Here is a 56405-nt window from a genome sequence, read left to right as displayed (position 1 = left end):
TCGGATAGTTCCGATACCGTCTGTTCCTATCGAGCTTCTTGAACCTGCTCTTGATGTGATCGCCAATGTAGAGCCAGAAAGTTCCATTGCCGGGAACCGTCTTCGCGTCTTCATGCTTGGCGAACGCCGCCAGAGCATTATGTGTAATCATTGAGTGGAGAAACGCAGCACGGGCACGCTTGTCAAATCTGTGTCGCTTGTCCAGTGCGAGCCACTCATCCCACGCATCGTCGATGCACTTCTTTATCGTGGGGAAATATGGTTTCAGTAAAGCCTTGGCTTCCGCCTCGGTGAGGATTGAATTTGCAAGGTGAGGATGGTTGATCATGGTGAAATCCATCTTAACACCTTATTGCAAGAAGTGGTGCGAAATATGACAGATTTTATTCTTGTGATAGGTATATGATTGAAACTAAATTACTTACTTGCGCTTCCATCTTGCCAGAGCCGCCTGCCTCGCAATTCTGGAGCGCTCCTTCTTGCTGAGATTTTCTGCTCGCGCTCGACCGCCTTTTGCGCCGCCGAGCTTACCGAGTGCCACAGCAGCAGGATTCTTACCCTCGTCTGGATTAGGCAACGGTTCGCCAGTCAGCGTTTCTCCGATTGCCTTTTCCACGACACTGCGGGCAATCGTCGCGAAGTCGTGATCTTTGCTTGAGCGTTTAGGCATGTAGAGATGATGCCATGATTTGAGAACGGGCGCGAGCCCCTTCAGATTTCAAACTGACCCACTACCCGGAGTTCACTGTGGGGGACGTCACGCGGAATGACGATTTACGATTTTGGGATTGAGGACTGAACAACTCGGTTGTTTATTTCCGAATTTGAACCAGCAGCTTCAACAAAGGAGAATCAGAAGATGCCGCAACGCGTGACTGGATCGTTCGACGTAAAAGTGATTCCGCAGAAGCCCGACAACGAAGTTGCCGAAGCCGCCGGGCTCACGCGCATGTCCCTGGACAAGCAGTTCCACGGCGATCTCGAGGCCACCAGCAAGGGCGAAATGCTGGCCTCGCGTCCGGACGCCAAGGGCTCCGGCGGATACGTTGCGCTGGAACGCGTCACCGGCACGCTCAACGGCCGTCGCGGCAGTTTCGTGCTGCAACACTCCGCCACGATGACGCGCGGCGTCCCCACCATGTCCATCACGGTCGTCCCCGACTCCGGCACCGACGAGCTCACCGGACTCACCGGGAAGCTCAACATCATTATTGGGCCGGACGGGAAGCACTCGTATGAGTTTGAGTATGCGATCGAGTAGCGGGCAGGATTGAGGCGGGTGGCCGAACCTTGCTGGAGCACAGGCGTCGGGTGCCCGGTCCTTTCCGGTCTTCGGAAAGGGCCGGTTGACCACGTCGCCTACGCCTCGGCCGAACGTATAATCCGCCATCCTTCGTTCACCGCGACTACTCCCTGTTCCTGGAACGCATACCAGCGATAACTGCTCCACCGCCAGTCTTCCGGTGCGGCCACTAATCCGCGGGTCACGGGATTACGATGGATGTACTTAAGTTTCTCCACGTGCTTGGGCGAGCTCCACACATTGAAATCGTAAAAGCGCAATTGCCAGACCGCGGCCCGTCATGCGGTATCGCCCGCGAACTGCGCTGTTTCAGCACCTGGATCGCCAGCGACGGCGTGCCCAGTTCGGGTTCATTGATCAAAAGATGAACGTGCTCCGGCATAACCACATAACCGACGACGACAAAGCGATATCGGCAGCGAACCTCTTCAAGGATTTTGAGAAACTGGTCACGAACCGAAGCCTGAGCCAGCAGCGGCTGGCGACGATAACAACTGAAGGTGATGAAGTGGAGGTGTCCGTACCCGTAGTAACGCTTAAGATGGCGATTCATCGCGAGAATAATACGAACTGCGATCTGTGACCTGGAAGAGGAAAGGTTCGTGGTCCACCGGCCCTTTCCAAAAACGGGAAAGGACCGGGCACCCATTGTGTAGACTCACCGTATTCCGGCCCTTTCCAAAAGAAGGAAAGGACCGACCACCCGCTCCCCCTACAATATTCCCCACCCTCGTCCGTCATACTCATAGATGGACGATGCGCTGACACAATCGTCGCTGATGCCGGATCAAGACGAGCGAATCTCGAAGGCGGTAGAGCAGGAGAGCGCGCGGTTGCGCAACTTCATCCGGAGGTACGTCTCCGACCCGGCCGACGCCGAGGATGTCCTGCAGGACGTCTTCTACGAGCTGGTTGAGGCCTACCGCATGATGAAGCCGGTCGAGCAGGTTGCGGCCTGGCTCTTCCGCGTGGCGCGCAACCGCACCATCGACCTGTTTCGCAAAAGGAAACGCGAGCAGGCCGGGACGCCGGTGGTCGAGAACGAAGAGGGCGAACTGCTGCGGCTCGAGGACTTACTTCCCTCTCCCGAGGCAGGTCCCGAGGCGGCCTACGCCCGCGGCGTCCTGCTCGAAGAATTGGACGCGGCGCTCGACGAGTTGCCGGCGGAGCAGCGCGACGTATTCATCGCGCACGAAATGATGGGCCAGAGCTTCAAGGAGATTGCCGCCGAAACCGGCGTGCCGTTGAACACTCTGCTTTCGCGAAAGCGTTATGCCGTGCTGCATCTGCGCGAGCGTCTGCGCGCCATCTACAAGGAATTTGGATTGCAATGAAGGAACGATGAAATGAGAAACAACAAATTTTTGCGAGTATTGAAGATCGTGCTGTTCGTCGCGGTTGCGCTCGCGCTGCTGACCTACATCGTCATGCGACTGTGGAACTGGCTCACGCCGCCCCTGTTCGGATGGCACACCATCACCTTCTGGCAGGCGCTGGGCGTCCTTGTCTTGAGCAAGATATTGTTCTGCAGTTTCCGCCCGGGGTCTCACTCGCACTCCGACTGGAGTTGGAAGCGCCGCATGTTCGAGCGCTGGGAATCGATGACGCCGGAGGAGCGCGAGAGATTCAAGGCGGCGATGCGAGGACGTTGCGGGTTCGGTGGTCCGGAGCCTGAGGAAAAGAAATCTTGAGTGGCTATTGCGCTTTCGCCTAATCTTCGCCTATGATGTTTATCCTGTAATCGCCCACGAACTGAACCCAGAACCCACATCTGCCAACTACGGCAGATGTGAGGCACCATGCGAATCCAAAGGAGACCATCGTGCTCAAAATATCCGTCAACCATGTGGGTAACGCGGCAATCCTGAAATGTGAGGGCAGAATCGTTCGCGGTGAAGAAACGCGTCTCCTCTGCGCAGCCCTCGGCGGCAGCGAGGCCATTGTCGACCTCAGCGATGTTACGGCGATCGATGCGGCCGGGATCGGCATGCTGGTCTCGCTGCAGGCGTCTGGTGTTTACCTGACTCTTCTGAACCCGAACGACGCTGTCCGCGGAGTCTTATGCGTTACCGGACTAGCTACGGTCTTCGATATCCGTGAAGGTACCGTCGCGGAGATTCTTGAGTTGATTGCGATGAAGACTAAACCGGTCGGCGAACCCATGGTTCGGACCGCAGCGCTGGCGGGATGAAGGCGACGTTGCTGAAGCGACTTGCTGATTAGAAATTTGGATCGACACTAAGGGGCTTCCTCTGCGGAGGCCCCTTGATGTATCTGGATTGTGGTTTAGGTCCTCTGGTATCTGCGAAGCTTTTCCACTCCGCCCAAGCCCAGCATCCCGGCGCCCAGGACAATCAACAACGGAAGAGGAGAAGCGGTCTGAGGCAGCTTCTTTCCATGATGAGCCTTGGTCTGGGTTCCAGTATTTGCAGCGGCGCCCGTCTGGTCGGTTGCGCCCGTATTCGACTGTGTCGCCGCGTTGCTGTCGGGATTGGTAGCAGGCTGCTGCGTCGTGGTGGAACTATTGCTGTTCTGATCCGTTGTCGAGGTGGACTGCGCCACTGCCATTCCGGTAGTCAGCAGTGCTATGGCTGCTAGATAAGCGAACTTCCTCATAGGCTCTCCTGTTCTCCTGCAACCATCCGGTGGGGGTTGCGGAATAGTCGTTGGAGCCTTTGCGGTCAACGAAGGTTTCCCTCAAAGGCTCTCCCACTCTCGATTTCCAAAGAGGATGCACGACTGTGCTACAGAAATTCCGGGCAATGCGGAGACACAGCTATAATGCGAGTATCTTGAAACGGCTAACCGTACTCATTTTCTTGGGCCTGCTGGTCGTATTTTCTTCGCAGTCCGGCCTCTCGCAAACGGGCACCGCTGGCGGCTTGAAAACGGTGCTCATCGTACCCTTTGAGAATCATTCGAAGGCTCCAGGGCTGGAGTGGATCAGCGAAGCCTTCCCGGAGGTTCTCGGGGAACGATTGGCGGCGACCCGGCTGAACGTCATCAGCCGCGACGACCGTAACTACGCTTTCGACCGCGCCGGAATCCCTGCCTCGGTGCATCCCTCTCGCGCGACGCTTTATCGACTCTCCGAACAAATTGGCGCCGACTATGTCGTGATGGGCACGTACAACTACGATGGGCAAGCGTTTAAGTGCTCGGCTGATGTGCTGGATATGAAGCATTTGCGGTTGGTGAGTACTGGGCCTGACCGTGGTCCGCTGACGAGCCTGATCGAAGTTGAGACCGGCCTTGCCTGGGATGTCTTGAAGATCATCTCTCCCGATACTCCAAGTACGCGTGAAGAATTTACGCAAGATGCTCCGGCAGTTCGCCTGGACGCTTTCGAGAGCTACATTCGCGGCGTGGTCGCAACCGACCGCACCGAAAAGATCAAGCGTCTGCGCGAGGCCGTCCGGCTAAACCCGCGGTACACCGAGGCCATGTTTGCGCTTGGGCGCAGCTACTACGACGATCGCGAGTACGACTCCGCCGCCGCCTGGCTGGCCCGTATCCCTCGAACAGACCCACTGGCCGGAGACGCCAATTTCCTTCTTGGGTTGTCTGAGTACTACAGCGGCGATTATGACAAGGCTGAGGCTGCTTTTCGCTTTCTCGAGTCTCGCCTGCCGCTCACCGAAGTCGAGAACAACCTCGGGGTCGTTGTGGCACAGCGCGGGCGCAAGAACGCGATCGAATATTTCCAGAAGGCCGTTCAGGCCGATCCGAACGATAGCGACTATCGCTTCAACCTGGCGCTCGCACTCTACAAGTCAGGCGACTCCGCAGGCGCGGCCCGCCAGTTGCGCGAGGGACTTTCGCACAAACCCGACGATATTGAGAGCCGCGAGCTGCTAACCAGGATCAACTCTGGCACGACCCCGGTCTCTACGAGCGCCGCGCCTTTGCCCATGGAGCGCCTGAAAGAAAACTACGACGAGAGTTCATACCGGCAACTCGCGCTGGAAATCGAAAACGCCATGGAACGCAACCTGGCGAATACCGATCCCAAGACGCACGCGCAATTCCATGTCGACCGCGGCCGCGAGATGCTCGAGAAGGGCCTGTTGGAGGATGCTGGCCGCGAGTTTCGTGAAGCCGTGATGCGCGATCCCACCAATCCCGCCGCGCACACCGGGTTGGCCAGAATCGCGGAAAACAAAGGAGATACGGCGACTGCACGGCGCGAGGCCGAAACTTCTTTGCAACTCTCGCCCAATGCTGATGCGTATATTGTGCTAGGCAGGCTCGATTTGCGCGAAAATCATCTTGATGTCGCGGAAAAGAGCGCCGACCATGCACTGGCGCTGGAACCGAAGAATCCCGCGGCCATGGCGCTGAAGCGCGACGTCGTTAATAAGCAGACGATGCCGTAGCCATTGTGCCCTGCCCGTCTCGCCCTCTTTGGCGAGACGGTGGGGGTAGTACTGGAGGGAACATGACTTCCCTGCACCGATATCTCATTCGAATCGCAATTGCGATTCTCGCTTTTAGCGGAATCCTCGCCGCTGCTCAGACGCAGCAGGTCGTGATGGTGAAACTGGATGACACCATCAACCCGATCACCGAAGAGTTCGTGGATCGCGCCATTGCTCATGCCGACCAGATCCATGCCGAAGCCGTTTTAATTGAACTGAGTACTCCCGGCGGCCTTGTTGACTCCACCCGCGGAATCATCTCCAAGATGCTGGCCGCCAAGGTCCCGGTGATCGTATACGTGACCCCGACCGGTTCGCGCGCGGCCTCGGCTGGGTTCTACATCCTCGAAGCCGCGGACATCGCAGCCATGTCCCCCGGGACCAACACCGGGGCAGCCCACCCCGTTCTGCTCGGCGAAAAGATGGATGACATAATGAAGAAGAAGGTCGAGAACGACAGCGCGGCCTTCATGCGCTCCTTCGTCTCCAAGCGCGGCCGCAACGTCGACCTTGCCGAGAGTGCCGTCCGCGAATCTAAATCCTGGACCGACCAGGAAGCGCTTCAGAATCACCTCATCGATGTTGTCGCCAAAGATCCTGCCGACCTCTGGAAACAGCTCGACGGGCGCACGATCACTCGTTTCGATGGGACTAAGCAGACCCTGCACCTCAACAACGTTCAGCTGGTCGACTACAAGGAAACATTGCGTGAAGAAATCCTCGGCTGGCTCATGGATCCCAATATCGCCTTCCTGGTACTCGCGCTGGGAGCGCTGGCGCTTTACGCGGAGTTCAACCATCCCGGCGCCGTCATTCCCGGCGTAGTCGGCCTGATCGCGATTATTCTCGCTGTTTTCGCCCTGAACCTCCTGCCTGTCCGCTATGCGTCCTTCGTCCTGATCCTTGCCGCTTTCGTCATGTTTGCCCTCGAAGCCAAGTTCATGACCCACGGGGTTCTCGGGATCGGTGGTGTGATCGCTCTGACTCTCGGCGGGCTTCTTCTCGTCGATGGCCCTATACCCGAGATGCGCGTTCAGTGGTGGGCAGCGCTGGGCGTCAGCGTGCCGCTCGGGGCGATAACGATCTTCCTGATGACTCTGGCGATTAAAGCGCACCGAAACAAGGTCGTCACTGGAGAGCAGGGCCTGGTCGGTGAAGTTGGTGTCGCGCGAACTCCGCTGTCGCCCGAGGGCAAAGTCTTCGTTCATGGCGAGCTTTGGAACGCTGTCTCGAGCGAACCGGTCGCGCTCGGCGAGAGCGTGGTCGTCAACAGCATGCACGACTTTACGCTGGAGGTCACACCGGCACCGAAGACTCAACCAGCGAGTGCCAACTAAGGTAATGCCGAGTTCTCGTGATTCGGGCCCCAACCTGCGATAAAATCCGCGCCAGTAACCCTGAAAAGTTGCTGCGCCATGGAGGCTTACAGTGGAAGGCTTTGCCTGGGTTATCCCGGTTGTAATCGTAGTCATATACATACTGAGTTCCATCAAAATCCTGGCCGAATATGAACGCGGCGTCATCTTCCGTCTCGGGCGCGTCTTGCCTGAACCGAAAGGTCCCGGCGTTATCCTCGTCTTCGCGCCCTTTGACCGCATTGTGCGCGTCGATCTCCGCCAGATCGCATTCGATGTCCCCTCGCAGGACATCATCACCCGCGATAACGTCACCCTGAAAGTGTCGGCCGTCATCTTCCTGCGTGTCATTGATTCTCGCCGGGCGGTTCTCGAAGTCATGAATTACCAGTATCAGACCTCGCAATTCGCGCAAACGACGTTGAGGTCTGTGCTCGGCGAAGTTGACCTCGACGAGTTGCTCGCGCATCGCGAGAAGATCAACCTGCGTCTGCAGACCATTCTCGACCAGCACACCAATCCCTGGGGCGTTAAGGTAGTAAACGTCGAGGTGAAGCAGTTGGATCTGAACGAAGACATGATCCGCGCGATGGCCAAACAGGCTGAGGCGGAACGCGAGAAACGCTCGAAAATCATTCACGCGGAAGGCGAATTCTCCGCCGCTCAGCGCCTGGTGGACGCGGCTCGTTTGCTTTCAAGCGAACCGGCTTCCATCCAATTGCGCTACCTGCAGACGCTGACCGAAATCGGCGTGGAGAAGAACACGACCGTGGTCTTTCCCGTCCCGGTGGATATCTTTTCCAGCCTGCAGAAACTGATCAACATCAAGGCGGGTACTGAGCCTGCCGGTGAGGTAAAGGCGTAATTCATGTTGGATGAACAGCAACAGGACACAGAATTCACATTAGGCGCCGGCAAATTGCTCGGGTTGTTTTTCCTGCTCGTCATTTTGTGCGGCGTCTTTTTTGGCCTCGGCTACACCGTCGGCCATGCTTCGCAAAAGACGGAAGGCTCTCTCATCGGAGCGGAGAAAGCGTCGGCTGTCGCGCAAACTCCGGAGTCGGCCTCCAATGGTTCCGTGCGCCCGTTGACCAATGCGGATAAACCGCAAACCGACATGTCTTTCTACAAAGCAGTTGAACAGAAGGACACAGACCCGAAATTAGATAAGCCCGAACCGCCGTCTGACAACAAGCAAAGCGCTCCGGAACTGCAGGTCTCTGCCGGCGGTTCCTACGTGGTGCAAGTCGCGGCTGTTACGAAGAAAGAAGATGCCGAGGCGCTGCAACAGGCATTGGCCAAGAGACAGTACCCCGTCGTCGTCACCCCTGGTGGCAATGACAAGCTTTTCCACGTGCAAATTGGGCCCTTCGCCGACTTGAAAGACGCCGAAACGATGAAAAGCCGTCTCGCTAATGATGGCTATAATGCAATCGTGAAGAAATAAGCGAAGCGAAGAATCGTGCCCCATTCTGGCCTCCGTTGCCGGGCTAGGCTTTCGTTTTTTTGATTTCTTGATGCCAGGCGCAGCGAAGCATCGCTTCAAAAGACACGACAGCAACCGCGACCTCCACATGCTACAGGTCACCCGAGGCGCTCAGTACCCGATGGTGATCGTTCGAACCCAGTTCCCCGAATCGGAGATCAACTCCTCGAATCTAAAGCTCAACCTGGAAATTCAGTTTGCCGGACAAACTGTGCAATATAAAGATGTTCCTTTTCACGTCACTACCAGCGGCAACGAAGCCCACATTGCGGGAACCATCCCCGCAACTCTTACCGACTTCAAAATTGAAGCTCCGACCCTGCTGACGATTCCAATCAAGAACCAGATCCCAATTGACGTGGATAGCACGTGGCAAAAGCAGTAGAGCGTTGCAACAGGCGCTTCCATACGTTACTCAGCAATCAATAACGCCGCGCTCTCTTGCCCCATGCACCTCGAACCCTGTAACGTGTTGCGATGCCCAAAATTTCTCACGACAAGCTAAGCATCCGGTTGCGCGCCATCGCCGATCCGCATCGACGAGAGATCCTCCGTATGCTGGCTGAGCGTGGACAGTGCTCCATCGATAAGCCCTACGGAATGTGCGCCAGCGACATCGAGAACCGCCTCAAAATAGCGCAACCGACCATCTCCCATCACCTCAGAATCCTGGTGAGCGCTGGCTTAGTCGTGAAGGAGAGAGTGGGCCAGTGGATCTGGTTCCACCGAAATGAAGCTGAGCTGAAAGCGCTCGGAAGAGAAATGAAGAATTTTTGATGCAAGAAAGTTCCCAGTTTCGGTCGAATATAGCTTTCGACTGGAACTGGGAACCGAGAACTAAAAACTGTGTTTCTACCGCGCGACCGTCTGAAATAAATCCGACTGCAGGAACGACTGGAACTTCCGGTCGTCAGCCTTGAAATGGATCTGAAGCTGGCCGCTGTTGGAGTCGACGCTCATGGCGTCGATGGCGGCCTTCTCAACCGGTGTTGCATTCATCTTCTTGATCTGCATTCCGGCCTGGATCAGCGACGACATCGTTGCCGCTGTGAAAGTGTCTGAGGTCAGGACGTCGAGGTTGAAGTTCACGCCGTTCGCGAAATCCATCGTATAGCGCGACCCTAGCAGGCGCTTCTTCACCGTGTCGTAGTCAGCAAGCTTCGAAGCATCTCCCAGCGCCGACCGCATCATGTTCTGCGTCCCGATCTGGTCGAGAACACTCCACACGGAACCGCTCTCGACCGACGCCATCATGTCACTGATCTGCGGGTTCGAAGCAAGGCTCTCGGCCTCGCCGTTGCGTGTGTCGAGTGCGTCGTGAACCGCTCCAAGTTCGCCGAACAACATCGTGCTGTCATCGAGGAAGGTCATGACCATACCGCTGCCGGTGCTATAAATCAGCGATCCCTTGTACTTCGCCGGCAGAACCTTCTTCAGCTTCATGCGGGTATAGAACTTCTTCGGCTGGAAGTCGCCTTGTGCCAGGCCAAATGCGCGAAGCTGGTTCTTGCTATTCCGGTACGACACGAACGCCAACTGATCGACATCCTTATCCGGATCAATGCTCATGCCCTTCAGCGCCGTCTCGAACTGCTTCAGGTTCTCCGGCATGACCTTGGCCTTCAGGGCCAGTCCGGTTTCGGAATTCTTCAGGGCGCGGTAATCGACAGAAATGATCTGCTGAACGTGCTCCGGAATAACAGTGCGGGCATTGCTGCCCAGCGCTGCCCCAAAACTGGGCACAGCGACTGCGAGTACTACCGCAAAAATGACGAAAAACATGAACCGCTTCATAGACATGATTTTACTCGATTCAGAGCTCCCGGGAAGCTGACACTACCCTTAGATGCAGCTCTCTTTAGACGTAGAACCCATGGCCAGAAACAGTGTTTCTGAAGAGGTTCGTACAACTTCCGTGTCCCCCATCGACACTCCGTGCCCCACGTTTCCCGCAGTCAGCAGATGTGGGTCTTTTTTTGTCTCGGCCCGCTTCAACTCCAGATCTTCGCAACTTTTCCCCGAACCTGCGCGACAAACCCCGCATCGTCGAAGCCTTCCAGGTTGATTTCGACATTCGCCAGCGCGCCTTCGATGGCCGTCCGTGCCATTGCCGCCGCAACCGTCAGGTCCGACGCCATTTTGGGGTTTGTAATTGGCCTAAGTTGCTCAATAATTCCGGCCACTTCCTTCGACTTCTCCGCCACCGAAAGCGGCACAAGTGTGGCGGTTCGCATCGCAGCATTCACCTGCTCCTGCGCCGCCGCATTCTCCTTCGCCGCCTTGAACGCCGCAACAACTCCTTTGTAAGCCTCGCTATCCGCATCAATCGCGGCCTTCAATTCCTCTCGAAGAGTCGCCAACCGCGCCAGGGCCTCGCTGTGCTGCGCCTCATACTGGAGGTAAACTTTCTTCCCTCGCGACATACCCGCGACCATCGCCGCCAGTGCCGCGGCCATGGCACCCGCGGCCGCCGAAGCGCTTCCGCCACCCGGTGCAGCCGTCGGCGCAGCCAGTTGTTCGATGAATGGTTCCACTCCGGCGCGCAGTCCGCCCACGGCCATCTTGCCGCCCATCACCGCCGCCAGCCGATTCTCCAGGATCAGCGAGGAATCGAAATTCTCTACCTGCAAAAACCACTCGGCCGCATCCTCCAGAGCCTTCTTCGGAATCAGACCGACGATCTCGCTCGACAGCGGCATCACTCCATAACGAGCCGCTTCTCTCTTTACGAACTCAAACACTCGCGCAATCGGTGTCTGGTCGGTGTCGGTCAGGTTCATCGACACCTGCGCCAGGCCGCGAACAGGGATGCCCATGCCCTTCACAAACCGCAGGCCGCCATTCGAGAACCGAACCGCCTTCCCTACTTTCTTCGCGACGTCGACATCGCTGGTATTGAGATAGACGTTATAGGCGACCAGGAATTTGCGCGCACCGACTACCGTCGCGCCCGCCGTGGGATGTACCCTCGGCTCGCCGAAATCCGGCATCCGCGCCGGGTTCGTCGCGATCTCGTCGCGAATTCCCTCAAACTGCCCGCGCCGAATGTTCTCCAGGTTAGTCCTCTCCGGCCGCTGCGCCGCCGCTTCGTAGAGATAAACGGGAATCTGGTATCTCTTCCAAATCTCGGCGCCAACCTGCTTCGCCATCTGCACGCAATCTTCAATCGTGACGCCCTCGATGGGAATGAACGGCACCACGTCGGTCGCCCCCATCCGCGGGTGCGCCCCCTGGTGCTTCGTCAAGTCGATCAACTCGGCGGCCTTCCCGATCCCGCGCAGCACCGCTTCCATGATCGGCGCGCGATCGCCAACCAGCGTGATGACACAACGGTTGTGGTCGGCGTCCATCTCGCGATCGAGAAGGTACACGCCATCCATCTTCATTGCTTCAATAATTGCATCAACTTTGGCCTTATCACGGCCTTCAGAAAAATTGGGAACGCATTCAATCAGCGTAGGCATGATCAAAGAAGGATAAATGGTGAGGTATGAACTGCAAAAGCTAAAGAATTACCGCGGAGTTTTGCGGAAGGACGCGTTCTTCGATAAACGTCGTCATCCTGAGCGGAGCCGCGATAGTTCTTTTTGCGCGCCGTAGTTAGCGCGCTCGTGGCGAAGTCGAAGGACCTGCATTTCTCTGCGGTTCTATTTCCACCATGTATACCCAAGCGTAAATTGGAGCGAGGCATTCACTCCCGGATTGTGGTTGCCGATCGATGCATTCGAGATATGCAGCGCTCTCACATCAAATGCAACCGAACGATTATTCCGCGTGAACAGATTGAATCCGACCCCGGCTCCGGAATTGAAGTTGATCTGCGCCGTATCCCCCGGCGGGAAATTCTTATTGGTGAAGATCGCGCCACCCACTGCCTCGAAGAACGGTATCAACTTCTTCCCATGCGTGAAATTGTACTTCAACACAAGGGGATTAATTATGCCGCCCGTCGCCTTGTCGCCCGGATAGTAGAACTGGTAAAAGGGCAGTACTTCGGCGTTCCACTCCAGGTTCCCACGCAGCACGCCGCCGCCGTGCTCATTGGTCAGCACGCGCCCAAGCCGCCCGCCGAACCCGAACATGTGAATGTCCGTGTCCTGGCTCAGACCGGTCCCGCCAATCGCGAACACACCGAGATTCCAGTTGGGATGCTTGACGGCAGGATCGTCCTGCGCAAGGGCAGCAGTACTCAACATTACAAAGGCGAGACAGAACAAGATCTTTCGCAAGCCAGTAGTCCTCTTTCGGAGAAAAATGAAAAGCTAGCAGGTTTGCACGGAAACCAAAAGGACCAACTCGGCCGAAGGAGAAAGAGTGCAGCCGCTGGAATCGACTTGCAATCCAGAGTCTCACACATAAAACTTGTATCCGTGACCGTCAAACTCATAAGAACGGCAATGGCGCTCATGGTGTTGACCATCGTCCTGTTCATATTTGTGAACCCGGCCACCATTTCTCCGGCAGCCACGGCGAAACGCGCCTTCAGTCTGCTCGCCGTACTGGCATTCGTAATCGTTTCGAGTTTCCGCCCGGAGCAAATGTGCGCATTCGGTCTGGTCGCGAGCCACGACTCCGGGCCATGCCTCAGTTGCGACCGCCTCGCACTCTCCTGCACTCTCCTCTGCTAGCCGGACTTTCCAGACACAATCGCCGAAACCGACACCGTTAACGGCCCGAGCTGTGCATGGAAAAGAGGAGAACAAATGTCTAAGCAGATGTCCACCGCTGTTGGCCTTGTGCCATTGGGGATTCAGTTTCAGCGGCACGGCACACAGAACTGGTTCTGGCGAGGTGCGCCAGAGTCATGGTTGGACCGAGTGGTCCTCAGCTATAGCAAGGTTTTACTTGAGCAGATTGTTCCTTCAGAGAGCTATCGCAATCCGGAAAGGGTGCGGTTCTGGATGAGACAGATATCTCAATGTCGCCCCATTCCCCCGCTGATAGTCTGCAGAACCGAAGGAGGACAGTACTACCTGCAGGATGGAAACCATCGCTATACCGCCATGCAATCTCTGTTTGGAATGGATTACCAGGGCGAGATTGAAGTTGCTGAGTTAATTCCTGAACCTGGATTTGAGTTTCGCCGGATAGAACTGGGTTGCTCCGCAACAGGCCGCTATACCACGTACGTCCTCGTGAAACAGGTTGGCTAGAATCTCGCTCAAGAACTCGGACACAATAAAAGGCCGCCCCAAAAGGCGGCCTCGCTTTCATTGAAACAAGTGACTGTTATCCCGCGACTTCCTCCAGTTGCGCCTGGTCGAAGTCGAAGTTCGAATACACGTGCTGGACGTCGTCCTGGTCTTCCAGCGCTTCGAGCAGCCGCAGCATGGTTGAGGCCTGCTGGCCTTCGAGCTTGACGTAATTCTGAGGAATCATCCCGATTTCGGCAACTTCCGGATTGATGCCAGCTTTCTTCACCGCTTCCAGCACGCCTTCGTAGGCATGCACGTCGGTCAGGATTTCCCAGTTATCGCCATCGTCCCTCAGGTCTTCGCCACCGGCCTCGAGCACGATGTTCATCAAATCGTCTTCCTTCGCAGCGGCTTTCGCGATGACGATGTCGCCCTTCTTCGAGAACATGTGCGCGACCGATCCGGCGGCTCCCATGTTGCCGCCGTTCTTGCCGAATGCGTGGCGAATCTCGCTAACCGTACGATTGCGATTATCGGTTGTGACTTCGACGAGGATGGCGACGCCGCCGGGGCCGAAGCCCTCGAACGTAATCTCCTCGTAGCTTGCGCCCTCGAGTTCACCCGTACCGCGCTGGATGGCACGCTTGATGTTATCCGCCGGCATGTTCTCGGCCTTGGCGGCCGCGACGGCCGTGCGGAGCCGCGGGTTCTTCTCGACGTCTCCGCCCTGCTTGGCGGCCATCGTGATTTCTTTAATTAGCCGGGTGAAAATCTTGCCGCGCTTCGCATCCAGCGCGCCCTTTTTGTGCTTGATTGTGGCCCATTTTGAGTGGCCAGACATAACAGACCTCGGTAGACGAACTTAGGATTTCGCTCAGAAAAGAGCAGGTTTGCGCCGCTAAACCATTGCAGGCAAAACAGAATTATAGCATGCAGGCCAAAGCGCCGGAACCGGCATCCGACGCGCTTCCCAATCTCACCCGCTAGTAGAAAGATGTACGTCCCCTACATCCTTCGTCGCTTGACCGCCACCTTTTGGGAGGCGTAGCGTGTCTGCCACTAGCACCAAGGGCGGGCACTAACACCCCCGGCCGCCTCCGAATTCCATCCTACCTGTGGGAGACAACAATGAGATTACTTCGCTTGATCGTCGCCACCCTTTTGCTGCTCATCGCTTCCCTTCCGCTGATGGCACAGCAGGTCATCGCAACCGGGTTCAACAATCCTCGCGGCCTTACTTTTGGTCCTGACGGTTACCTGTATGTCGCTGAAGGTGGTGCCGGCGGGAATCTTTCCACCGTCGGACAATGCGAACAAGCCGCCGGTCCGCCAGACGGTCCCGGCCCATACACCGGGGGATTTACAGCTCGAATTTCCAAAGTGAATGTTGACACCGGGGCTGTGACGACCGTCGCCGACGGTCTCCCCTCCAATGCAACCAGCGACGCCTTCGGCAACCTGGTTACAGGCGTCGCCGACGTCAAGTTCATCAACGGTAAGCTCTACGCGCTCATCGCGGGTGCAGGTTGCTCACACGGCCTTGCTGGCACGCACAACGGCATTGTCCGTATCAATTCGAACGGCACTTGGACCGACGTTGCAAACCTCAGCGCTTTCCAAATGGCCCATCCGGTCGCGAATCCTGAGCCCGACGATTTCGAACCCGACGGAACCTGGTACAGCATGGTCGCGGTTCGCGGCGCGCTCTACGCCGTCGAACCCAACCACGGCGAACTCGACATGATCACCACCAGCGGCCAGATCCGCCGCATCGCCGACATTTCCAAAACGCAGGGACACATCGTCCCCACCGCCGTCGCCTATCACGGCAACTTCTACGTCGGGAACCTCCACACGTTCCCGATTGAAGAAGGCTCTTCCAAGATCATTAAGATCACCCCATCGGGACAGATCAAAACTGTCGCCACGGGATTCACTACCGTCCTCGGTCTCGTTTTCGATAACCGGGATCGCATGTACGTTCTCGAGAACACCACGGGAAATCCAATGCCCACTCCCGGTACCGGCAAAGTCCTCCGCGTCGATCCGTCAGGAGCGGTAACCGAGATCGCCAGCGGCCTCTTCCTGCCCACCGGAATGACTATGGGCCCGGACGGCAATCTCTATGTTTCTGAATGGGGGTTTGGACCGCCGCCGATCGGCATGGGCCAGATCATCAAGATCGATCTGCACTGAAGCGGGCGAACGTCTCGATCTGAGTGCTCCATCCTGGCCTCATTTGCCAGGGTGGGGCTTTTTGCTTTTCTCACTGCAATGAACGCCGTGCTTGAAACCGGAAAGCCTGCGAGTTCTTCTCGATCGCCAAAACTTCGAAACCCGCAGCTTCCAGTCTCGAACCAAATGTCTCCGGATGGACCGGTACCAGCGTGTCTCCGATATGAATCAGCCGCATCATGAAACTCTGCAGGCTGTCACTTCCGGCGAAAATTCCGCCCGGCTTCAGCACCCTCCGAACCTCTCGCAGAAGCCGGTTCTGCAGTTCGACCGATGGCACGTGGTGCAGCATAGTGAAAGAAACGGCACCCGAAAATCTCTCATCGGGAAATGGCATGGCGGTCCCGTCGCCGGTGATGATGCTGACGTTCGTATTGCCGAGCCGCTCCCTCAGCGATTCTGCAAGCTTTGAATCAATCTCCAGCGCGGTCAGGCGCTGTGTCCGCAATCGAATCAGTTCGGTTGTCAACCCCGGCCCCGGGCCAACCTCGAGCACGTCGTTGCCGAGATCGGAATTGCCCAGGACCCACGGCACGCGCTCTAGGACGGTCCTTCGCCAACCATCCGAGCGGCACAACCAGCGATGCAGTCTATTCATCTTAAATTCCCACTTTAACTAATTTCTGCTGGCGCGGATTTATAAGCCACTTACCTATTCACCGTGCAAAGAGGACTCTGCTGTAGCCGTGCCCCGGTCGGCTCGCTCCCGCAGCTCGTCCTTCCATGTCTCGGGCAGCACTTCGAGACGCAAAGCTCGCCCCAGTAATTCCGGGGACCGTTCTCTTCCAAGAAATAGATCGACAACATCGCGAACACTCACCCTTTCGCTGTCTCGGTGCACGAACTCGATCCTCGATCCCGCTCCTAGCTCACCCTCTTCCACCACCGCGAAGTAATAACCGGGTCGTCGGCTCAACCAGAATCGCTTCACCATGTCATCGCGGTTGAAGCGCACTGCCAGCTTGTAGCATGGCATTCGGGGTTGCGTCACCATTAGTACCGCGCTGCCGACCCTGAGGTGGTCTCCGATGCAGACCTGGTCTTCCAGCAGCCCCGAAGTCGTCAGGTTCTCACCAAAGTTCCCCCACGTTAAGTCCGCCTCCGGAAACTCGCCGCGCCAGTACTCATAGTGCTCAGCAGGATAACCGTAAACCGCCTTCTTCACGCCGCCGTGTACCCTTAAATCCGCCTGCCTGTCGCCGGCGAGATTGCGTCTCGCAACCATAACCCTTCCGTCCACCGGTTGCTTGAATATTGCCGTCAGGACGGTCATGTCCCGCCAGACGATCCTGCGCGGCTCTCCCACATTGACCGAAATCACTTCCATCCCTCGATCTCCTGCGGTCTCGATACCATGCGCGAGGAGCCCCGGCTTAGGCGCGCGAAACGCGGCCCATCGTTGTGGTGCCCCACATCTGAGACGTTGGTCTTTCTACTTCAAGACTAACTTCGTCGCTCGGGCGGCAACACAATCCCCTCGTCCGACCGCACAACGCGTTCCTGATGCCGTCCGCGATACGCATAAATTACCGCCAGCAATGGCGGTGCGAGCAGGACTCCCCAGAATGGAATGACGAAACCCAGCACTATTGGAAACACGATGGAGGCCCAGATGGGCACCCGGTTCTGCCGCTTCATGAGATACGGCTGCAGAACCAGTCCGTCAACGATAACAATGGCGGCATAGCTGATGCCGAGGTAAAGCAGCGAGTCCCAACTGGGCTTCGCAATCGCCAGCGAGATCGCCGGCCCAATCAGGCTTAGAATCGGCCCGAAATGCGGGATAAACTGCAATGCAGCCGCGAGCACCGCCCAGAGCGGCGCCAGGGGCACATGCAAGATCGTCAGCGCGATCAGCCACATAACACCAACCGCGAGCGAGTCGTAGCACTGCGCAATGAACCAGCGCTTCAGTGCCCCGAAAGTAAGGTCAAAATGATACCGGGCGTTCACGGTTTACTTAGATGTCGCTATTCACTGTTCGGAACAACTTTCATCGGGACCAGACTGCCTGAAAGAAACGGATATTAGCCCTTTTTCTTCGTGCCTTCGTGTCTTCGTGGTGAAATCATTCTCTCGCCCGGTTACAAAACTTAACCCTTACATGTAAACCCCGGCTCCTACAATTCGTCCATTGATGGTAGAGGACAGATTGGACGGCACGTTGAATCCGGCCGGAATCGCGACGCAGGCGCTCACGAGAGGTCTAGCGCACGAAGAGTTCGACGACCTGGTGCGCGAGCACCAGCAGAAGATCTTTCGTGTCGTCATGGCCCTGGTGCGTGATTCCGAGTTGGCTTCCAACATCACGCAGGACTGCTTCGTGCGCGCCTACGAAAAGCGTGCGAGCTTCCGCGGTGACGCGAGCGTCTCGACATGGCTGACCCGGATCGCCATTAACCTGGTTCGCGATCACGTGCGCAACCGGCGCCAAGCTTTCTGGAGACGGCTCTTCCAGCGGCCCGAAGAAGAGTCCGTGGAGAGCGCGGCGGAAACAGTTCGCGATTCCCGCTCGACGCCGGACCGTCAGTTCCTCGCGAAAGAAGAATTGGATGCCGTCTGGAGCGCCGTCGCCGAACTAGCTCCCCAGCAGCGCGAAGTTTTCGTACTGCGCTTCTCCGAGGAAATGAGCCTCGAAGAAATTGCGCAGGTGCTGGATATCAAGCTCGGAACCGTCAAAGTGCATTTGTCGCGCGCCGTAACCGCAGTCCGCATGCGCGTCCGGGGAACAAAGTGATGCGGGCGCTGAACGTGAAGGAGATCAGTACGGACATGCTGCACGACGATTCCGGTACCGCGAACTTCAATTGGATCAGCATCGGAATGGCGATCCTGCTGTTCCTGGTGATGACCAGGTTGGAAGGGCTGATCTATTGCTGTACAGGTGGCGGTTTCCTGCTGCCCTGAAGGAAATTGTTATGGATTTCGAGTTGGACAGACAAGACGAAGGCTGGGCAAAGGAGTTCCGGGAGGCCTGCCGCGCCGAGGCGGAACGCCCCACCGTTTTCTGGGCTGCGCAACGCGCGAATGTACGCGCCAAGGTTGCCGCCAGACATCGGTTCTCATCGCTTCGACTCGCGCTGGCCTCAACCGCCGCGCTTCTCATCGTCGCCGGCGCCATGCTCACATCGGGAAGCAGTCCGGTCGTGACCCCCGTGCCGCAGACCGCCCGGACGCACAACATTTCCGATCAACAGTTGCTAGCCGATATCGACGAAACGCTCGCCGATCCGACGCCCGACGCGCTCGCACCAATGGAACTGATTTCACAAGACATGGATAGGAGCCTTCAGGCTCAATCCAGTAAACAGACAAGGTAGGAACCACGATGAAGAAAACGTTGCTGCTCATTGCAGTGCTGACCTTAACCACGATGGCACTGGCCCAGGATCCCGGCCCCGGACCGATGCCCGGCCCCATGGCTCGCCATATGGGTCCCGGCCCAGACGGTATGGGTCCCATGCCGCCACTCCGCGGCTTTGGCGGAAGCTGGTGGAAGAACTCCGCAGTAGCCGAAAAGCTCAAGCTAACCGACCAACAAAAACAACAACTTGAGAAAACATTCCTCGATTATCGGTTGAAGCTGGTTGATCTCCGCGCAGACGTTCAGCGGGAGGAGTTGAAGCTACAGCCGCTGATGGATGCCGACCAGTTGAACGAGACCCAGATCAGCTCACAGCTAGACGCATTGTTGGCCGCCCGGATGAAGCTCGAGAAGACCAATGCCATGATGTATGTCTCGATGCGCAAGGTTCTCACCGCCGACCAGTGGAAAGAGTTGCGCAGCATGCGGGCGGAGCGTTTCCGGACAGCCAGAGAGAAGCGCGGTGAAATGGGGCATCGTCGCAGCGGTCGTCCAGCAACAGGCGACCAGCCAGCTCCGCCGCCAGCAGCACCGGGAGCGCCACCTGCGGCACCACCTTCACCACAAGAAGACTAGCTTCTGCACTGCCTCCCACAGCCCGCCAGCAATGGCGGGCACTTTTTGCGTGCTAAACTGAACTCGAGGATTCCCAATGAAATTTGGCGTGATTATTTTTCCCGGCTCGAACTGTGATCACGATGCCTACTGGGCCTTTTCCGAGGTTTTTGGCCAGCCGGCAACCATGCTCTGGCACGAGTCGCACGATCTAGAGAACGTCGACGTTGTCATCGTTCCCGGCGGCTTCGCCTATGGCGACTACCTGCGCACCGGCGCGATCGCGAAGTTTTCGCCCGTCATGGAAAGCGTCCGGAAGTTTGCCGCCGGCGGCGGCCTTGTTATGGGAATCTGCAACGGTTTTCAAATCCTCACCGAATCTGGCCTGCTTCCCGGAGCCCTGCTGCGCAATCGCGGGCTGAAATACATCTGCAAGCCCGTACAAATTCGCTGCGAAACCACCGACACGCCTTACACTCACCTCTGCGAAAAAGGCGAGGTCCTCACCGTTCCCATTGGCCACATGGAAGGTAACTATTTCTGCGACGAGTCTACACTCGATCAGCTTAGAAAACAGAACCGCATCGTCTTCCGCTACTCCGCTCCTGACGGCCAGATCACCGACGCAGCTAACCCGAACGGCTCACTCGACAACATAGCCGGCATCTGCAACGAAGGCCGCAACGTGCTCGGGATGATGCCCCACCCGGAACGAGCTTCTGAACCAGTAATGGGCATGACTGATGGCGTGAAGATCCTGGAATCAGTGGTAAAAGCGGGTGTCGCCAAGTGACGGCAAACCGCTAATGTAAAAGCGGCACAACTCTGCCCTGCAGACACTCTCTCCAGCTTATCCGTTTTCCGCCTTCCCTTTATTGTTTTGCCGTTTCTTCGGCCCACCCCTCCCCTGCCGCTCTCATCTCACTGCTCGATGTTCGATCCCTTACCGAAGAAGCCTGTATCACGGAGAATCCATTATGAAAACCAAGTTTCTGCCGCTCGGAGTAGCCGTTCTGATGATTGTGGGCCTGAGCGTTGCTTGCAGCAGTAACAACAAGAACGCCGGCGTTGACAAGGATCAGGTCAAGAACCAACTGCAGCAAGCAGGCCTGAACGACGTCAAGGTGGACGTGGACAATGACAAGAAAGTCGTGACCCTGCAGGGCGACGTGCAGAGCGACGACCAGAAGAACCAGGCCGAGCGGATCGCCCAGTCGGCAGCTCCGGCCTATGTTGTTTCCAACGAAATCGGCGTCCGCCCTGACAACGCGGAAAACCAGGCCGGCAAAGTCGACTCGAACCTCGACGACGGGATTAAGAGTAACTGGAAAGCCCTGGAAGCCAAGAATAACTGGGGCAACCAGCACATCAACGCCGACGTGAAGAACGGCGTGCTAACGCTGAAGGGTGACGTCGACACGATGGCCCAGCGAACCGAAATCGAGAAGGCCGCGGCGAAGATCCCGAACGTCACGCAGGTTGTAAACGAGCTCGACGTAAAGTCGGCAAAGCACAACAAGAAGAGCAACGCTCAGACGGCCAGCGAGTAAAGAGCAAAGCGGTCGGAAGACTCGAAAAACTGAACCCCACCTTTATATCCAGGTGGGGTTATTTGTTGTCGGCCCTTGTTCTTCCGTGTCGCTCTCCCGATCTTCGGATCAGTCTTCGTGAATCTCGCTCTCCTGCTCGGTGCGCAGGATCTTGTCAACTCGATAAGGAACTCCGGAGACCGGCTCGTGGAAATGCCGTACCTGGAGTTCGCCCAACAGTCCCAACGCGAGCAACTGCACGCCCGCAACAATCAGCACTGCGGCCGAGATCACGAGCGGCCCATGCTCATCGATCAGATGGATGTGTGTAAACAGCTTCAGGACGACCATCCATGCCGCAATTGCCGAGCCCGTCAGGATGCCGAGCATTCCCACGCTTCCAAAGAAGTGCAGCGGGCGTGTCAGGTACCGCAGCAGGAATCGGATCGTGATCAGGTCGAAGAACACGCGGAACGTCCGCGAAATCCCGTAATGGCTGGCACCGCGGTCGCGATTCACGTTCTTGATGGGCACTTCGCAGATGCTCGCGCCGTAGCCCGACGCCAGCGCCGGGATGAACCGATGCATCTCGCCGTAGAGCGGCACCTGCTCCAGCAGGTCGCGGCGATATGCTTTGTAGGTCGTTCCGAAGTCGTGGATATCTACGCCGCTCAGCTTGGCCATCAGCCAGTTGGCCACGCGTGATGGGAAGCGCCGCAGGATGAAATTGTCGACGCGATCTTTACGCCATCCGCTGACGATGTCATACCCTTCGTCAATCTTCTCCAGGAAGAGCGGTATATCGGCTGGATCGTGCTGCAGGTCGCCGTCCATGGCAATGACGAACTCGCCTTTAGCGTGGTCAAAACCTGCCGCCAGCGCCGAGGTCTGTCCGAAATTACGCCGCAACTTCACTACCACAACGCGACTATCGACACCGGCGATCTGCTGCAGCAGCGGATACGTCTGGTCGCTGCTGCCGTCGTCGACAAACACCAGTTCGAACGAGTCACCGTTCGCTTCCATGACGGCTTTGAGGCGGTCGTAAAGCTCGGTTACGCTCTCCTGCTCATTATGGAAGGGCACTACGATTGAAAACTTGGTCACGCTGGACATTATACCGTTCTGCCCATCCGTCTCGGACGTCCACAGGATGACCAATTAGTGACGGGGGCACTCCCAGCATCCCTGGTCCTCTCTGTCGCAATTAGATGTGGGTCCCTCATCTATCAATTGCACCGGCCCCAAATCTGGAGTAACGTCTCGCCTACTATGCACGCGCAAGCTGCGTCGTCTCCCACTGTTTGCCTGCTTTCTTCCGACCCGATCACGATTTCGGAATGCCAGGGCGTGCTCTACCTGGCTAATTACAGTCTGCGGGTCAAGCGCATGGACGCTGGCGCCGAATCTGGCGATCTGCCTTTGGCGGATATTTACGCTATAGAGGTACGACCGTCGGCGGAAGCGACCCAAGCCATCGTTGTTCGCATCCTTTCGCGCGATCCGCACGCCCGCGTGCTGATGATCGGCGACACCTTCGACGAAACCACAGCTTTTCCGCTGCTGACCATGGGCGTTAAAGGTATGCTGCGCCGCGGCGAAGTCCGCGCCGACCTCGCGCGCGCCCTCAGTGCCGTTCATCAGAATGGCTTCTGGGTCCCCCGGCAATTGCTGTCGAAATTCGTCGGAAGCGTGTTGTCATCAACGCGCCGCATGCTCTACGCGCTGGGTTCGGCCGAACTCACCGAATCGCAGGCGAAGCTGCTCAATTGCCTTATGTCTACTGAGTCCGACGCCGACATCGCGCAGACACTCGGAATTTCGGAGCCAGAACTGAAGTCGGAAATCTCCCAGTTGATGAAGAAATTCAACGTGAGGCGTCGCTGGGATCTTGTGCTATTGGCGCACCAGGCATCGTCGCCGCAAGGCCTGTCTCGAAGCGCATAGGCTTACATAATTGGCGAGCGACTCATGAAACGCAGCCCATATTCGTACTGCGCGCTCCCCTCACCTGAACGCCACACGACCCGCCCGGGAACGAAGATATTGGCTGTACCTGCCATGTACGCTACAGCAACCTGAACCACCTGCTCCGGTTCATATTTTTGCGAACTGCGGAAACGGATGCCATCGCGCGACATATCTACAATCGGGACTGAGTCTTCGTTGCCACCCTCCACAATGTATCCCCAGAGCTTCACCGAGACTCGCGAATAACGCCGCCGATTCTTCCCTTCTGTCTTCTGTCCCGCCGCATCCTTCGACTCCCCATTGGACGGGTTTGGCACGCGCTTCCAGACCGAAACTTCGCCACAACCATCGCAACGCCGGTGAACGCGCTCACTGGTCGTAAGCATCTCGTACTCAACCCCCGTCAGCGGCACTACACTTTGCGTCTTGCAGCCCTTGCAAACCAACACGCAGGTCAGAGCCAGCCGGGCGTCTTCGGGTAATTCTGGGAAATTGATTCCCCACAGCATTACCGGATTTCCCGGCACTCTTACCGCGTAGACGTTCCCAGACTTTGCTATTCCTGTCTGCCCAACCACCTGCCCCGAACACAGCTTCTCGTTCGATCGCCTGATCTCCAGCACATTGCCCGGCACCAACCGTCGTGTGGTCACGAGGGTGATTCCGTCGCGCATGATGAACTGCGTAAATGTCGATTCGGAGAAACGTCGGCCGCTCTCGTCGTACCCAACAATCTGCAGTGGATAGGCCATTCCCACGCGGTACAACAAACCATTCGGCGGGCTAGACTGTTTCGCCGATATGTCGTTTTCCTTTGTATGATTTGTCGACCTCTGCCCCACAGGCGTAGAGACGAGCGAATCGCCCACCAGGGACGGAATTGGTTTGCCCGCAGCCATTAGAGACATTTTGGCCTGTTTTGGAGATGTCACAAGAGTACTGGGGTAACCGCGGAAGTAACTGAGTCTCAAAGACCAACCGCTCAACTGAATGTTCAAAAATTCCCGCGGACGCCACTTAAGCGCCGCATCGAAGCGAAGCTGCAGCTCATCACATCGAAAGACGCCCAGGCGTGTTATTTACGAAGATGAGCCGCACCTGGTTTCCGGCCCCAGTTCTACGTTTCGGAGAAACACATGTTCGAAGGTCTGTTCCAACCGATGCACCTGCTGGTCATCATGATCATCGCGCTGTTCATCTTTGGCCCCAAGAAACTGCCCGAACTGGGCAAGGGGCTCGGTGAAGGCATCCGCTCCTTCCGCGAAGGAATGAACAGCGACACGAAACCCGACCAGAAATAATTCCACCCTGTTCCGGATTTCAAGCTTCCTGTCTTCATGTCACGGTTGGCCCGGAGTCGCTGAATCGGATCGAAGAAACGATCCCGCATGCGTCGGACGCCAACCGCGCCGCGAACAGCGAGACATGTTCTAGACAGGTCGCTTCCCTTCCGCTGCACATTCCTCACGGCATCTTCCTCCAGCCACTCCCCCGAACCGCACGATTTATACTGATGGGTTGGTCTATATGTCATGAAAGGTTCTGAGCAATGAAGATTGTTCTCTCCAGTACTGCGCCTTCTGCGATTGAAACCGATTGCCTTGTTCTTCCCGTGCTCGACAAAGGCGACAAAGACCCTGTTGCCGAAATCCAATCGTCTGACGCTGCCGTGCGCAAAGCGGCCGACGAGTTGATCGCGTCGAAGGAAGTCACCGGAAAGCTGTTCGAAACCGTGCTGCTGCACAAGCCACAAGGACTGAAGGCCCAGCGCGTGCTTTTCGTCGGCGGTGGCAAGACGAAGAATTATTCCTCCTACGAGGTTCGCAAGCTGGCCGGAGCCGCAGTGCGCTTCCTGAAGGGCAAGAACATCCGGTCATTCGTTTTCGTTGCGCCGGAGACTTGGGCTGGCAAAGCTGAGCCAAATACTTTCGCTGCCCTGACGATCGAGCGCGCAGGTCTGGATGAAGCAGTAAAGGCTATCGCCGAAGGTGCCGTTGCCGCCGACTTCGATCCCGACTACTACAAAAAAGACCGCAAGGACCAGAAGATGGAAACGCTGACCGTATTGGTCCCATCTTCTGCGGACTCGAAGGCGCAGCAGCGGTCAGTCGAAGTCGGCCAGATCGTCGCCGAATGCCAAAACTTCACACGCGACCTGGTGAACGAGCCCGGCAATCGCATGACCCCGACCATGCTCGCCGACCGCGCAAAGAAGATGTGCGATGAAGTCTGCCTGAACTGCGAAATTTACGGCGCCGACAAGCTCAAGGAGTTGAAGATGGGCGCCTTCTGGTCGGTGGCCCAGGGCTCGGACGAAGAGCCGCGCCTGATCATCATGAAATACGATCCTGCTGGCGCACCCTCTGATCGCGTGCTCGGCCTGGTCGGTAAGGGCATCACCTTCGATACCGGCGGAATCTCCATCAAGCCCGCGGAAAACATGGAGAAGATGAAGTACGACATGGCTGGCGGTGCCGCCATGATCGGCACCATGCGGGCCATCGCGCTACTGAAGCCAAAGGTAAAGGTGATCGGGATCGTCTGCGCTACCGAGAACATGCCGAGCGGAAAGGCGCAGAAGCCCGGCGACGTGCAGATCGCGATGAATGGTAAATCCATAGAGGTCATCAACACCGACGCCGAAGGCCGCCTGGTGCTCGCCGACGGCCTGCATTACGCGAAGCAGTTAGGCGCAACGCACCTCGTCGACGCCGCGACACTGACCGGAGCAGTTGTGGTCGCGCTGGGCTCGGTTGCGGCTGGCGTCTTCTGCAATGACGAAACCTATTACCAGGAATTCGCGGGAGCGCTCAAGAAGTCTGGCGAAAAGATGTGGCGGTTGCCCGTCGATTCCGACTACACCGAGCTCATCAAGTCCGAAATCGCCGACGTGAAGAACACCGGCGGACGCTGGGGCGGCGCGATCACCGCAGCGATGTTTCTGAAGGAATTTGTCGAGGACACACCATGGATTCACCTCGACATAGCCGGCACGGCATGGATCGAGAACAAGCAGCCTTGGATCGCCGTGGGACCGAGCGGCCTGCCGGTGCGGACCTTAGTTGAGTTCGCTATGAACTTTGGTCAGGGGCTCACAAGCGCGACAGGAGAGCCTGAGCGGAAGTCGCACTAAGTCAATCGCCGGAACCGACGAGGCGCAGAAGCGGGCGGATCTAGGTACAGGGCTCTAGTCGAGCAAATCTGGAGGGGATGATCGTTTATCAGTAATTTTTCAGCGTTCATCAGTACGCAAATGAATTGGCAGCCCGTGGTGATGTCTGTCACTGTAATTGCGAAAAGTCGCTGGTAGTCTGCGTCCGATTTGTTCTCGAGAGCTGTGGAACAGATTGCCCGGCTATCTCGGGGGAGGAAGCTGGGCAAGGGCGAGGCGCAATGCGCTTCGCCCTTTAGCTTTTATATTCCCGGAACGCTGCCCCTCTCGGTGCCCTACATCTGCAAGCTTTTCGCAGATGTGGGTCCTAGTTCTGACCAGCGACGGCTTCTACATCACTGGTGGCGCTTCCACTCCCATCACGGCGAGCACGCGAATGAGTTCCCGTCGAACAACCGTTGCCGTTGCCATGAGGAAGTGCTTCCGGGCATCGTCGGGCTCGTGAAGGATGTGGTGCCGATGGTAGAAATTGTTGAACTGCTGCGCCATCTGGAACGCGTGCTTCGCGAGATAGGCAGGTTCGGCCTGTGCGATGCACTGGTCGATGACGTACGACGTCTGCGACGCCAGCAACCATAGCTGCCAGATCTCCGTGCCAGTCTCGTCCTCAAAGAAGCGCTTGAAATCGGCGCCCTTCGACAGAACTTCTTCCGGCGTAGTGTTTCCTTTCCGAAAGATGTTGCTGGCGCGAACAATTGCGTACTGCGCATAAGGACCGGTTTCGCCTTCAAACGCAAGCGCGTCCTTCAGATCGAAGGCGATGACGGTGGGTCGTGTGAACTTAAGCATGAAATAGCGCAGGGCGCCCATCGCAATCTGCTTGGCGATATTGCGGCGCTCAGCTTCTTCAAGTTCAGGATGCCGCGAATCGACCTCGGCAAGCGCCTTCTCGATCAGCTTGTCCATCAGGTCGTCGGCCTTCACGCCGAACCCCTTGCGTCCGCTGACCTCGATGTAAGACTTGCCCTGATCTTCGGCACTGACCTCGTAGCCAAGTTCCATCGCGCAACGTGGCGTAAGCGCGACCATCTCGTAGGAGAAGTGCGTGTAGTGCGCGGCCTGGTCTTCGTACCCGAGCAGGCGAATGGCCTCTTTCACCGTCTCCTGCGGGTCTGCCTGGCGGGTGTCGATCACGTTGTAAATTTCGGCGACGCCGCCGAAGTGCGGATGATCGGTCTCGCCGCGATCGGGGTCGACGGAAATCCACGCCTGCTTGTGGTTCGGATATTCGAAGAACCGCTTGTACCCAAAATCCATTCCAAGCACGCCGAACTTCCACATGTGATACGCGATGTCTTTGCCGACATAGCCGACGGTGCCGTTGGAGCGCACGATGACCTTGGCTTCTTCGTCGGGACCTTCGGTTGACTTCTCCCGGCCGGCGCGTGTCATCACCCAGCAACCCTTGTTCTTCCCTTCAGTCTCGAAGTACAGGACGCCTTTGCCTTTGAGCTGCTCGAACGCTTTCGCCCAGAAGTGCAAGTGAAGGATCTCGCTTTCGCGCGGCAGGAAGTCGTACTCGATCTTGAGCCGGTCCATCGTCTCGAGATGGCGGCGCAGAACGGCGGTCGAGATCAGTTCGGCGATCTCGGCGTATTCGTTGCCGCCCTTCTCGATGGCGTGAAGGGCTTCGCCGCGAGTGCGTTCGTTGGCTTCTTCCTGCTTGTACCACTGCGAGACGCGAGCGTAGAGGTCCCAACAGTAGAAATCAAATTTGGGATCGGAAGCAATGAGCGCGGCGATCTCCGCTTTCGACTTCTTCTCGATGTGAATGAATCCCACGACGACGTCGGCGACCTGGACGCCAGTGTTGTCGATGTAGTTCTGGACATCGACCTCGCGCCCGGCGGCGCGCAGCAGAAGGACGAATGTGTCGCCGAGAATGGAGTTGCGCAGGTGGCCGATGTGCGCGGCCTTGTTCGGATTGATCGAGGTGTGCTCGACCAGGATTTTGCCGGGATGCTCGAACGGAACCGGATGCTCGCGGCCGGTGACAAGTTCTGCGGCCAGTGCGGCACGGTCCACCTTGGCATTAATGTATCCGGCACCGGCGACCTCGAACGGTTGGAAGCCTTCGAGCGCCGGGATGGAGGCGACGATCTCGTCGGCGATTTTTCGCGGAGCCTTTCGGAGTTTTTTCGCCAACTCGAAGGAAAACGGCAGGGCGTATTCACCCATTTCGACCTTGGGTGGCTGTTCGACCACGATATTTGCGAGTTCGACCTGGTATTTTTCGCGGAGGAAGGCGCGGATATGGCTGATTAGGCGACGCTGAAGAAGACGATACACGCTGGCTTGTTCTCTATGGGAATCTTCGTAAGAGGCTGTAAAAACAAGCGATTATAACAAATGCGTCAGATTGACCCTGACGGCGCGACCACCTATGATGAAAGTTTCGGCGGTAGCGCGCGTCTCGATCAGTGAGTCCAGGTTCTCCCATGCGCATTGCTTACCTTAATTGTTTCAGTGGGATCAGCGGCGACATGTTTGCCGGCGCGTTGGTGGACGCCGGAGTGTCGCCGGGTTTGCTGCGCCAGGCGGTTCAAGCACTGAACGTGGGAGCCGAATTGGAGATCACGCGAACCCTGCGCAACGGGATCGCCGCAACGAAGGTCGATGTCATCGTGAACGGCGAGAAGGATTTGCCGCGCGAAGAGTTCTGGGAAAAACAGCACGGACATTCGCACGAGCACGTGCATCATCACACGGATAACGAATCACATGGTCACGCGCACTCGCATGATCAGACTCATCCGCACCGCCATGAGCACCGATCGTTGAAAGAGATCAGGCAGATCATCTCGGCGGCACCGATTGCGGAGAGCGCGAAGACGCTTGCGGTCAAGATGTTTGAAACCCTCGGCGTGGCTGAAGCAAAAGTCCACGACAAAGATCTCGCGAGCATTCACTTTCACGAAGTCGGTTCCGTCGATGCGATCGTCGACATCGTTTGCGCGGCGGTAGGGGCGGAGTCGCTCGGCGTCGACGAGTGGCGATGCTCCGCTCTGAACGTCGGAGGCGGCGTGGTGCACTGCGGGCACGGCACGCTGCCCGTGCCTGCGCCCGCCGTGGTGGAGATGTTGCGCGACGTTCCGGTGTACTCGTCGGGCGTGCAGAAAGAACTCGTTACCCCAACGGGCGCGGCGATTGTGCAAACCCTGGTGAAAAGCTTCGGCGACTTCCCTGCCATGAAGATCCAGGCGTCGGGCTTGGGTGCGGGCGCACGCGATCTGCCGGGACAGCCTAACGTGCTGAGGCTGACGATTGGCGAAGCGGTCGCACGATCGGTGGAGAGTTCTGAGAGCGAGCACTCCGTCACAGTTCTCGAAGCGACAATCGACGACATGACGCCGCAGGTCTTCGGATATGTATTAGAAAAGCTGCTACAGAACGGTGCGCTCGACGCATTCGGCCTGCCGGTACAGATGAAGAAGAACCGTCCGGGAATGCTGTTGACCGTTCTTGCACGCAACGAAGACGCCCAGCATCTCGCCGATCTGATCTTCGCGGAGACAACCACCATTGGCCTTCGCACGAGACGCGAGCAACGGATCACGTTGCCTCGCGAGTGGGTTCCGGTGGAAACGCGCTGGGGAACGGTGCGCATCAAACTGGCGCAGTTGCACGGCGAGGAGACGAACGCCGCACCCGAATTTGAAGATTGCCGGAGGCTCGCGGAAGAGCATCGCGTCCCATTGAAACTGGTAATGCAGGATGCGATGCGGGCTTATCTGGAGCAGAAGGAAGCGGCCGGCATGAACGAATCAGGCACCCGGTAGCTGGTAACCGGTAGCCTGAAGTTTTTGGATTCAACCATGACAGAAAAAAGCGGGAACAAGTTTTACATCACTACCCCGATCTACTACGTAAACGCGCGACCCCACATCGGCCACACATACACAACGATTGTTTGCGATGCGCTGGCGCGGCGGCATCGCCTGTTGGGCGATGACACCTTCTTCCTCACCGGGACCGACGAGCACGGGCAGAAGATCGAGCGCTCGGCCAATGCCGCCGGAAAATCGCCGCAGCAGTTTACCGACGAAGTGACGGCCGAATTCAAGTCGCTGTGGGACCGCATGGGTCTCACCTACGACAAGTTCATTCGCACCACCAGCGCCGAACACAAGCGCGGCGTCCAGAAAATGTTCACCGTGCTGCAGGAGCGCGGATACATTTACAAGGGCTCTTACAGCGGCCAGTACTGCGTTTACGACGAACTCTATGTCGAAGGCGGCCCGGGCACGGTTTGCCCCGATTGCGGACGCGTGACCGAAACCGTGCAGGAGGAAAATTATTTCTTCAAACTCTCGGCCATGGAAGAGCCGCTGCTGCAGTACTACACCGAGCATCCGGACTTCATTCGTCCGGAGACCCGTCGCAACGAAGTGATCTCGTTCGTGCGCGGCGGCCTCCGCGATCTCTCCATCTCGCGCACCACATTCAAGTGGGGCATTCCGGTTCCCAACGATCCCGGGCACGTCATTTACGTATGGCTCGACGCGCTCTGCAATTACATTACGGCGCTGGGCTACGGCTCTGACGACACTTCCCTGTTCGATCGCTACTGGCCTGCCGACGTGCACATGATCGGCAAGGAGATCGTGCGCTTCCATTGCGTTTACTGGCCGGCATTTCTGCTGGCCGCAGGGCTACCGCTACCTAAGTCGATTGTTGCGCATGGCTGGCTGCTCTTTGAAGAAAGCAAGATGTCGAAATCGCGAGGCAACATCGTGCGCAGCCAGACCATTCTCGACACGCTCGGCGCCGACGCGCTGCGGTATTTCCTGATGCGCGAAATCGTCTTCGGGTCGGACGGGTCGTTCTCGTTCGACGCCCTCGTGCAGCGCTTCAACAGCGATCTGGCGAACGGACTTGGCAATCTTGCCAGCCGCACGCTCTCGATGATCACGCGATACTTCAAGAGCGAAGTTCCGTATCCGTCAGCGGCGGCTTCGCGAACGAAGGCGGACGAAGCGATTGCGATGCTTGCGGGAGAGACGATCGCGGAATTCCATCGTCAGTGGGAGGACTTCCAGTTCTCGCGTGCCCTGGAGACCGCGTGGGGACTGGTGAGCGCCGTCGACAAATACATTGTCGAGACGCAGCCATGGGCGGTCGCGGAGAAAAGCGACGACGAGAGCCGCTCTCGGCTGGGAACAATTTTGTATACCGCCGCCGAAGCGCTACGGATTGTAACCGCGCTCGCGCACCCGGTCATTCCGGACTCGACGGCGAAGATCTGGGCGCAGTTGGGCCTCGGCGATATTAAAAAGGCCAAGCTCGACAAAATCGCCTGGGGACAGTTGCACGTCGGCACCAGGTTGGGAAAGGTCGAGCCTGTTTTCCCGCGCGCCGACAAGAGCACCATTGAAAGGATGCAACAGATGGAAATGGAACGTAGCGCCGCGACCGTCGCGGCGTCCGACGACAAGAAACAGCCTGCCGGAACCGGCGCCGAAGCCGGCCAGGCAGCGACACAGGCCGCGGTTGGAGCATCGGCACAGAACGCTCCCGCGGCTCCGGCCACAGCGCCTGCTCCCGCGCCAGCCATGCCGGCATCTCCTGCCGACGTCAAGCCAATGATCACCATCGACGACTTCGCGAAGATCGAATTGCGCGTCGCCCAGGTGAAGTTCGCCGAAAAGGTGAAGGGTGCCGATAAATTGCTCCGCCTTGAGATCGATCTCGGATACGAGCAACGCCAGATTGTCGCCGGCATCGCGAAAGCTTACGATCCCGAGAAATTGATCGGGCGCAAGATCGTCATAGTCGCCAACCTCCAGCCGCGCAAGCTGCGCGGGCTCGAATCGAATGGCATGTTGCTCGCGGCCAGCGTCGGTGAAGAGGGCCAACCGGTGCTCGCCGGATTCCTCGAAGACGTTCCGGTCGGAGCGAAATTGAAATAGTCGAGCCACCGTGCCAACACGCCGTCGTGCCATTTACTTCAGGTTCATGGCGACGATGGCACGATAACCCGATCTCACGATGTATATCGATTCTCACGCACATATCGAAGGAAAGCAGTTCGAGCAGGATCGCCCAGCGATGCTCGAGCGCGCGCGTGCAGCCGGACTATCGGCGTTGCTCGCAATCGGCAACGGCGAAGGGCCGGGAACCGGCACGCTCGATTGCGCGGTGAAGTTCGCCGACGAGTTCGATTGGATTTACGCGACGACCGGGATTCATCCGCACGAGGCGAGGTTGGCGACACAGGCGGATTATGACGAGATGGAGCGCTTGGTCCGGCATCCGAAGCTGCTGGCGTGGGGCGAGATTGGGCTCGATTACTGGTACGAGCACTCGCCGCGAGAGGTCCAGCAGAAGGTCTTCGTCGAGCAGATGGAGATGGCCCGTGCGGCGAAGAAGCCCATCATCATTCATTGCCGTCCGTCCCAGAACGGGCAGGACGCGTGGGACGATTGCCTTCGACTGCTGCGCGAGCACTGGCAATCTTCGGGGTTGCGCGGCGTAATGCACTGCTTTACTGGCGAACTGGAGCATGCGCGGGCGTCGCTTGACCTGGGCTTCAATCTCTCGTTCGCGGGAAACCTGACCTATCCCAAGGCGCAGAACATTCGCGATGCTGCGAAAATGGTTCTTCCGGATCGCTATTTTGTTGAGACCGATTGTCCTTACCTGGCGCCAATTCCCTACCGGGGCAAGCGGAATGAGCCTGCGTTCGTGGTGGAGACGGCGAAGGCGCTTGGGGAGCTGCGCGGGATGGCACGGGATGAAGTGGGGGCGCAGACGGCGGAGAACTTTTGCCTGTTCTTCGGACTACCGGCGGGTGGAAGCAAAGCATAACCCTCGCTGCGCTCTTGATGAAAAGATGCAGCGGGTGAGATCAGTCATTCTGAAATTTCGAAAGTTTCAGCCGAGTGCCGGGATTACTAAGATTTCCGCCCCTCTGGTACATTGGTTACAGACCTTATGGCCGAAAACTCCTTTGACATTGTGAGCAAAGTTGACCTTCAGGAGGTCTCCAACGCCATTCAGCAGGCGCTCAAGGAGATTCACCAGCGCTACGACCTGAAGGATTCGAAGTCGAACATCGAACTCGAAGGCAAGGACGCGATCATTCTCACCTCCGCCGACGATTACAAACTCAAGGCCGTAACCGACGTCCTGCAGACGAAGCTCGTCAAGCGCGGTGTTCCGCTCAAGGCGCTCGACTACGGCAAGATCGAACCCGCGGCAGGAAGCACAGTTCGGCAGCGCGTGGCCATGCAGCAAGGCATCCCGACCGAAAAGGCGCGCGAGATCGTCAAGGTCGTTAAAGACACGAAGAAGAAGGTACAGGCGTCGATCCAGGGCGACACCGTGCGCGTGAGCGGCAAGGATCGCGACACGCTGCAGGAGATCATCGCCGTACTCCGACAGAAGGATTTCGGCATCGACATGCAGTTCACGAACTATCGCTCGAATTGAGCGCGGAAAGGTTCCGGAGTGAACGGGCAGGCCCTCAGCAACGCGAAGGAAGTATTCGAACTGCTGCGCGACGATCTTGAGGCGATCGAGCGCGAGTTCGGGCGGGATACCGTCTCGAACGTCGTCGCGATCACCGAGATCGGCGAATACCTCCGTGGCGGTGGCGGTAAACGAATCCGTCCCGTCCTGCTCCTCCTCTCTTCCAAGCTGACCGGTTATACCGGGCGGCGCGCCACCCAACTTGGCGCCGTAGTTGAAATCATCCACACCGCAACGCTGGTTCACGACGACATCATCGACGAAGCCCAGACGCGCCGCGGGCGCCCGGCCGCCAACACGCAATGGGGAAACTCCAAGTGCGTGCTCGCCGGCGACTGGCTCTACATGCAGGCATTCAAAATCGCCGTTCAGGAGCGCAATTTCCGCGTCCTCGATGTGCTCATCGACCTTACCCAACAAATGGTCGAGGGCGAGTTGCTGCAGATCGAAAAGCTCGGCAAGGCAATCTCGCAGCAGGAACACCTCGACCTGATCTTTCGGAAGACCGCGTGCCTTTTTTCAACCTGCATGCAGTTGGGCGGGATTCTTGGGGGGACAACGGAAGAACAACTCACGCGCCTCGGCAGTTACGGTCGCAACGTCGGCATGGCTTTCCAAATTGTCGATGACGTTCTCGACCTGACCGCTTCGGAAGAAGTGTTGGGCAAGCCAGTAGCCAGCGATCTTCGCGAAGGCAAGGCGACGCTCGCGGTGATTCATGCTTACGAGCACGGGTCTCCGGAAGAGCGCCGCAAAGTCCAGAAGGTGCTCGACGATCGCGCACTGAACGGGATCAGCCACGCAGACATCATCTCCATTTTGAACCGGCATGGATCGCTGGAATTCGCCAACTGCATGGCAGCGCGATACGCCGAAGCGGCGCGACACGATCTGCGAGACTTCCCCGAAAACGAATTCAAGCGGGCGCTGCTGTGGATTCCCGACTTCGTCGTCGCGCGAGAGAAGTAAGACTCCCGAATCCTTCCAGGAAAGCAGATTCTCGGCGGGGCTGCGCCGTAATTACATATCTCGAACCTGAAGATTAGTCCTGCAGCAGGGTCACTTCGGCCGTATCGATATTCTGCAGTGTGGGTACAAGCCGGGGACGCTGGACTCTCTGGACAGCGAAGTTAGCCGAAAGACTGTTTTCCCGATTCGCTTCTACGTGCCACTGAACGCTCCGCGTCAGAACCGGCAGGAACTCGGCAGCCAATAACCCAAAATCAATTGGGATACCGCCGGAATGCTCCCACTGCATTCGCAGCGTACCGATTCGCTCCAACCGGGTAGTCAATGGGAACTCCAACGCCACTCCTCTTCGCGGCATAACGACGCGCTCAAGATGGTCGAGTTCAGGGACGGCGAGAGAGACCTCCGCAAAGCCGAAACCCGTAAACAGTTCTGAAATTACCCGTCGCAGTTCTCCCATCGACTCCGGCGGATTCTTCTCAAGCGCAGCTGCTATTTCCCGTAACTCCACGTGCGCTTCGGCCGTGTAGCGATGTTCGAGAATCTTGCAAATGACTCGTGCGAAGAGCGGGAATTCGTCATAACGAAATGCTCGAATCACGTGTCCACCCGTGATGAGTGCGAGTACAACCGCGACTGGCGACCACAAAGGCCCCATGACGACGAGCATCGCCAGGCAGGAGAACGCAAATGCAATCGCCACCAGCGCCGAGGCGCTCTGGCCGTGAGAGAGATCCCGGTCCAGTAATCGATGATGCATGTGGCGGCGATCAGGCCTAAAGACAGGATTCGCCGTCAAAACGCGGCGAGTGCTTGAAATGAAGACCTCGGCCAGCGGATGGGCCAGGGCCAGCAGGCAGACGATCCAGCCGAGCCAGGAAGCTTGCAGCAGGCGAATAGAAATCGCACTGATGAGAATTCCGAGGGTGAGACTGCCGGAATCGCCGAGAAAGATTGTGGCGGGCGGAAGATTGAAGCGAAGGAACCCAAGTACCGCACCAGCCAGCGCGGCGGCCACGATCGCGGTGTCGTGCTCTCCAAACCGCAGCGCCGCCACCAGCATTGCCACAATGGTACAGGTCGCGGAACCCGATGCCAGGCCGTCGAGGCCGTCTACCAGGTTGATCGCGTTCGTGACCGTGACAGTCCAGACGAGAGTTGCGAAGAAGGATAAGATCAAACCTGCATCGCCAGCACCGAAGGGAATGCGGATACCGAGTGCGAACAAAATTACCGCGCCGATCACCTGGCTCAGAAGTTTCCAGGATGCGCGCACGCCGCGCAAATCATCAACCAGGCCGACCCCAAACATCCATGCGGCGGGAATGAGCGCGATGTTGTAGAACTTCGAACTCCACCCGGAGCGGATGAGAATACCCGCAGTCACAGCAACGCTGACGAAAATAGCCACGCCACCCAGCCGAGGAAGAGGGATTTGGTGAACGTGCCGTTCCGATTCCGGCCCCGCCATCCAACCCCGAGATCGCGCCAACCGCCTGACAACCCACGTCAGGGCCAGCGAGATGGCCAGCGCCGCACTGGCCACGCTGGCAAAAACCCAAAACACCGACTCGCTCCTCCTCCGCACCGAAACGCAAGTGCGGCCCAAGGTGCGATGTTTTCACCTCATGCGCGATGGCACAATGATCGGAGTCAACCTGAAAGGCCTTGTTTCCCAAATTGGGAAACAGTTCCATTTTGGGAATGGACGACGGATTTTACTTGACTACACGACGGAAAATTTCTCTCTCTCCAGCCTCTCCCGAAAATACGGAAGCGACAGCTTCAGTCCCGTCTCGAGATCAATCGTCGGACTCCATCCCAGCAAAGCTTTCGCTTTCGAGATATCCGGACGTCTCTGGACGGGATCGTCCTCCGGCAGCGGTTCGAAACGTACTTTGCTCGTCGAACCTGTTACCCGCAGCACGACTTCGGCGCATTCCAGCATGGTGAACTCGCCCGGGTTTCCGATGTTGACCGGCAGGTGCTCGCACGAGCGCGCCAGGCGCAGGATACCTTCGATTTCGTCGGAGACGTAGCAGAAGCTGCGTGTCTGCCTGCCGTCGCCGTAGACAGTCAGGTCGTCGCCGCGCAGCGCCTGTTTCATGAAGTTCGAAATCACTCGGCCGTCGTTCAATTGCAGGCGCGGGCCGTAGGTGTTGAAGATGCGGACGATTCGCGTATCCACCTTGTGATAACGGTGATAGGCCATGGTTACGGCCTCGGCGAATCTTTTCGACTCGTCGTACACCGACCGCGGGCCGATTGGATTGACGTTGCCCCAGTAGCTTTCAGGCTGCGGATGCACCGTGGGATTGCCGTAACACTCCGAAGTCGACGAGAGAAGAAACCTGGCGTTGTATTTCCGCGTGAGATCCAGCGAGTTGAATGTGCCGGCGGCCCCCACAGCGAGCGTCTCAAGCCCGTGGCGCATGTAATCGACCGGACTGGCCAGCGAGGCGAAGTGAAAAACGTAATCAATTTTTCCAAAGTCGAAGGGCTTGCAGATATCGTGCTGTTCGAGAGTGAATCGCGGTTCGTTGGCGAGGTGCTCAAGGTTGTACACGCGCCCGGTCAGAAGGTTGTCGACAGCAATGACGGAGGCCCCATCCGCGAGGAGGGCATCGCAAAGATGGGAGCCTAAAAATCCAGCACCACCGGTTACCAGTGCTCGCATGAAGACCTCAGAAAATAGTCAGCCAACTACTCTGATGCGGGTATCGGGGGCAAGGGTGTTTGGAATGCGCGCGGCAGTGCTCACCGGAGAACAGCGGAAATGGTCGTCGGGGGCGGGGTTAACCAGTGGTAGACTTCGGCATCCCGAAGGCGGATGCCACGTTCATCTTTAGCAGAAAGCACGGGGCTGCCCTCGATCGGCCACCCGATCGCAAGATCCGGGTCGTTCCACAGGATGGTGCGCTCGTGGGGAGCGGCGTAGTAGTCAGTTGCCTTGTACTGGACCTCCGCGGAGTCCGACAACGCGAGGAATCCGTGTGCGAATCCGGGGGGGATCCAGATCATCTGGGCCTGTTCGCTCGCCAGCCGAACCCCGTTCCAGCTGCCGAACGATGGGGACACGCGTCGGAGATCGACTGCGACATCGAAGATTTCGCCCTGCAGCACGCGAACCAGTTTTCCCTGGGGTTGGCGGATCTGGTAATGCAAACCGCGCAGAACATTGCCTCGCGAACGGGATTGATTATCCTGCACGAAACGAACATTCGGAACAAGCCTGTCGAACTTTGCCTGGTTGTAACTCTCGAAGAAATAGCCTCGGTCATCGCGGAAGACCTCCAGTTGCAGCAGGAGCACTCCCGACGGAAATTCTTCGACAATTTGCATTGGTCCTGATCACCAATGTTATCCGGGCCGAACCGGGGGAGGCGAGACATAAAAATCGGACGTAAACGGTATTCCCAAAATGGGAATTCGCACCTGACAGGCAGTCGGCTCGCGGCAAACGTAGGTCCCGAGACTTGATGCCTCTATCTCTTCAATAACTTCGCCCGTTAGTGTGCGTATTCCACTTCAACTCAGCAGCGTTTCCGTTCGTTTTGGTTATGCTAGACTCTCGTCAGTAATCGGAAAGTTAACGCTGGTTTGCACCGAGCGGAGAATGAAGTTGGCGCAATTTCGGATCGGTCTTCTCCTTCTGCCGATAGTGCTCGGCGTGTTTGCGCTCGCACAAGAACCAGCGACTGCTGACGCAACCTCCACCACGTCCTCGGCCACGACACAAACGCCCGGTACCGCCGGCACATCAGGCACTATTCCCGGACCGATCATGGGTCCACTCTCCCCAGGCGACCTGATCGATTACTCGGTCTATGGCGTGCAGGAGATGACACAGCGGACCCGAATCGACGGTTCGGGGAACGTTTATCTGCCGCTGCTGGGCAACGTTCCGCTTGCCGGGCTCACAACCGAGCAGGCGCAGAAGAAGCTCGAAGACCTCCTCGTCTCCGGAGGATTTCTCCGCAATCCCCACGTAACCGTTTCTGTAGCCGAATATGCGAATGGCATCTCCCTGCTGGGGGAAGTTGTGCGGCCCGGAATTTATCCGGTGGCGGGCCCGCGTCGGCTCTATGATGTGCTCGCGGCAGCCGGCGGTTTGACTCCCAACGCCGGCAACAAGATCACGATCGCGCCGAAGGATTCGTCGAGGGCCTCTGAGGTCGTCCGAATCACAAGGGATCCGTCGAAATCGGCCAGGGAAAACGTCCTGGTTAACCCCGGCGACACCGTGATCATTTCGAAGGCCGACGTCGTGTACGTCGTAGGAGAGGTCGTAAACCCGAGCGGATTCATGCTCGACGGCGCAGAACCATTAACCGTTCTGCAAGTGATCGCCATGGCCCACGGCACAAGTCACGATGCCAAACTTGACAAGACGCGCATTATCCGCAAAACCGATAAAGGACGTGTCGAGATTCCGGTTGCGCTGTCAAAAATCATGAGCGCCAAGGCGAAGGATATTCCGCTGCAGGCCGATGACATCGTCTTCGTCCCCTCGAGCACTGCCAAATCAGCTGCGCGGCGCACTATCGACACTGCCATCTCGTTGGCAACGGGGGTGACATTGATTCACGCGTCGCGCCCATAAGACGTGTCCTGCCGGACAGCAATTTTAATTTCAGCAGTCTTCTGCAGCCGGCACTACACACGCCCGCGTTTGCTCAGCCTCGCGAGTCCCCACTTCAAAGTCAGGTAAACGGCACCCAGCGCCACGAGCCCCAGCACAATTGCCCACCCGATGTTGCTCATACAGCCCCCGTTCCAGAAATCTCGATTGTGGCCCCAAGGTGTCGGGGATTCTGTCACACCGTTCTGCTGCCGGATGTGATCCGAATCACGCCGCAAACCAAGGTCACGTCACGAAATCGTGATACTGGAATCGAGCATTACGCACAAACGGCGTGCCTGAGTGTTATCGTATTCCCCTGCAACTCTCGCCAGTGCAAGTGTGGGGAAAACAATTGAAGTCATGGCCAACGTGTGTGCCATTCGGTACCGGCGGGTGGAGTCGTTTCGGCAGATCAACTCTCCAGGAGTCGTGATGACATTTACCAAGGCTATCGCCACAGCAAAACGAGTTCGAATTCTCATGGCAGCAGCAATCTTGTTCACGCCACTACTCGTAATGGCGCAAGCGGCTTCGGTTCCCGGCAATCTTACCGATGACCTGCGCGAGTTCGTCCAGATCCCGGCTGTTCCCGGATACGAGCAGCAACTGGCTGGCGCAATCGCGACAAAGCTGAAGGCGTTTTCCCCACACACGGATATGGCGAGCAATGTCATCGTTACGGTCGGCAAGGGTTCTCCGCGACGGCTGATCGTTACCGCGATCGATGAGCCCGGCTTCGTAGCCAGCGGTATTACTCCGGAAGGTTACGTGACCGTGCAGCGCTTGCCGCAAGCGGGAAATCTGCCGCTATTCAACGAACTCTACTCGGCGCAGCCCGTCATGATTGGCACGAATCAGCACTCGTGGCTGAATGGAGTGGTAGCGGGACTTTCGATTCACCTGATGCCGCAGCGCCAGCACCCTCCTTCGGCCGCTGACCTCGACAACATGTACATCGATCTCGGGGCGAATAATGAAGCGGAAGTCCGCGCCAGCGGTGCAGATGTTCTGAGCCCGATTGCCATCGACCGCCAGTTCTACGAAATGGCCGATGGAGAGTGGACGGCCCCCGCCATCGGAGATCGTTTCGGAGCGGCTGCCCTGGTCGACGTTCTGCGAAGCCTCGATCGCTCAAAACTTCAGGGGACGACGACGTTTGCATTTGTCACCCAGCAGTGGCTCGGCGCGCGAGGTCTCCAGCGCGAGCTTTATGAGCTTCATCCCGACGAAGTCATATACGTGGGCCGTTGCATGCGTGCGCCCGCCTTCGGGCCACAAAGTGAAAACGCGCCATCCTTTCAGCATCACCCCGGAGACGGAGTGCTGGTCGCAAGTGACAAGCCCGAGAATGCCGGCGCATTCGGGGAGGAATTGGAAAAGCTTGGAAGCGAGCACAACCTCAAGGTCACTACGGATTTCTCCGCTCCGCTGCTCCCGCGCGGCGGCTACATCCTGCAACCGAAGCTGCCGGAGCGAACGGTGCATCTCGCCGTTGCAACGGACTGGCCCTCGACGCCCGCCGAAGTGCTGCAATCCGGCGATGTCGCTTCCCTTGCCTCGCTCCTTGAGGTGTACCTCGGCTCGACCCCTGCCCCTCATCTCAAAGCGGCCACCACACTTCCGGAACCGCCTGCCCCTCAGAAGCCGCGGACAGCTCCGTCGACCGACGAAGTTTTGCACCGGCTGATCGAGACCTATGCCGCGAGCGAGCACGAGGGGAACATGCGCTCCACGGTGGAAGCCTTGTTACCGCCGTGGGCGAAGCCCGTGATGGACGATGGCGGAAACCTCGTTCTGCACCTTGGATCGTCCTCGCCGAAACCTTCCGGGAGGATCGCGATTGTCGCGCACATGGACGAGATCGGCTACGAGGTGAAATCCGTACTGCCCGATGGCCGCCTCGAACTGAAGGACGAGGGCGGTGGCATCTGGAGTTACTTCCTCGGACACCCCGCGCTCGTTCACTCCTCCAACGGAATGCATCCCGGCGTGCTGGAATTGCCGGAGGGCTGGGATAAGCCGGGGTTCCAGTTCCCGCGCGGGCGTGGCTTCACCGTCCGGATGGATGTCGGCGCGAAGAACCCGGACGAAGTGGCTAAGCTCGGCATCAAGCCCGGAGATTTCATCACCGTCCCGAAGAAGTACCGCAAGTTGCTCGCGAGAAAAGCCAGTGGACGAGCCATGGATGATCGCGTGGGCTGCACGGCGCTGATCAACGCCGTGTGGGCTCTCGGGGCCACCGCACCACCAAACTTAGGCAATCGCGACATTACTTTCATCTGGTCCACGCGCGAGGAACTTGGCCTCTTCGGCGCCGCGGCCGCTGCTAAAGACTTCGCGGCAAAGAACGAGACCCCGACGTACGTGTTCGCCGTAGATACGTTCGTTAGCGCCGATTCGCCGTTGGAGTCGAAGCGATTTGCCGATGCCCGCGTCGGACGAGGCTTCGTCGTTCGAGCTGTCGATAACTCGAACATTGTGCCTCGCAACCTCGCCGAGAAGGTCGTCTCGATTGCCCGCGCAAACAACATACCTGCGCAATATGGCGTTACCGGCGGCGGAAATGACGGTGCGGCATTTCTGATGTACGGCAGTACCGACGTCGCGCTCGGATGGCCATTGCGTTACGCTCACTCCCCAGGCGAAGTCGTCGATGTTCGAGATGTGGAGGCTCTCGGCAGGATCATTGCCGCAGTGGCGAGAAGTTGGTAGGGGAACAGAGCGCCGCTGGGCGGCTTCGATGCGGCCGTACGTCGGGGTGCGTGCTGGGCGCTACGGGAACCCAGAAAGGGCGCGCCCAGCAAAACTACTCCACGCCCGACGGTCAGACCGTTGTACGACGTCCCGTGATGATCTGGATGGCCAGAACAGCCAGGGCCGCCACGAGGAGAATCCAGACGAAAGAGCCAATCGTGTAAACGCCGACCAGGCCCAGAAGCCACGCAATCAGCAGAATTACGAAGATGGTCCAAAGCATATTGTCACCTCCGAACTAGTAAGATGCGACCTGTTGGTGGCTTGCCTTGTATGCTACTGCTCACGCTGAATTTCAAGGACTTAGCGGAGTACAACGTCAGGTTTGACTCGGAATATATGGCACCTCGGTGCCAAAGGCTCCACTACCCGTTTACTATCGCATTGCCCGATCCGATCGTGACTGGGATCTGTTCAAGCCCACTAGGCACCGGTTGAAAATTTCCCGGAGCAGACCCAGTCGGAAGTTCCGTCGTCATTGAACGTCCCCGAGCAGGTGCCCGAACCCTTATTACTTTTGTGTTTCCCGGTGCCGCCTGTCATCTTCCACTTTTCCGCTGCTGTCTTTTTCGCGAGACTCCCCGTTGCTTTGTACGTGTAGTAAATTTTCTCCCCGTCGGCCATGGTTACGATCATGCGGCCATGAGTCTGAAAGGAGCCGTTCCACATTTCTTGAATTTCAGTGAATACCCCCGTTTTTTCGCCAGTCTTGCCGGAAACCACGTTGCAGTTGCCTTGGGCAACGCCGTAGCTGTGACCAGGCGTATCACCGATCTCATATTGCTGGTCGACAGGTTTCGCGCAGTGCCACTTCGTTTCGAGACTGCTTTGGGCGACCGCCAAGGAAGCGAAGACCAGCACGAATGATGCAACAGCTGTCAGGTTGCGCACGCTCACTCTCCGTTATGTTGTGAATGATTGGGTATCGAAACTCTACTTCATCAAATCGGGCCAGTCACCATTTAACAGTTGGCCGACACTCCCCTCTGCTCTAGTTCTGAAGGGATTGACAGCGCAACTGGCGGTGGCTCAAGCCTTCCTTTGGCTTCTGTGGAGTAGTCCTGCTCGATAGGCGGTAAGCGGATTTATCATCACAAAATGAAAATCTATTTGGGTTTTGCTGAATCTGCTGGTAACAGCAGTTGGATTAGACGGCACCAAGATTACTGAAGATGGGCAAGATAATCAGCAAATCGGCACCAGCGTGGAACAGAGCCGAGCCCCACAAACTGCCGGTCTTCTGCATTAGCCAGCCCCAAGCGATCGAAGCCAAGAAGCACGAGAAGAAAACCACCGGCGGAAAACCCTGCTACAACCGCGCGGACCTTGCCGATTGCTTCAAGGAAGCTCTCGACGATTCTCGCGACTACTACATGGTCGGCTTCTACGTAGACAAAGGTACGAAAGAGGGCTGGCACTAACTCCAGGTTAAGGTCGAAGGAGCTAACACTCGCTCGCGCAATGGCTTCCTGTTCCCTCTGCCCGAGCCCGAAAAGACCCGCGAACTGGATATCAACACGGCGGCTCAATCGCTGCTTCCAGAAGCAGGCATTCCTTTCAAAGGAGAGCGGACAACTACGCGGAAGAAGGGTGACAAGGTGTCGAACGCTCTCGACCTGCAGGTCGCCCCGGCGGCGAATGTGGTCGACCTCGAGCAGCGCAAACTCAACCTCGAGTTCCTCGCCATAGCACGTGCACGAGACGGCAAAGTCGCAGGCCAGGTTGTCCAGAGGATCAAAAAGGACCTGTCGCCGGAAGCGGTCGCAACGATTCAGCAGTCCGGCATCGACTACAAGAACACGCTCGACCTTCCGCCCGGAGAATACCTCGTCCGAATCGTGGTGCGCGACAACAACACGGGCCGTACCGGAGCCGTGAATTCATTCTTGAAAGTTGAGTAGGTACTGGGACCTGTCCTCAAGGTCTTGAGAGTCTCGCGATAGCAAGCAAGAACAGGCCATATCGTAATCTATCCAGCTACCCCGGATTGTTTATGGTATGCCGATATACCGCCAACTATTTGTCCTTGCACGGCGCGGACGCTATGCGCTCAGGTTCCGACCATTGAAAGTGTATAAACCCGATGCAATCTCGCCCCTTGGTCATGTATCGGTTTTCCTCTTGAAAAGGCTTATGGTCGATAACGATTCGCCACTTGCCCTTGAGAAAGCTGCCGTGAAGTTCAGCCAGCGAAAAACCACCTTTCGGAGTCTGCACCGTGACACCGAAGGTCTTCGCATTCCGAAATTCCTTCGGGACAACGAAGACAGTTTTGTCACCCTCTTTGATAATCTGCGGTTTTGCTTTCAACTCACCAGCATCGAGTTCGATGGATATATTTTTGCAGGGCTGCATTACTCCATCGACTTCACAGCCTGTTAGGAACACCCTGAGCGGCTCAGAAAGGTCGAGTCCAAAATAGGGGTCACACTCCGACGATCTGCGCGGAACGGTGATAGTCACTTCCAGCGGCAGACTCAGCGTGACCGTACCGTTTTCGTTCTTTGTGTCACACTCCGGCGAGAGGTCGAAGTTGAACTTGGTGAGGAATGTGGTGGGCTCGTGCTTTATGAATCGCCACGTTTTCACATTCTCCTGTGCTGCCCTAGCTAACATCGGCTGCCCATCAACGACACTAACATCGGCTACTTTCTCCCCATCAGTGACAACTCGCAGTGTCACGGTTCCGGCGATATGGGCGGATCGTGGCAAGGGTGGGTATAGAGGCGTTTCGGCCACTGTGACCGTTGGTACTGCTGTTTGCGCGTACACCGCCGACATGAATAACGGAGCCACAAGAACGAAGAGAAGAACGATGCGAGTCGGAGTTGGGTTCACAGTAGAAATCTACGCCCAACAACCAATGAGTTCCACGATTGTTGTCGGGAACAGGACTTATCACGCATTAATTCAACTTATGATTCAGTGCACATCATTAGCCAAGCCCATTCTCGCTTTGAGAAAATTCTTGTCAAGAGCCAAATATTGTCATTTTCGCCGCAATCTCCTCATTCCAATCGAAATATAAACGTAATTATCCCTTTGACAAACCCAAGTAGCTGGATATGATGGGAGAAGAAACGGCGAAATGCAATGTCTTCTCTAGTCTTCTATATTGATGAGAATCAAGCATATATCGCTACCGATACACTGGCTGTAAATACCGACGGAACGCCGCTCATGTTCACATCCAAGGCGTTCGTTGTCCCCCACCTCAAACTCATTCTTGCTGGTGTGGGCGCGGGTGGATTTCTCGGCAGGTGGTTTGTCCAGATGAGCGATAGATTGATCGCTCACGACATCGACAATGTTGACTACCACGCACCCAGTTGTCTCCGTCCGTTGTGGCAGGGGTATAAGCATGAATTCTCCATCCCTGACGGGTTTACCACTACCGTGTACCACTACGGATTTTCGAAACTGACAGGAAAGATTCACGCCTATGCCTATAGATCGGCTTCTAACTTCGAATCGGAACGACTTACACCTTACGGGCTCCGATACAAACCGGAGTGTGAGGTTCCAGCCGAGTACAACCTCCCAGCCGACTTGCCAAAAATCATGACGGCACAGCGGGCTGCCCAAGCCGTCAAGCCGAAAGAAGAGAGGTTATATATCGGAGGAGAGATACAGACATTCCATCTCACGAAAGACGGGTTTGGGATTTCTACCGTATATCGCTTCGATGATTATGAGGAAAACGAAAGAGTAATCTTCGGAAACTGCATTCCTATTTCTTCTTCTTGACGGGCCTACTAGTTCGCTTCTTCTTTGGAGGTTTCACTTTCAACAGGTCCGATATTGCGTCATCGAAGCGTAGGGGAATTTTAAGTTTTTCGCGCTTCATATGATCTGCTCCATCATGAGGCCATGTTCCAAGCCGTCTAGCTTATTAGAAGTCGTCACGATGTCGGCGCCCTTCTTCAGTATGCTCTGACTGCTTCTGCTCCACGGCTCACTATCTTCCTCGTCAAGCACGAGTCCTAATTTAAGGCGCGATTCTGAATTGACCGCGCGTACATCCCAACAATTAAATGCCCACACCTTGGCCAGCGCATGGGTGTTGTGGCCAGCAACCACCTTGACTGCGATGCCGGGATTCCCGTTAGGCGCAACATAGACATCAAAAGAGTGCTTTTCGATAGCTCCCTTTACCGCGCAATCTTCTTTGAATGTAATTTTGCGAGCCGTGAATATCTTTTTTACCTCGTCCACTACTTGACGCGCATGGACAACATGGTCGCGATGTAGAAGGTGCGCATCCCCAATCGTCTTGCATGTCTCTGCAAATCTCTGAATAGTGGTTCCCAGGTCGGCCTCGTTGCATTCCATAATCAAGTGATCCATGCGGAAGCCAGCGCCAAAATATTTCGCAATCTCTTCTGCCCTTTTCCTGAAATCGGAGGTGATCTTCTTTCCTGATTCGGAGAGATCGGACAGGGTTCTTGCCATATCCGAGAGAATGAACTTTCCGGGAGCAAACTCCGTTACCGTAACTTCGACTCGATGATTTGCCGCGATATGAAGGGGAATGGACAAGGCAATACTGTGCCTAGGTCCAGACTTTTCCTCTATCAGTTCTGTCTCAACCAATTTCTTATAGGCGCGGAGGTAGGCCTTGAGAACACGGTTATCTTTCGCCACGACGCTTCCTCCTTGCTTTTGGTTCCCCGACTGATATTTTCCATTTCTTCAGTCCCCATTCGAATAGTCCGCCGATGGAGGTGTCCTTCACCTTTGGACGGGCGTGTCGAATCACATGATCTTCGAACTCGTCTGTCCAGATATGCTCATGCCAACCGCGAACTATCGGCCCAGTCGGACAGTCATGTCTGATTGCATAATTGAGCCCACGGATACGAAATCTTCCGCGCAATTCCAATGCTGAACTTGGGTAGGGGCGGGGAATTCCACTCGGTGACTTCTTGGCCGTTGCCATTATCACGAGACCGCAGGGGCGACCCGTAGACACGCTGTAGACATCGGCTCTCATCTGAAACTCCCGCGAACTTCCTACTATGGGCGGAATTGTCTTTATGTACTTCCGTTCGCTGACTAGATATTCGGCCTGAGCCTCGGTCGGTCCGTCTGGTCGCATGGGAACTGCAAATCATACGTCCCGATCCGAGAACTCTGCAATTCGTTTTCGTTGCTGCTGTTTATGAGTAGATTTTCGGGCATGGCGCTTGCCTCCAACGTCTACCCATTGCTTGGTTCTTTCAGCATTAGGCGCTTTCCTTCTGTCGCCTTGATTGCCGACAATGTGCGCTCAACGTCCGACATATCGCGATTGTTGTACCGGAAGTCGAATTCGTTGAGGTACTGCTGAAGATATGCGCGTCCCACGTGGTGATACGTGCCATACAAACCACGCTTCAACAATCCGAAGTATCCTTCAACCGTATTGCTGGTGACGAGTTTGTCGCCTTCGCGCCGCGAATATTCCTTCTTTGCGTGGTTCACAACATCGTGATTCGGGAACTCATCCCGCATCCAGTGATAGATGGAAGCCTCGTCCGTCTGGATCGTGGTTCCAACTTCGACGTGCGCCTTCATAATCGGTTTGATGTTATCCAGCGTTACACGCTCCACGGGAAATGAACGAACACGGCTGCCCATTTCGCTGCGTTCCATCAGGGCCACAACCGGACGCTTCTTGCTGCGTTCGGGAGTGGGCATACCGGGATTGCCTTTTCCTCTCTCTTTCGGACCAACCCAGGTCTCATCAACTTCGACGATGCCCTTGAGTTTGTCCACCAATGGGTGCTGAGTCATAGCAAAACGCAGCCTGTGAAACAGGAACCATGCCGTTTTGTATGAACCCTTGTTGCCGTAGAAGGTGCCCATCATTCGATACAATTGATGTGCGCTCATTCCCTTCTTGCTAGAGCAGAGCAGATGAATCGCCAACAACCATTTATTCAGCGGTACGTGTGAATCCTCGAAAACCGTTCCAACTGTGACCGTGAACTGCTCACGGCATCCCGCGCACTTCCAAACTCCGGGGCGAACATGCTTGTCCTTTTTTGAGTCGCGAGGCTGCAACCGATAGGCGTTATTGATCTCGCCGCAGTGCGGGCAAACCGGACCATCGGGCCAACGCTTCGCTTCGAGGAATTGTCTTGCCGCTTCTGCGTCGAAGAAGTGCGCCGCAATCGTCTTTTCCGCTCTCTGTCTCATTGCAAAGTACCTCATTACACGAAGTACTTTACCTCATGAATTTGGGTTTGTCAAGGGGATAATTTCGAATATAAATCTCGCCCCGATGTCACAGTAGCCATACCCAACCTGCTATTCTGAAAATAGAGAGACCAGCGGCCGTCCCACCGGGCGGCCGTTTGTCTTGGTCGGGTTCCGTTTTTCGGTCCTCCCGATCTTCCGTTCATTGATGTTTTTTCCGTGCCCTGCCCTTGTCGCCCGCAGTTGGCGACAGGGTGGGGATTTTGACTTTGCTTTTACTTTCGCATTGCTGAGGAGCTGAGCAGCTCAAGTAGCCGTTCTCAACCGCACACTTTCCCTTCCCAAATTCTTGAACCCAAAGGGAGAACTCCTATTTTCAGATTTAAGTTCTTTCCCATCAGCGCCCTACCGTGAAAATTTCCGTAAGTGGCTGAAAAGAGGACACCGCAAGAATAGGGGGTGGTTAAAGGAACAAGGGTTTGCCAGGTTGCAGACACCGCTTGCGCGAATCAGCCCTCCAGGAATCTGCGAGAGCCACCTCGACTCTACCTGCGGTTATCCGTCTGCGGCTCAGGATGGATGAGCACGCGGAACAGTTGCGGCGCGGCCTGTTTGAACCGGATTTCGAGCGCGGTTTGGATGTCGTGGACGCGAGAGAGCGGCAACTCGTCCTGCATAGTGACATGGCAGGAGAGGAACAGATGCTCGCGCACCCGCTTCAGGATGATCTCGTGGACATCGACAACGTCCGGAAAACCCGCGACGATGTCCTTGAGCGAGCGTTCCAGCGTGCGGTCCTGCACGATCTCGTCGCTGGTCTCGATCGTCGCCGGTTCGCTCTCGATATGCGTGAGGATCGACGAGATTTCCGGCACGGACTCGCGAATGTCGGCCTCCAGCGCCGTCACGTGATCGTGCGCTTCCAGCAGTGAGAGTTTCTCGTCAAGTTCCACGTGCTGCTCCACGTGAAGCTGCCCACCGAGGTCCTGCACGCTGACATCGTGCACCATCAGGTTGTGCTTGAGCGCCGCGGCGCGAATGCGGTCGAAGATGTTCTCCGTGTGCAGCGCGCGTGGAACGGCGTTCACAAGCACATCGACGTCCTTGAGGATCGAACGGATCTTCTGCGTCACTTCGGCGACGATCTGTTCGGAACGCTGGAACGTCGCCGTGCGCGCCAGTCCGACCGAGAGATCGGCGAAGTAACGGTTCCCTGCCCGCCGAATGCGCACCCGGTCGACCTCGAGTACGCCCGGAACCGCCTCGACGGCATTGATGATGTTGTTACGCACACCGGCGGGCGCGGCGTCGAGAAGCGCATCAATGGTCTGTCGCGCCAGTCGCCAGCTGACGTAAACGACCACGCAGGCCACGAAGAGCGCCGCCACCGGATCGGCCTTCTGTAGCCATGGCAGGTTGTATTCGCGCCCACCCCAGACCACCGCGAGACCGAGGATAACCACGGAACTCGACCAGATATCGGTGGAGAAATGCAGGGCATCCGCCTGGAGCGCCTGGCTATCGTACCGGTCCGCCACCCGCTTGAGTGCCCTGGAGCGCCACGCATCCACGCCAATGGAGATGAACATCACGACGAACGCCCAGACGCTGGGCTCGATCTCGACCGAGTGGAAGAACAAACGCTTGAAGGCTTCCCAGACGATCCAGATGCACGTGAGCAGCAGCAGGCCCGTTTCGATGAAGGCCGAGAAATTCTCGACCTTCCCGTGACCATACTGGTGATCAGCATCTGCAGGCTTGTCACTCACGCGAACGGAGAGCAGCGTGACCACAGCAGCGATCAGGTCAAGCGAGGAATGCAGAGCTTCCGAGAGGATGCCGAGGGATCCAGTGGTGAAGCCGACGATAAACTTGAGCCCGGTTATCAGCAGGGCCGCGTAGACAGACCGCGCCGCCACACCGCGCTTTTCGGCTCGCATCGCCTCGGCATTGAAGCTTGCATCCACGCCTTGAGATTACCTTGAGACGGGCATTGCGCCAACCCGGAAAACAGGTACGAGGATCCAGGTACGAGTACAAGCGGCAGTAACGAACATGCACTTAAGATTCCTCGCAGTTGCTGATCTCGCACCTCGTACCTCGTCGCTCGCACCTCTTTGTGCTACGATTCGTTTCGCCTGCTCTTCTCTTAGCTACCCGAACCAGGCGGAGGTCCCAACGCGGTTCGATGGCAGACGATCGTCAGTCCATCATCATCACCGGAGTGTCTGGAAATCTTGGTCAGCGCCTGTTGCCGCTGCTCGACGATTTCAAGGTGGTCGGCGTCGATCTTCGGCCTCCTGAAAACGCCTCGCTGGCGCGGTTCGAGTCCATGGATTTCGGCAGCGAAAGCTGCGTGCGCAAGCTCATTTCCCTTATTAATGACAGCAGCGCCTGCGCCGTTGTGCATCTCGCTTTCGTCCTCGACCCTGTTCGAACCGGAGTTCTGGACGTCGATCGCATGTGGCAGATCAATGTCGCCGGAACTACGCGGGTGACCGAGGCCATCGCCGTCGCCAACCGCTATGGAGCCGCCGTCACCCGCTTCATCTTCCCCAGCAGCGTTTCGGCTTATGGACCGGAAACGCCTGGTCCGGTAAAAGAGGACCATGCGCTGGGCGCGCATACGCTTCCATACGCAATTCACAAGATGGAAGCCGATCGCGTGGTGCAGAGCCGCTACGAAAGCCTCGGGCACTTCACCACCACGTACATGCTCCGGCCGCATATTTTTACGGGAGCGAGCATGCAGAATTACATGGTCGGAGCGCTGCGCGGGACTCCGCTGGGAAAGAGCAAGCGCGCGGAAAAGATGCGTGCGAAAGGGACGCGGCTGCCGCTGATGCTCCCCTTTGGGGATCGATATCTCAATAACAAGCTGCAATTCGTTCACGTGGACGACATGGCGCGCCTGCTGGCCTGGCTGCTGCGGCGTAGCCCCGAGGGAAACCGCCTGCACATATTGAATGTGGCGGGGCGCTGCGGTTCGGTAACGATTCCAGAGTGCGCCAGGGTGGCACACGCAAAGATCATTCGGCTCCCCAAGCCGGCGTGCGAATTCCTGCTCCGGAAGCTGTGGGAGTGGGAAATCTCTTCCATTCCGCCGGAGGCACTGCCGTATATGATCGGCTCATACACGATGGACACCACGCGATTGCAGGAGATGCTGGGAGCCGACTACGCGAAAGTGATCCAGTACACCGTGCGTGACGCTCTTGCGGACAGCTTTCGGACGACGGAGGATAATCGTCAGGCATCAGAACAACCAACGGTCGCCACCGGCGTCTGATACCTGAAGCCCTGTTCCTAGTCTTTCAGCTTTCTCGTCCAATCTCTCAGGTTCGTCAACAATTGCTTGATGAGCTTGGCTGCAACATCATCGGACAAGTTGCCCTCCTTGTCGAACTTCTGCGACGCGTTCGCGATCATCACTTCAGGCTGATTTACCGCGTACATATTGAGGAAGACGAACATCTGGCGGAGATGATACTGCGCTCGCGCTGTTCCGAGAGCGCCAACCGAGGCGCCCATTACGGCCACTGGCTTGCCGTTCCATGCATTCTCGCCGTAAGGGCGAGAGGCCGAGTCGATTGCGTTCTTCAGAACACCGGGAACTGAATAGTTGTATTCCGGGGTGGCGAAGAGGATGGCATCAGCAGCATGGATGCGCTGCTTGAACTCCGAGACTTTTGGTGCAGGGTTGCGTTCTTCATCCTGGTTGAACGGCGGGATTCCGGTGATATCGAAGATTTCGATTTCGGTTCCTTCGGGCGCGAGTTTCTGGGCGGCTTTCAAGGCCATCTTGTTGTATGACTCTTTGCGCAAACTCCCGGCAATTCCGAGGATATTGACGGTTTCAGACATGTACTTGTCCCTCCGTATGACGAGAGGTTGGATGTGCGGCTAAGCAACGAGTCGCAAATTATTTGTTGTAACAGATAAAGCTGAGGGGACGCGAATTCCGCAGGTGGACGCGGATCTTACTTCTTGCCCCAATAGAGTCCGGCGATTCCGAAGGTATATGGAGTATAGGCGGCTTGGCGCAAACCCGCGGCGCGCATGCGTTGTAGCATCTCCGTTGGCTCCGGGAACTTTTCCACGGAGGCCGGAAGGTAAGCATATGGGCCTCGTACACCGGAGATCATCGTTCCAACACGCGGAAGCACCTGCTTGAAGTAAAAACGGTAGACCTTCCCGACCGTGCCCGTTGGCTCGCCGAAGTCGAGGATGCCGATCTCACCATTGGGACGCAGGACCCGCACGATCTCGCGCAGACCAGCATCGTAGTCGGCGAGATTGCGGAAACCAAAGGCCGATGTCACGAGATCGAACGTATGGTCGGAGAAGGGCATGTGCAGGGCGTCGGCTTCGACCCAGCGGATTGGGGTTCTCTTCCCCTTGCTTTCGGCGCGACGAAGCATTTCGCGAGCAAAGTCGGCTCCGGTGATCGCGGCCCTGCTTCCTTTCGTCTGGCGATAAAGCGCGAAGGTCATGTCGCCGGTGCCGCAGCAGAGATCGAGCACCTCGGCCTCATTGCGGCGAAGGATGTGGCGGAAGCGACGAGCGGTGCGCCACCACCACAGGCGGTCGACATTCATAGAGAGCACATGGTTTAGCAGGTCGTAGCGGGGCGAGATGGTGTTGAACATCTCGCGGACAGCGTTGGCGGCCGACTGCTGGTCGTCTGTACCGGCGGGTCGCGCTCCGATGGTCTTGGCGGGTTCGGTCATCGGCATCATGCTTGTGAAAGGTATCGCAATTCTTCGACAGCTTGCAGCACCGCGCGCTCGGGGACGTCTTTTGTGACTTCGACCTTGCCGATCTCGCGTGGAAGTATGAAGTGCACCTTGCCGTCGACTGTTTTTTTGTCGCTGGTGAGGCGCTTGAGAATGGCCTTGGGGCGCACATCGACTTTAGGCAGCGGCGCGTAAGACAAAACTGCGCTGATGATGCGCTGCGCTGTGCGTGGATCAGTTAGCTGTAAACCGACAGCGATCATCGCGGCGGCAACCATGCCCCAGGCGACGGCTTCGCCGTGGAAGAAGTGCTTGTACTCGGTTTCAGCTTCGAGCGCGTGGCCGATAGTGTGGCCAAGATTCAGAATGCGGCGAAGGCCATGCTCCTGCTCATCGGCAGAAACGACGGCGGCCTTTACGCGCACGCTCTCCGCTATCAACCACTCCAGAGCGGCGGCATCGCGCCCGAGAATTTTGTCGCGATTCTGTTCCATGAATTCGAAGATGCGAGCGTCCTGGATGATCCCGGCCTTGAGTGCCTCAAACAAGCCCGACCGAAATTCCCGTTCGGGCAGGCTCCGCAGAACGCCGGGATCGATGATCACCATTCGAGGCTGCAGGAACGTGCCAAGAAGGTTCTTCCCTTCCTCAAGGTTCACGCCGGTTTTGCCGCCGACCGAGGCATCGACTTGCGCGAGGAATGTAGTGGGCACCTGCACGAAAGAAATACCGCGCATGTAGATGGAGGCGAGGAATCCTGCCATGTCGCCCACAACGCCGCCGCCGAGCGCGACGATCACAGAATTGCGATCGGCGCCGAGTTTCACCATGCGACTCCCAGCGGCTTCGATGGTGGCTAGGTTCTTGCGGCGCTCGCCATCGGGCAGCTCGACGAAATGATGTTCCAGCTTCGCGCTCTTGAAGCTATCGGAGATGTATTTTCCGTAGAGCTTGCGCAGCTTGGGAACGGTAACAATGTAATAACGCTGCACCTTCGGCATCAGCTCGTGGATGTAGACGCCGGAGGATCGCAGAACGCCGCTCTCAATGAGGGCGTCGTAAGGCTGCGAGGCGGTTTGTATGCTTACGCGGATCAAACGTCTATCTTACCTGAAGGCAGGGCTCCGCATTATCGAGGCTCCGGCAGCTCGACTATACTGCGTCCGTATTCACCGCATTCTCCGCGTGCTAGTATTTTCTTTCACCATGAAGACAGCCGCCGAATTCGACTACATCATTGCAGGAGCTGGCGTAGCAGGTCTTCGTGCCGCAATCGAACTGGCCGCTTCCGGGCGTGTTCTCTGCCTTGCCAAGCGCGAACTGAGCGAGTCGAACACGCAATACGCTCAGGGCGGAATCGCCGCGGCGCTCAGCGACGAAGACGAGATCCAGCTTCACTTCCAGGACACCATCAATGCCGGAGACGGACTGGTCAATCCTGACGCTGCGCACGTGCTCGTCGAAGAAGGTCCGGTACGTATCGAAGAACTGATCAAGTGGGGAACTGAGTTCGATCGGCAGGGCACGAAACTCGCGTTCACACGCGAGGGAGCGCATAGCCGAAATCGTGTGCTGCACGCGCATGGAGATTCTACCGGCCGCGAAATTGGACGGGCTCTTTACGCGCGTGCTTCAACGATCAAGAACATCACATTCCGCGAATTCGGTTTCACAAGCGAACTGCTGGTTGAGAATGGTCGCGTTTGCGGCGTTTCCCTGCTGGAGGAATCGGGCGAGCATCGCGAAATCCGTGCGCGTGGTGTGCTGCTGGCGACCGGCGGACTTGGCCAGGTTTATTCCGACACGACGAATCCTACGGTCGCGACCGGTGATGGCGTGGCGATGGCGTGGCGCGCGGGCGCCGAGATCAGCGACATGGAGTTCGTGCAGTTTCATCCGACGTGCCTGTATCATCCGAAGGCGAAGTCGTTTCTCATCAGTGAAGCAGTTCGCGGCGAAGGCGGGATTCTGAAAAATCTGGACGGCATGGAATTCATGAACGACGCGCATCCGATGAAATCGCTCGCCCCGCGCGACATCGTGGCCCGGGCGATTGACAGCGAGATGAAAAAAACCGGCGCGGACCATGTGCTGCTGGACATCACCCACCAGCCGGCAAAATTCATCATCGAGCGGTTTCCGAACATTTACCAGACGTGCCTGCGGTACGGCATTGACATCACCAAGGAACCGATTCCCGTCGTGCCCGCCGCGCACTACCAATGCGGCGGTGTGGTAACGAACGTGGACGGCGAGACGGACATTGCCGGGCTTTACGCCGTGGGTGAAGCAGCCTGCACCGGGTTGCACGGCGCAAACCGGCTGGCGAGCAATTCGCTTTTGGAAGCGCTGGTTTGCGCTCATCGCGCGTCGGCCAAAGCGCTCGCCGCCCGTTACCCGTCACCCGTCACTTCCCAAATTCCGCTGTGGCAATCCGGCAAGGCACATAACCCGGACGAATTGGTTGTGGTGTCTCACAACTGGGACGAAATCCGGCGATTGATGTGGGACTACGTGGGCATTGTGCGCACGAACAAACGGCTGGAACGCGCGGCCAAGCGCATCGCGAATCTGCAGGAGGAAATCCGTGAATATTACTGGAATTTCATTGTGACCAGCGATTTGCTGGAGTTGCGCAATATTGCCACCGCGGCGGAGTTGATTGTGCGGTGCGCGCAGTTGCGGCCCGAAAGCCGCGGTCTGCATTACAATCTGGATTATCCGGGGACGAATCCCGACTGGAGGCAGCGGGACACAGTCCTAAGAAAATCTTGAAAAAATGCGGATGCCGGATACGCTGTTAGGGTTGCGCGGTTAGCTCAGCGGTAGAGCACCAGTATCACACACTGGGGGTCGCAGGTTCAAAACCTGCACCGCGCACCATTCTGCAAATTCATTTTCTAATCCTTCCCGTGGGCGGCAGTAATCGCCAGCCAAAGCCAGCCGGCCAGAAAACTGGCTCCACCGATTGGCGTAACCGCACCGAGCCAGCGCACGTTGGTCGCGGCCAGCAGATAAAGCGAGCCGGAGAAAATGACGATGCCCGCCAGGAAACACCACCACGGTCCCACAGCCAGCGGCTTCCGCTCCGCCAGCACAAACAGCATGACGGTGTGAATGAAATGGTAAAAGACAGCCGTTTCCCAAAC

62 protein-coding genes and 1 tRNA gene (1 of these 63 running past the window's edge) are annotated in these 56405 nt (G+C 57.2%); 35 read left to right on the top strand and 28 right to left on the bottom strand.

The annotated features are described in order from the left end of the window. Together ROO76_09790 and ROO76_09785 are read right to left on the bottom strand one after the other, a co-directional pair. Positions 1–328 carry the 5' portion of a hypothetical protein gene (locus tag ROO76_09790; GenBank protein ID MDT8068442.1) on the bottom strand. It extends 323 nt beyond the left edge of the window, so only the first 328 of its 651 coding nucleotides appear in the window; the start codon lies at positions 326–328; its stop codon lies off the left edge, out of view. Positions 329–421: 93 nt separating this feature from the next. After that, the gene (locus tag ROO76_09785) at positions 422–670 is read right to left on the bottom strand and encodes a hypothetical protein (protein ID MDT8068441.1); all 249 of its coding nucleotides are present in this window, start codon (positions 668–670) and stop codon (positions 422–424) included. A gap of 189 nt (positions 671–859) precedes the next feature. Here ROO76_09785 and ROO76_09780 point away from each other — a divergent pair, with 189 nt between their 5' ends. Next, positions 860–1261 (top strand): DUF3224 domain-containing protein, encoded by a 402-nt coding sequence (locus ROO76_09780; protein ID MDT8068440.1) that lies wholly within the window; start codon positions 860–862, stop codon positions 1259–1261. A gap of 98 nt (positions 1262–1359) precedes the next feature. On the opposite strand, the gene ROO76_09775 is transcribed toward ROO76_09780, so the two are convergent. Continuing rightward, positions 1360–1521, bottom strand: a complete 162-nt coding sequence (locus ROO76_09775; GenBank protein MDT8068439.1) for a hypothetical protein — start codon at positions 1519–1521, stop codon at positions 1360–1362. 62 nt (positions 1522–1583) lie between these two features. Between ROO76_09775 and ROO76_09770 the strand changes: the two genes are divergently transcribed. The 4 genes from ROO76_09770 (at position 1584) to ROO76_09755 (ending at position 3494) form a co-directional block, all read left to right on the top strand. After that, positions 1584–1886 (top strand): hypothetical protein, encoded by a 303-nt coding sequence (locus ROO76_09770; GenBank protein ID MDT8068438.1) that lies wholly within the window; start codon positions 1584–1586, stop codon positions 1884–1886. A gap of 166 nt (positions 1887–2052) precedes the next feature. Then, on the top strand, positions 2053–2637 hold the full coding sequence (locus ROO76_09765; protein ID MDT8068437.1) for an RNA polymerase sigma factor: 585 nt from the start codon (positions 2053–2055) through the stop codon (positions 2635–2637). A 12-nt stretch (positions 2638–2649) separates the two neighbouring features. Then, positions 2650–2994: a hypothetical protein gene (locus ROO76_09760; GenBank protein MDT8068436.1), complete on the top strand. Its 345-nt coding sequence runs from the start codon at positions 2650–2652 to the stop codon at positions 2992–2994. Between the two features lie 131 nt (positions 2995–3125). After that, complete coding sequence (locus ROO76_09755; GenBank protein ID MDT8068435.1) at positions 3126–3494, top strand: STAS domain-containing protein; 369 nt, start codon at positions 3126–3128, stop codon at positions 3492–3494. Positions 3495–3589: 95 nt separating this feature from the next. On the opposite strand, the gene ROO76_09750 is transcribed toward ROO76_09755, so the two are convergent. Beyond that, positions 3590–3919, bottom strand: coding sequence for a hypothetical protein (locus tag ROO76_09750; GenBank protein ID MDT8068434.1), 330 nt, complete (start codon positions 3917–3919; stop codon positions 3590–3592). 176 nt (positions 3920–4095) lie between these two features. On the opposite strand from ROO76_09750, the gene ROO76_09745 reads away from it, so the two are divergent. From ROO76_09745 to ROO76_09720, 6 genes are all read left to right on the top strand, one after another. Beyond that, positions 4096–5679: a tetratricopeptide repeat protein gene (locus ROO76_09745; protein MDT8068433.1), complete on the top strand. Its 1584-nt coding sequence runs from the start codon at positions 4096–4098 to the stop codon at positions 5677–5679. A gap of 62 nt (positions 5680–5741) precedes the next feature. Further along, a complete protein-coding gene (locus ROO76_09740) occupies positions 5742–7058 on the top strand; it encodes a nodulation protein NfeD (protein ID MDT8068432.1) in 1317 nt (438 codons plus the stop codon). Positions 7059–7149: 91 nt separating this feature from the next. Further along, the gene (locus tag ROO76_09735) at positions 7150–7941 is read left to right on the top strand and encodes a slipin family protein (GenBank protein MDT8068431.1); all 792 of its coding nucleotides are present in this window, start codon (positions 7150–7152) and stop codon (positions 7939–7941) included. Between the two features lie 3 nt (positions 7942–7944). Continuing rightward, on the top strand, positions 7945–8523 hold the full coding sequence (locus ROO76_09730) for an SPOR domain-containing protein (protein MDT8068430.1): 579 nt from the start codon (positions 7945–7947) through the stop codon (positions 8521–8523). Positions 8524–8593: 70 nt separating this feature from the next. After that, positions 8594–8947, top strand: a complete 354-nt coding sequence (locus ROO76_09725) for a hypothetical protein (GenBank protein MDT8068429.1) — start codon at positions 8594–8596, stop codon at positions 8945–8947. A 92-nt stretch (positions 8948–9039) separates the two neighbouring features. Continuing rightward, positions 9040–9339, top strand: a complete 300-nt coding sequence (locus ROO76_09720; GenBank protein ID MDT8068428.1) for a metalloregulator ArsR/SmtB family transcription factor — start codon at positions 9040–9042, stop codon at positions 9337–9339. A gap of 75 nt (positions 9340–9414) precedes the next feature. Here the strand turns inward: ROO76_09720 and ROO76_09715 are convergent, their stop codons facing one another. The 3 genes from ROO76_09715 to ROO76_09705 all read right to left on the bottom strand — a co-directional run bounded on the left by ROO76_09715 (position 9415) and on the right by ROO76_09705 (position 12791). Next, entirely contained in the window at positions 9415–10362 is a 948-nt protein-coding gene (locus tag ROO76_09715; GenBank protein MDT8068427.1) for a hypothetical protein, read from the bottom strand. Positions 10363–10553: 191 nt separating this feature from the next. Further along, a complete protein-coding gene (gene ftcD / locus ROO76_09710) occupies positions 10554–12026 on the bottom strand; it encodes a glutamate formimidoyltransferase (GenBank protein ID MDT8068426.1) in 1473 nt (490 codons plus the stop codon). A 183-nt stretch (positions 12027–12209) separates the two neighbouring features. Then, complete coding sequence (locus ROO76_09705; protein ID MDT8068425.1) at positions 12210–12791, bottom strand: acyloxyacyl hydrolase; 582 nt, start codon at positions 12789–12791, stop codon at positions 12210–12212. Between the two features lie 168 nt (positions 12792–12959). On the opposite strand from ROO76_09705, the gene ROO76_09700 reads away from it, so the two are divergent. Beyond that, the gene (locus ROO76_09700; protein ID MDT8068424.1) at positions 12960–13190 is read left to right on the top strand and encodes a hypothetical protein; all 231 of its coding nucleotides are present in this window, start codon (positions 12960–12962) and stop codon (positions 13188–13190) included. A gap of 75 nt (positions 13191–13265) precedes the next feature. Beyond that, entirely contained in the window at positions 13266–13715 is a 450-nt protein-coding gene (locus ROO76_09695; protein MDT8068423.1) for a ParB N-terminal domain-containing protein, read from the top strand. A 76-nt stretch (positions 13716–13791) separates the two neighbouring features. Here ROO76_09695 and ROO76_09690 read toward each other — a convergent pair whose 3' ends face one another. Then, the gene (locus ROO76_09690; GenBank protein ID MDT8068422.1) at positions 13792–14538 is read right to left on the bottom strand and encodes a YebC/PmpR family DNA-binding transcriptional regulator; all 747 of its coding nucleotides are present in this window, start codon (positions 14536–14538) and stop codon (positions 13792–13794) included. A gap of 287 nt (positions 14539–14825) precedes the next feature. Here ROO76_09690 and ROO76_09685 point away from each other — a divergent pair, with 287 nt between their 5' ends. Continuing rightward, entirely contained in the window at positions 14826–15893 is a 1068-nt protein-coding gene (locus ROO76_09685) for a ScyD/ScyE family protein (GenBank protein MDT8068421.1), read from the top strand. A 70-nt stretch (positions 15894–15963) separates the two neighbouring features. Here ROO76_09685 and ROO76_09680 read toward each other — a convergent pair whose 3' ends face one another. The 3 genes from ROO76_09680 to ROO76_09670 form a co-directional block, all read right to left on the bottom strand. Beyond that, a complete protein-coding gene (locus ROO76_09680; GenBank protein ID MDT8068420.1) occupies positions 15964–16530 on the bottom strand; it encodes a class I SAM-dependent methyltransferase in 567 nt (188 codons plus the stop codon). Between the two features lie 54 nt (positions 16531–16584). Next, positions 16585–17259 (bottom strand): MOSC domain-containing protein, encoded by a 675-nt coding sequence (locus ROO76_09675; GenBank protein MDT8068419.1) that lies wholly within the window; start codon positions 17257–17259, stop codon positions 16585–16587. 116 nt (positions 17260–17375) lie between these two features. Beyond that, complete coding sequence (locus ROO76_09670; GenBank protein ID MDT8068418.1) at positions 17376–17885, bottom strand: AI-2E family transporter; 510 nt, start codon at positions 17883–17885, stop codon at positions 17376–17378. Between the two features lie 199 nt (positions 17886–18084). Between ROO76_09670 and ROO76_09665 the strand changes: the two genes are divergently transcribed. The 6 genes from ROO76_09665 (at position 18085) to ROO76_09640 (ending at position 21401) form a co-directional block, all read left to right on the top strand. Further along, positions 18085–18669, top strand: coding sequence for a sigma-70 family RNA polymerase sigma factor (locus ROO76_09665; protein ID MDT8068417.1), 585 nt, complete (start codon positions 18085–18087; stop codon positions 18667–18669). After that, positions 18669–18839, top strand: coding sequence for a hypothetical protein (locus tag ROO76_09660; GenBank protein MDT8068416.1), 171 nt, complete (start codon positions 18669–18671; stop codon positions 18837–18839). The genes ROO76_09665 and ROO76_09660 overlap by 1 nt, the downstream gene beginning before the upstream one ends. An 11-nt stretch (positions 18840–18850) precedes the next feature. After that, the gene (locus tag ROO76_09655) at positions 18851–19252 is read left to right on the top strand and encodes a hypothetical protein (GenBank protein MDT8068415.1); all 402 of its coding nucleotides are present in this window, start codon (positions 18851–18853) and stop codon (positions 19250–19252) included. Positions 19253–19260: 8 nt separating this feature from the next. Further along, positions 19261–19872, top strand: a complete 612-nt coding sequence (locus ROO76_09650) for a periplasmic heavy metal sensor (GenBank protein MDT8068414.1) — start codon at positions 19261–19263, stop codon at positions 19870–19872. Positions 19873–19948: 76 nt separating this feature from the next. Further along, positions 19949–20644 (top strand): phosphoribosylformylglycinamidine synthase subunit PurQ, encoded by a 696-nt coding sequence (gene purQ, locus ROO76_09645; GenBank protein MDT8068413.1) that lies wholly within the window; start codon positions 19949–19951, stop codon positions 20642–20644. Between the two features lie 184 nt (positions 20645–20828). Continuing rightward, positions 20829–21401 (top strand): BON domain-containing protein, encoded by a 573-nt coding sequence (locus ROO76_09640; protein MDT8068412.1) that lies wholly within the window; start codon positions 20829–20831, stop codon positions 21399–21401. Between the two features lie 108 nt (positions 21402–21509). Here ROO76_09640 and ROO76_09635 read toward each other — a convergent pair whose 3' ends face one another. Further along, entirely contained in the window at positions 21510–22487 is a 978-nt protein-coding gene (locus tag ROO76_09635) for a glycosyltransferase family 2 protein (protein MDT8068411.1), read from the bottom strand. Between the two features lie 165 nt (positions 22488–22652). Between ROO76_09635 and ROO76_09630 the strand changes: the two genes are divergently transcribed. Beyond that, complete coding sequence (locus ROO76_09630) at positions 22653–23327, top strand: LuxR C-terminal-related transcriptional regulator (GenBank protein MDT8068410.1); 675 nt, start codon at positions 22653–22655, stop codon at positions 23325–23327. 2 nt (positions 23328–23329) lie between these two features. Here the strand turns inward: ROO76_09630 and ROO76_09625 are convergent, their stop codons facing one another. Beyond that, positions 23330–24103: a PilZ domain-containing protein gene (locus tag ROO76_09625; GenBank protein ID MDT8068409.1), complete on the bottom strand. Its 774-nt coding sequence runs from the start codon at positions 24101–24103 to the stop codon at positions 23330–23332. A gap of 384 nt (positions 24104–24487) precedes the next feature. On the opposite strand from ROO76_09625, the gene tatA reads away from it, so the two are divergent. After that, entirely contained in the window at positions 24488–24652 is a 165-nt protein-coding gene (tatA, locus tag ROO76_09620; protein ID MDT8068408.1) for a twin-arginine translocase TatA/TatE family subunit, read from the top strand. 248 nt (positions 24653–24900) lie between these two features. Further along, positions 24901–26484 carry a leucyl aminopeptidase gene (locus tag ROO76_09615; protein MDT8068407.1) on the top strand — a complete coding sequence of 528 codons (1584 nt, stop codon included), beginning with the start codon at positions 24901–24903 and terminating at the stop codon, positions 26482–26484. A 369-nt stretch (positions 26485–26853) separates the two neighbouring features. Here ROO76_09615 and argS read toward each other — a convergent pair whose 3' ends face one another. Then, positions 26854–28812, bottom strand: a complete 1959-nt coding sequence (gene argS, locus ROO76_09610; GenBank protein ID MDT8068406.1) for an arginine--tRNA ligase — start codon at positions 28810–28812, stop codon at positions 26854–26856. A gap of 149 nt (positions 28813–28961) precedes the next feature. Here argS and larC point away from each other — a divergent pair, with 149 nt between their 5' ends. The 5 genes from larC to ROO76_09585 all read left to right on the top strand — a co-directional run bounded on the left by larC (position 28962) and on the right by ROO76_09585 (position 34962). Beyond that, positions 28962–30302, top strand: coding sequence for a nickel pincer cofactor biosynthesis protein LarC (gene larC, locus ROO76_09605; protein ID MDT8068405.1), 1341 nt, complete (start codon positions 28962–28964; stop codon positions 30300–30302). Between the two features lie 36 nt (positions 30303–30338). Beyond that, positions 30339–32432: a methionine--tRNA ligase gene (gene metG / locus ROO76_09600; GenBank protein ID MDT8068404.1), complete on the top strand. Its 2094-nt coding sequence runs from the start codon at positions 30339–30341 to the stop codon at positions 32430–32432. Positions 32433–32511: 79 nt separating this feature from the next. Then, complete coding sequence (locus ROO76_09595) at positions 32512–33330, top strand: TatD family hydrolase (GenBank protein ID MDT8068403.1); 819 nt, start codon at positions 32512–32514, stop codon at positions 33328–33330. A 126-nt stretch (positions 33331–33456) separates the two neighbouring features. Continuing rightward, positions 33457–33954: a YajQ family cyclic di-GMP-binding protein gene (locus ROO76_09590; protein MDT8068402.1), complete on the top strand. Its 498-nt coding sequence runs from the start codon at positions 33457–33459 to the stop codon at positions 33952–33954. Between the two features lie 18 nt (positions 33955–33972). Next, positions 33973–34962, top strand: a complete 990-nt coding sequence (locus ROO76_09585) for a polyprenyl synthetase family protein (protein ID MDT8068401.1) — start codon at positions 33973–33975, stop codon at positions 34960–34962. A 73-nt stretch (positions 34963–35035) separates the two neighbouring features. Here ROO76_09585 and ROO76_09580 read toward each other — a convergent pair whose 3' ends face one another. From ROO76_09580 to rfbC, 3 genes are all read right to left on the bottom strand, one after another. Further along, positions 35036–36529, bottom strand: a complete 1494-nt coding sequence (locus tag ROO76_09580) for an MraY family glycosyltransferase (protein ID MDT8068400.1) — start codon at positions 36527–36529, stop codon at positions 35036–35038. Between the two features lie 159 nt (positions 36530–36688). Then, positions 36689–37639, bottom strand: coding sequence for a UDP-glucuronic acid decarboxylase family protein (locus ROO76_09575; GenBank protein ID MDT8068399.1), 951 nt, complete (start codon positions 37637–37639; stop codon positions 36689–36691). An 80-nt stretch (positions 37640–37719) separates the two neighbouring features. Continuing rightward, positions 37720–38304, bottom strand: coding sequence for a dTDP-4-dehydrorhamnose 3,5-epimerase (rfbC, locus tag ROO76_09570; protein MDT8068398.1), 585 nt, complete (start codon positions 38302–38304; stop codon positions 37720–37722). A 274-nt stretch (positions 38305–38578) separates the two neighbouring features. On the opposite strand from rfbC, the gene ROO76_09565 reads away from it, so the two are divergent. Beyond that, the gene (locus ROO76_09565) at positions 38579–39565 is read left to right on the top strand and encodes a polysaccharide biosynthesis/export family protein (GenBank protein MDT8068397.1); all 987 of its coding nucleotides are present in this window, start codon (positions 38579–38581) and stop codon (positions 39563–39565) included. 381 nt (positions 39566–39946) lie between these two features. After that, positions 39947–42298 (top strand): M28 family peptidase, encoded by a 2352-nt coding sequence (locus tag ROO76_09560; GenBank protein ID MDT8068396.1) that lies wholly within the window; start codon positions 39947–39949, stop codon positions 42296–42298. A gap of 112 nt (positions 42299–42410) precedes the next feature. On the opposite strand, the gene ROO76_09555 is transcribed toward ROO76_09560, so the two are convergent. The 3 genes from ROO76_09555 to ROO76_09545 form a co-directional block, all read right to left on the bottom strand. Next, positions 42411–42563 (bottom strand): lmo0937 family membrane protein, encoded by a 153-nt coding sequence (locus ROO76_09555; GenBank protein MDT8068395.1) that lies wholly within the window; start codon positions 42561–42563, stop codon positions 42411–42413. A 200-nt stretch (positions 42564–42763) separates the two neighbouring features. Then, positions 42764–43237, bottom strand: coding sequence for a hypothetical protein (locus ROO76_09550; protein ID MDT8068394.1), 474 nt, complete (start codon positions 43235–43237; stop codon positions 42764–42766). 266 nt (positions 43238–43503) lie between these two features. Continuing rightward, entirely contained in the window at positions 43504–43869 is a 366-nt protein-coding gene (locus ROO76_09545) for a hypothetical protein (protein ID MDT8068393.1), read from the bottom strand. A 69-nt stretch (positions 43870–43938) separates the two neighbouring features. On the opposite strand from ROO76_09545, the gene ROO76_09540 reads away from it, so the two are divergent. Continuing rightward, positions 43939–44241: a hypothetical protein gene (locus ROO76_09540; protein ID MDT8068392.1), complete on the top strand. Its 303-nt coding sequence runs from the start codon at positions 43939–43941 to the stop codon at positions 44239–44241. Between the two features lie 115 nt (positions 44242–44356). On the opposite strand, the gene ROO76_09535 is transcribed toward ROO76_09540, so the two are convergent. Continuing rightward, positions 44357–45079 carry an energy transducer TonB gene (locus tag ROO76_09535; GenBank protein ID MDT8068391.1) on the bottom strand — a complete coding sequence of 241 codons (723 nt, stop codon included), beginning with the start codon at positions 45077–45079 and terminating at the stop codon, positions 44357–44359. 354 nt (positions 45080–45433) lie between these two features. On the opposite strand from ROO76_09535, the gene ROO76_09530 reads away from it, so the two are divergent. Then, positions 45434–46087, top strand: coding sequence for a hypothetical protein (locus tag ROO76_09530; GenBank protein MDT8068390.1), 654 nt, complete (start codon positions 45434–45436; stop codon positions 46085–46087). A 96-nt stretch (positions 46088–46183) separates the two neighbouring features. Here ROO76_09530 and ROO76_09525 read toward each other — a convergent pair whose 3' ends face one another. The 3 genes from ROO76_09525 to ROO76_09515 all read right to left on the bottom strand — a co-directional run bounded on the left by ROO76_09525 (position 46184) and on the right by ROO76_09515 (position 50487). Continuing rightward, positions 46184–46984 carry a DUF1828 domain-containing protein gene (locus ROO76_09525; GenBank protein ID MDT8068389.1) on the bottom strand — a complete coding sequence of 267 codons (801 nt, stop codon included), beginning with the start codon at positions 46982–46984 and terminating at the stop codon, positions 46184–46186. A 555-nt stretch (positions 46985–47539) separates the two neighbouring features. After that, on the bottom strand, positions 47540–48520 hold the full coding sequence (locus ROO76_09520; protein MDT8068388.1) for an IS1595 family transposase: 981 nt from the start codon (positions 48518–48520) through the stop codon (positions 47540–47542). Between the two features lie 545 nt (positions 48521–49065). Continuing rightward, positions 49066–50487 carry a cation diffusion facilitator family transporter gene (locus ROO76_09515; protein MDT8068387.1) on the bottom strand — a complete coding sequence of 474 codons (1422 nt, stop codon included), beginning with the start codon at positions 50485–50487 and terminating at the stop codon, positions 49066–49068. Positions 50488–50708: 221 nt separating this feature from the next. Between ROO76_09515 and ROO76_09510 the strand changes: the two genes are divergently transcribed. Next, positions 50709–51809 (top strand): NAD-dependent epimerase/dehydratase family protein, encoded by a 1101-nt coding sequence (locus ROO76_09510; GenBank protein MDT8068386.1) that lies wholly within the window; start codon positions 50709–50711, stop codon positions 51807–51809. Positions 51810–51826: 17 nt separating this feature from the next. Here the strand turns inward: ROO76_09510 and ROO76_09505 are convergent, their stop codons facing one another. The 3 genes from ROO76_09505 to aroB form a co-directional block, all read right to left on the bottom strand. Then, positions 51827–52384, bottom strand: a complete 558-nt coding sequence (locus ROO76_09505; protein MDT8068385.1) for an NAD(P)H-dependent oxidoreductase — start codon at positions 52382–52384, stop codon at positions 51827–51829. Between the two features lie 116 nt (positions 52385–52500). Continuing rightward, positions 52501–53250, bottom strand: a complete 750-nt coding sequence (gene ubiE / locus ROO76_09500) for a bifunctional demethylmenaquinone methyltransferase/2-methoxy-6-polyprenyl-1,4-benzoquinol methylase UbiE (GenBank protein ID MDT8068384.1) — start codon at positions 53248–53250, stop codon at positions 52501–52503. Positions 53251–53255: 5 nt separating this feature from the next. Then, positions 53256–54353: a 3-dehydroquinate synthase gene (gene aroB, locus ROO76_09495; GenBank protein ID MDT8068383.1), complete on the bottom strand. Its 1098-nt coding sequence runs from the start codon at positions 54351–54353 to the stop codon at positions 53256–53258. Between the two features lie 109 nt (positions 54354–54462). Here aroB and nadB point away from each other — a divergent pair, with 109 nt between their 5' ends. Both nadB and ROO76_09485 read left to right on the top strand, forming a co-directional pair. Beyond that, positions 54463–56031: an L-aspartate oxidase gene (nadB, locus tag ROO76_09490; protein MDT8068382.1), complete on the top strand. Its 1569-nt coding sequence runs from the start codon at positions 54463–54465 to the stop codon at positions 56029–56031. Positions 56032–56064: 33 nt separating this feature from the next. Continuing rightward, positions 56065–56139: transfer RNA gene (locus ROO76_09485), tRNA-Val, on the top strand. A 17-nt stretch (positions 56140–56156) separates the two neighbouring features. Here ROO76_09485 and ROO76_09480 read toward each other — a convergent pair. Continuing rightward, on the bottom strand, positions 56157–56405 hold a 249-nt coding region (locus tag ROO76_09480), incomplete at its 5' end, for a DUF423 domain-containing protein (GenBank protein ID MDT8068381.1).

This window comes from Terriglobia bacterium, from assembly GCA_032252755.1.
Taxonomy (GTDB): Bacteria; Acidobacteriota; Terriglobia; order Terriglobales; family Acidobacteriaceae; genus JAVUPY01.
This window is presented reverse-complemented; position numbering and strand designations above follow the sequence as displayed.

Bases quoted from the DNA above. Each gene is read 5' to 3' on its own strand.
- ROO76_09785 (MDT8068441.1), bottom strand. From the start codon at position 670: ATGCCTAAACGCTCAAGCAAAGATCACGACTTCGCGACGATTGCCCGC.
- ROO76_09780 (MDT8068440.1), top strand. From the start codon at position 860: ATGCCGCAACGCGTGACTGGATCGTTCGACGTAAAAGTGATTCCGCAG.
- ROO76_09770 (MDT8068438.1), top strand. From the start codon at position 1,584: ATGCGGTATCGCCCGCGAACTGCGCTGTTTCAGCACCTGGATCGCCAG.
- ROO76_09765 (MDT8068437.1), top strand. From the start codon at position 2,053: ATGGACGATGCGCTGACACAATCGTCGCTGATGCCGGATCAAGACGAG.
- ROO76_09760 (MDT8068436.1), top strand. From the start codon at position 2,650: ATGAGAAACAACAAATTTTTGCGAGTATTGAAGATCGTGCTGTTCGTC.
- ROO76_09750 (MDT8068434.1), bottom strand. From the start codon at position 3,919: ATGAGGAAGTTCGCTTATCTAGCAGCCATAGCACTGCTGACTACCGGA.
- ROO76_09740 (MDT8068432.1), top strand. From the start codon at position 5,742: ATGACTTCCCTGCACCGATATCTCATTCGAATCGCAATTGCGATTCTC.
- ROO76_09730 (MDT8068430.1), top strand. From the start codon at position 7,945: ATGTTGGATGAACAGCAACAGGACACAGAATTCACATTAGGCGCCGGC.
- ROO76_09725 (MDT8068429.1), top strand. From the start codon at position 8,594: ATGCCAGGCGCAGCGAAGCATCGCTTCAAAAGACACGACAGCAACCGC.
- ROO76_09720 (MDT8068428.1), top strand. From the start codon at position 9,040: ATGCCCAAAATTTCTCACGACAAGCTAAGCATCCGGTTGCGCGCCATC.
- ROO76_09715 (MDT8068427.1), bottom strand. From the start codon at position 10,362: ATGTCTATGAAGCGGTTCATGTTTTTCGTCATTTTTGCGGTAGTACTC.
- ftcD (MDT8068426.1), bottom strand. From the start codon at position 12,026: ATGCCTACGCTGATTGAATGCGTTCCCAATTTTTCTGAAGGCCGTGAT.
- ROO76_09700 (MDT8068424.1), top strand. From the start codon at position 12,960: ATGGCGCTCATGGTGTTGACCATCGTCCTGTTCATATTTGTGAACCCG.
- ROO76_09695 (MDT8068423.1), top strand. From the start codon at position 13,266: ATGTCTAAGCAGATGTCCACCGCTGTTGGCCTTGTGCCATTGGGGATT.
- ROO76_09690 (MDT8068422.1), bottom strand. From the start codon at position 14,538: ATGTCTGGCCACTCAAAATGGGCCACAATCAAGCACAAAAAGGGCGCG.
- ROO76_09685 (MDT8068421.1), top strand. From the start codon at position 14,826: ATGAGATTACTTCGCTTGATCGTCGCCACCCTTTTGCTGCTCATCGCT.
- ROO76_09680 (MDT8068420.1), bottom strand. From the start codon at position 16,530: ATGAATAGACTGCATCGCTGGTTGTGCCGCTCGGATGGTTGGCGAAGG.
- ROO76_09675 (MDT8068419.1), bottom strand. From the start codon at position 17,259: ATGGAAGTGATTTCGGTCAATGTGGGAGAGCCGCGCAGGATCGTCTGG.
- ROO76_09660 (MDT8068416.1), top strand. From the start codon at position 18,669: ATGCGGGCGCTGAACGTGAAGGAGATCAGTACGGACATGCTGCACGAC.
- ROO76_09655 (MDT8068415.1), top strand. From the start codon at position 18,851: ATGGATTTCGAGTTGGACAGACAAGACGAAGGCTGGGCAAAGGAGTTC.
- ROO76_09650 (MDT8068414.1), top strand. From the start codon at position 19,261: ATGAAGAAAACGTTGCTGCTCATTGCAGTGCTGACCTTAACCACGATG.
- purQ (MDT8068413.1), top strand. From the start codon at position 19,949: ATGAAATTTGGCGTGATTATTTTTCCCGGCTCGAACTGTGATCACGAT.
- ROO76_09640 (MDT8068412.1), top strand. From the start codon at position 20,829: ATGAAAACCAAGTTTCTGCCGCTCGGAGTAGCCGTTCTGATGATTGTG.
- ROO76_09630 (MDT8068410.1), top strand. From the start codon at position 22,653: ATGCACGCGCAAGCTGCGTCGTCTCCCACTGTTTGCCTGCTTTCTTCC.
- ROO76_09625 (MDT8068409.1), bottom strand. From the start codon at position 24,103: ATGGCCTATCCACTGCAGATTGTTGGGTACGACGAGAGCGGCCGACGT.
- tatA (MDT8068408.1), top strand. From the start codon at position 24,488: ATGTTCGAAGGTCTGTTCCAACCGATGCACCTGCTGGTCATCATGATC.
- ROO76_09615 (MDT8068407.1), top strand. From the start codon at position 24,901: ATGAAGATTGTTCTCTCCAGTACTGCGCCTTCTGCGATTGAAACCGAT.
- larC (MDT8068405.1), top strand. From the start codon at position 28,962: ATGCGCATTGCTTACCTTAATTGTTTCAGTGGGATCAGCGGCGACATG.
- metG (MDT8068404.1), top strand. From the start codon at position 30,339: ATGACAGAAAAAAGCGGGAACAAGTTTTACATCACTACCCCGATCTAC.
- ROO76_09595 (MDT8068403.1), top strand. From the start codon at position 32,512: ATGTATATCGATTCTCACGCACATATCGAAGGAAAGCAGTTCGAGCAG.
- ROO76_09590 (MDT8068402.1), top strand. From the start codon at position 33,457: ATGGCCGAAAACTCCTTTGACATTGTGAGCAAAGTTGACCTTCAGGAG.
- ROO76_09575 (MDT8068399.1), bottom strand. From the start codon at position 37,639: ATGCGAGCACTGGTAACCGGTGGTGCTGGATTTTTAGGCTCCCATCTT.
- rfbC (MDT8068398.1), bottom strand. From the start codon at position 38,304: ATGCAAATTGTCGAAGAATTTCCGTCGGGAGTGCTCCTGCTGCAACTG.
- ROO76_09565 (MDT8068397.1), top strand. From the start codon at position 38,579: ATGAAGTTGGCGCAATTTCGGATCGGTCTTCTCCTTCTGCCGATAGTG.
- ROO76_09560 (MDT8068396.1), top strand. From the start codon at position 39,947: ATGGCCAACGTGTGTGCCATTCGGTACCGGCGGGTGGAGTCGTTTCGG.
- ROO76_09555 (MDT8068395.1), bottom strand. From the start codon at position 42,563: ATGCTTTGGACCATCTTCGTAATTCTGCTGATTGCGTGGCTTCTGGGC.
- ROO76_09530 (MDT8068390.1), top strand. From the start codon at position 45,434: ATGTCTTCTCTAGTCTTCTATATTGATGAGAATCAAGCATATATCGCT.
- ROO76_09520 (MDT8068388.1), bottom strand. From the start codon at position 48,520: ATGAGACAGAGAGCGGAAAAGACGATTGCGGCGCACTTCTTCGACGCA.
- ROO76_09510 (MDT8068386.1), top strand. From the start codon at position 50,709: ATGGCAGACGATCGTCAGTCCATCATCATCACCGGAGTGTCTGGAAAT.
- ROO76_09505 (MDT8068385.1), bottom strand. From the start codon at position 52,384: ATGTCTGAAACCGTCAATATCCTCGGAATTGCCGGGAGTTTGCGCAAA.
- ubiE (MDT8068384.1), bottom strand. From the start codon at position 53,250: ATGACCGAACCCGCCAAGACCATCGGAGCGCGACCCGCCGGTACAGAC.
- nadB (MDT8068382.1), top strand. From the start codon at position 54,463: ATGAAGACAGCCGCCGAATTCGACTACATCATTGCAGGAGCTGGCGTA.